The sequence below is a fragment of the Lentzea sp. NPDC004782 genome (genome assembly GCF_040609115.1).
In the GTDB taxonomy this organism is placed as follows: Bacteria; Actinomycetota; Actinomycetes; order Mycobacteriales; family Pseudonocardiaceae; genus Lentzea.
The window spans coordinates 1-57671 of record NZ_JBEXJN010000052.1 but is presented as its reverse complement, the minus strand read 5'-3'; the positions used below and the strand labels follow the sequence as shown (position 1 = coordinate 57671).

Annotated in this window: 38 protein-coding genes (1 of these 38 running past the window's edge); 20 read left to right on the top strand and 18 right to left on the bottom strand. The window is 70.9% G+C overall.

Annotation, left to right across the window (positions count from 1 at the left end; genetic code table 11):
- Both ABZV40_RS35885 and ABZV40_RS35880 read left to right on the top strand, forming a co-directional pair.
- A protein-coding gene (locus tag ABZV40_RS35885; RefSeq protein ID WP_355452101.1) for a glycosyl hydrolase 115 family protein crosses the window boundary here: on the top strand, nucleotides 1–1779 show its 3' portion. 1212 nt of this gene lie to the left of the window's left edge; only the last 1779 of its 2991 coding nucleotides appear in the window; its start codon lies beyond the left edge, outside the window; the stop codon is at nucleotides 1777–1779.
- A gap of 19 nt (nucleotides 1780–1798) precedes the next feature.
- Nucleotides 1799–2806 carry an endo-1,4-beta-xylanase gene (locus tag ABZV40_RS35880; RefSeq protein ID WP_355452098.1) on the top strand — a complete coding sequence of 336 codons (1008 nt, stop codon included), beginning with the start codon at nucleotides 1799–1801 and terminating at the stop codon, nucleotides 2804–2806.
- A gap of 54 nt (nucleotides 2807–2860) precedes the next feature.
- Here ABZV40_RS35880 and ABZV40_RS35875 read toward each other — a convergent pair whose 3' ends face one another.
- From ABZV40_RS35875 to ABZV40_RS35865, 3 genes are all read right to left on the bottom strand, one after another.
- A complete protein-coding gene (locus tag ABZV40_RS35875; protein ID WP_355452095.1) occupies nucleotides 2861–4108 on the bottom strand; it encodes an SGNH/GDSL hydrolase family protein in 1248 nt (415 codons plus the stop codon).
- A 243-nt stretch (nucleotides 4109–4351) separates the two neighbouring features.
- Nucleotides 4352–4621: a GlsB/YeaQ/YmgE family stress response membrane protein gene (locus ABZV40_RS35870; RefSeq protein ID WP_355452093.1), complete on the bottom strand. Its 270-nt coding sequence runs from the start codon at nucleotides 4619–4621 to the stop codon at nucleotides 4352–4354.
- A 30-nt stretch (nucleotides 4622–4651) separates the two neighbouring features.
- Nucleotides 4652–5476 (bottom strand): sporulation protein, encoded by an 825-nt coding sequence (locus tag ABZV40_RS35865; protein WP_355452090.1) that lies wholly within the window; start codon nucleotides 5474–5476, stop codon nucleotides 4652–4654.
- A gap of 205 nt (nucleotides 5477–5681) precedes the next feature.
- Here ABZV40_RS35865 and ABZV40_RS35860 point away from each other — a divergent pair, with 205 nt between their 5' ends.
- Nucleotides 5682–7193 carry a discoidin domain-containing protein gene (locus ABZV40_RS35860; protein ID WP_355452087.1) on the top strand — a complete coding sequence of 504 codons (1512 nt, stop codon included), beginning with the start codon at nucleotides 5682–5684 and terminating at the stop codon, nucleotides 7191–7193.
- On the opposite strand, the gene ABZV40_RS35855 is transcribed toward ABZV40_RS35860, so the two are convergent.
- Nucleotides 7160–7891, bottom strand: coding sequence for a class I SAM-dependent methyltransferase (locus ABZV40_RS35855; protein WP_355452084.1), 732 nt, complete (start codon nucleotides 7889–7891; stop codon nucleotides 7160–7162). The genes ABZV40_RS35860 and ABZV40_RS35855 overlap by 34 nt on opposite strands.
- Nucleotides 7892–7993: 102 nt before the next feature.
- On the opposite strand from ABZV40_RS35855, the gene ABZV40_RS35850 reads away from it, so the two are divergent.
- Genes ABZV40_RS35850 through ABZV40_RS35835 form a run of 4 tightly spaced genes read left to right on the top strand, consistent with a single transcriptional unit; the run spans nucleotide 7994 to nucleotide 20250 of the window.
- Nucleotides 7994–11695, top strand: coding sequence for an amino acid adenylation domain-containing protein (locus ABZV40_RS35850; protein WP_355452081.1), 3702 nt, complete (start codon nucleotides 7994–7996; stop codon nucleotides 11693–11695).
- Nucleotides 11692–17934 carry an SDR family NAD(P)-dependent oxidoreductase gene (locus tag ABZV40_RS35845; protein ID WP_355452078.1) on the top strand — a complete coding sequence of 2081 codons (6243 nt, stop codon included), beginning with the start codon at nucleotides 11692–11694 and terminating at the stop codon, nucleotides 17932–17934. The genes ABZV40_RS35850 and ABZV40_RS35845 overlap by 4 nt, the downstream gene beginning before the upstream one ends.
- Nucleotides 17927–19138 (top strand): class I SAM-dependent methyltransferase, encoded by a 1212-nt coding sequence (locus ABZV40_RS35840; protein WP_355452075.1) that lies wholly within the window; start codon nucleotides 17927–17929, stop codon nucleotides 19136–19138. Before ABZV40_RS35845 ends, ABZV40_RS35840 begins: the two co-directional genes overlap by 8 nt.
- Nucleotides 19135–20250, top strand: coding sequence for a class I SAM-dependent methyltransferase (locus ABZV40_RS35835; RefSeq protein ID WP_355452072.1), 1116 nt, complete (start codon nucleotides 19135–19137; stop codon nucleotides 20248–20250). The genes ABZV40_RS35840 and ABZV40_RS35835 overlap by 4 nt, the downstream gene beginning before the upstream one ends.
- Here the strand turns inward: ABZV40_RS35835 and ABZV40_RS35830 are convergent.
- The 3 genes from ABZV40_RS35830 to ABZV40_RS35820 are packed head-to-tail and all read right to left on the bottom strand — an operon-like array spanning nucleotide 20234 to nucleotide 24041.
- The gene (locus ABZV40_RS35830; protein ID WP_355452069.1) at nucleotides 20234–21187 is read right to left on the bottom strand and encodes a ketoacyl-ACP synthase III family protein; all 954 of its coding nucleotides are present in this window, start codon (nucleotides 21185–21187) and stop codon (nucleotides 20234–20236) included. The two genes, ABZV40_RS35835 and ABZV40_RS35830, sit on opposite strands and share 17 nt — an antisense overlap.
- The gene (locus tag ABZV40_RS35825) at nucleotides 21184–23106 is read right to left on the bottom strand and encodes a phosphopantetheine-binding protein (protein ID WP_355452066.1); all 1923 of its coding nucleotides are present in this window, start codon (nucleotides 23104–23106) and stop codon (nucleotides 21184–21186) included. The genes ABZV40_RS35830 and ABZV40_RS35825 overlap by 4 nt, the downstream gene beginning before the upstream one ends.
- Nucleotides 23103–24041 carry an NAD(P)/FAD-dependent oxidoreductase gene (locus ABZV40_RS35820; protein ID WP_355452063.1) on the bottom strand — a complete coding sequence of 313 codons (939 nt, stop codon included), beginning with the start codon at nucleotides 24039–24041 and terminating at the stop codon, nucleotides 23103–23105. The genes ABZV40_RS35825 and ABZV40_RS35820 overlap by 4 nt, the downstream gene beginning before the upstream one ends.
- 303 nt (nucleotides 24042–24344) lie before the next feature.
- Between ABZV40_RS35820 and ABZV40_RS35815 the strand changes: the two genes are divergently transcribed.
- The 3 genes from ABZV40_RS35815 to ABZV40_RS35805 all read left to right on the top strand — a co-directional run bounded on the left by ABZV40_RS35815 (nucleotide 24345) and on the right by ABZV40_RS35805 (nucleotide 30499).
- Nucleotides 24345–25721 carry a glycoside hydrolase family 43 protein gene (locus ABZV40_RS35815; protein ID WP_355452060.1) on the top strand — a complete coding sequence of 459 codons (1377 nt, stop codon included), beginning with the start codon at nucleotides 24345–24347 and terminating at the stop codon, nucleotides 25719–25721.
- A gap of 304 nt (nucleotides 25722–26025) precedes the next feature.
- Complete coding sequence (locus ABZV40_RS35810; RefSeq protein ID WP_355452057.1) at nucleotides 26026–28737, top strand: cellulose binding domain-containing protein; 2712 nt, start codon at nucleotides 26026–26028, stop codon at nucleotides 28735–28737.
- A 1-nt stretch (nucleotide 28738) separates the two neighbouring features.
- On the top strand, nucleotides 28739–30499 hold the full coding sequence (locus tag ABZV40_RS35805; protein WP_355452054.1) for a rhamnogalacturonan lyase: 1761 nt from the start codon (nucleotides 28739–28741) through the stop codon (nucleotides 30497–30499).
- 15 nt (nucleotides 30500–30514) lie between these two features.
- Here ABZV40_RS35805 and ABZV40_RS35800 read toward each other — a convergent pair whose 3' ends face one another.
- A complete protein-coding gene (locus tag ABZV40_RS35800; protein ID WP_355452051.1) occupies nucleotides 30515–31516 on the bottom strand; it encodes a GDSL-type esterase/lipase family protein in 1002 nt (333 codons plus the stop codon).
- Nucleotides 31517–31724: 208 nt separating this feature from the next.
- Here ABZV40_RS35800 and ABZV40_RS35795 point away from each other — a divergent pair, with 208 nt between their 5' ends.
- The 4 genes from ABZV40_RS35795 (at nucleotide 31725) to ABZV40_RS35780 (ending at nucleotide 39128) form a co-directional block, all read left to right on the top strand.
- Nucleotides 31725–32726, top strand: coding sequence for a LacI family DNA-binding transcriptional regulator (locus tag ABZV40_RS35795; protein WP_355452048.1), 1002 nt, complete (start codon nucleotides 31725–31727; stop codon nucleotides 32724–32726).
- 347 nt (nucleotides 32727–33073) lie between these two features.
- Entirely contained in the window at nucleotides 33074–34360 is a 1287-nt protein-coding gene (locus ABZV40_RS35790) for a sugar ABC transporter substrate-binding protein (RefSeq protein ID WP_355452045.1), read from the top strand.
- Nucleotides 34361–34501: 141 nt separating this feature from the next.
- On the top strand, nucleotides 34502–37303 hold the full coding sequence (locus ABZV40_RS35785) for an immunoglobulin-like domain-containing protein (RefSeq protein WP_355452042.1): 2802 nt from the start codon (nucleotides 34502–34504) through the stop codon (nucleotides 37301–37303).
- Nucleotides 37304–37451: 148 nt separating this feature from the next.
- Entirely contained in the window at nucleotides 37452–39128 is a 1677-nt protein-coding gene (locus ABZV40_RS35780) for a cellulase family glycosylhydrolase (protein WP_355452039.1), read from the top strand.
- Nucleotides 39129–39170: 42 nt separating this feature from the next.
- On the opposite strand, the gene ABZV40_RS35775 is transcribed toward ABZV40_RS35780, so the two are convergent.
- Nucleotides 39171–39905 (bottom strand): zf-HC2 domain-containing protein, encoded by a 735-nt coding sequence (locus ABZV40_RS35775; RefSeq protein ID WP_355452036.1) that lies wholly within the window; start codon nucleotides 39903–39905, stop codon nucleotides 39171–39173.
- A gap of 68 nt (nucleotides 39906–39973) precedes the next feature.
- Between ABZV40_RS35775 and sigC the strand changes: the two genes are divergently transcribed.
- A complete protein-coding gene (sigC, locus tag ABZV40_RS35770; RefSeq protein ID WP_355452033.1) occupies nucleotides 39974–40549 on the top strand; it encodes an RNA polymerase sigma factor SigC in 576 nt (191 codons plus the stop codon).
- A 4-nt stretch (nucleotides 40550–40553) separates the two neighbouring features.
- Here sigC and ABZV40_RS35765 read toward each other — a convergent pair whose 3' ends face one another.
- The 8 genes from ABZV40_RS35765 to ABZV40_RS35730 are packed head-to-tail and all read right to left on the bottom strand — an operon-like array spanning nucleotide 40554 to nucleotide 50575.
- A complete protein-coding gene (locus ABZV40_RS35765) occupies nucleotides 40554–41978 on the bottom strand; it encodes an MFS transporter (RefSeq protein WP_355452030.1) in 1425 nt (474 codons plus the stop codon).
- Nucleotides 41975–46195: an amino acid adenylation domain-containing protein gene (locus ABZV40_RS35760; RefSeq protein WP_355452027.1), complete on the bottom strand. Its 4221-nt coding sequence runs from the start codon at nucleotides 46193–46195 to the stop codon at nucleotides 41975–41977. The genes ABZV40_RS35765 and ABZV40_RS35760 overlap by 4 nt, the downstream gene beginning before the upstream one ends.
- Nucleotides 46188–46424 (bottom strand): phosphopantetheine-binding protein, encoded by a 237-nt coding sequence (locus ABZV40_RS35755; protein WP_355452024.1) that lies wholly within the window; start codon nucleotides 46422–46424, stop codon nucleotides 46188–46190. Before ABZV40_RS35755 ends, ABZV40_RS35760 begins: the two co-directional genes overlap by 8 nt.
- Nucleotides 46425–46443: 19 nt before the next feature.
- Nucleotides 46444–47982: an AMP-binding protein gene (locus tag ABZV40_RS35750; protein WP_355452021.1), complete on the bottom strand. Its 1539-nt coding sequence runs from the start codon at nucleotides 47980–47982 to the stop codon at nucleotides 46444–46446.
- A gap of 3 nt (nucleotides 47983–47985) precedes the next feature.
- Nucleotides 47986–48486, bottom strand: a complete 501-nt coding sequence (locus ABZV40_RS35745; protein ID WP_355452018.1) for an FcoT family thioesterase — start codon at nucleotides 48484–48486, stop codon at nucleotides 47986–47988.
- Nucleotides 48487–49341: a TauD/TfdA family dioxygenase gene (locus tag ABZV40_RS35740; RefSeq protein WP_355452015.1), complete on the bottom strand. Its 855-nt coding sequence runs from the start codon at nucleotides 49339–49341 to the stop codon at nucleotides 48487–48489. It lies immediately after the preceding gene.
- Between the two features lie 12 nt (nucleotides 49342–49353).
- Complete coding sequence (locus ABZV40_RS35735) at nucleotides 49354–49593, bottom strand: acyl carrier protein (RefSeq protein WP_355452012.1); 240 nt, start codon at nucleotides 49591–49593, stop codon at nucleotides 49354–49356.
- Nucleotides 49594–49603: 10 nt separating this feature from the next.
- Entirely contained in the window at nucleotides 49604–50575 is a 972-nt protein-coding gene (locus ABZV40_RS35730; protein ID WP_355452119.1) for a beta-ketoacyl-ACP synthase III, read from the bottom strand.
- 127 nt (nucleotides 50576–50702) lie between these two features.
- Here ABZV40_RS35730 and ABZV40_RS35725 point away from each other — a divergent pair, with 127 nt between their 5' ends.
- The 3 genes from ABZV40_RS35725 to ABZV40_RS35715 are packed head-to-tail and all read left to right on the top strand — an operon-like array spanning nucleotide 50703 to nucleotide 53612.
- Entirely contained in the window at nucleotides 50703–51791 is a 1089-nt protein-coding gene (locus ABZV40_RS35725; protein WP_355452009.1) for an ABC transporter substrate-binding protein, read from the top strand.
- Nucleotides 51769–52824 carry an iron ABC transporter permease gene (locus tag ABZV40_RS35720; protein WP_355452006.1) on the top strand — a complete coding sequence of 352 codons (1056 nt, stop codon included), beginning with the start codon at nucleotides 51769–51771 and terminating at the stop codon, nucleotides 52822–52824. The genes ABZV40_RS35725 and ABZV40_RS35720 overlap by 23 nt, the downstream gene beginning before the upstream one ends.
- The gene (locus ABZV40_RS35715) at nucleotides 52821–53612 is read left to right on the top strand and encodes an ABC transporter ATP-binding protein (RefSeq protein WP_355452003.1); all 792 of its coding nucleotides are present in this window, start codon (nucleotides 52821–52823) and stop codon (nucleotides 53610–53612) included. Before ABZV40_RS35720 ends, ABZV40_RS35715 begins: the two co-directional genes overlap by 4 nt.
- A 175-nt stretch (nucleotides 53613–53787) precedes the next feature.
- Here ABZV40_RS35715 and ABZV40_RS35710 read toward each other — a convergent pair whose 3' ends face one another.
- Complete coding sequence (locus ABZV40_RS35710; RefSeq protein ID WP_355452000.1) at nucleotides 53788–54627, bottom strand: SGNH/GDSL hydrolase family protein; 840 nt, start codon at nucleotides 54625–54627, stop codon at nucleotides 53788–53790.
- Nucleotides 54628–54763: 136 nt separating this feature from the next.
- Between ABZV40_RS35710 and ABZV40_RS35705 the strand changes: the two genes are divergently transcribed.
- A complete protein-coding gene (locus tag ABZV40_RS35705; protein WP_355451997.1) occupies nucleotides 54764–57430 on the top strand; it encodes a Tat pathway signal sequence domain protein in 2667 nt (888 codons plus the stop codon).
- Between the two features lie 15 nt (nucleotides 57431–57445).
- Nucleotides 57446–57671 (top strand): hypothetical protein (locus ABZV40_RS35700; protein ID WP_355451994.1); only part of this gene is annotated, 226 nt, incomplete at its 3' end.

The window sequence follows — 57671 nt, the reverse complement described above, 5'->3', positions numbered from 1 at the left end:
CTGTGCCGGCTGCCGGACCGTTCGCTGCCGCCCCGCGCCGGTGGTTACGGCCTGTACTACCACTTCGACTACGTCGGTGGGGGCCGCTGCTACAAGTGGGTCGACACGTCCGTGCTCGCCAACGTGTGGGAGCAGCTCGACCAGGCCGCGCAGTACGGCGTCTCGCGGTTGTGGGTGGCCAACGTCGGTGACTTCAAGGGCAACGAGCTGCCCGCGCAGTTCTTCCTGGACCAGGCCTGGCGGCCGATGCCGCTGGAGCAGGTGCCGCAGTGGGAACGCGACTTCGCCGCGCGGAACTTCGGCCGGCGCCTGGCCGCGGAGATCGCCGAGGTGCTGCACACCTACGGCACGCTGCAGGCACGGCGCAAACCCGAACTGCTCAACCGCAGGATCACCGGTGAGGGCACCGCGATCGTCTACGACGACAAGATGACGCCGTTCAGCCTGGTCCACTACCGCGAGCTGGACCGCGTGACGGAGGAGTGGCGGCGGCTGGGCGAGCGCGTGTCGCGGCTCGCCGAGCGGGTACCTCAGTCCTGTCAGGACGCTTTCTTCGAACTGGTGCTGTACCCGGTGAAGGCGACCGCGAACCTGTACGAGCTGCGGCACGCGGAGTTCACGAACCTCTTCTACGCGCAGCAGGGCCGTGTGCTGGCCAACGACCTCGCCGCGACGACCGAGGCCCGGTTCGCCGACGACCTGGCGCTGGCCGAGCGGTTCAACACGGGGATCGCGGGCGGCAAGTGGCAGGGTTTCCAGACCCAGCCGCACATCGACTACGGAGACGTGGACCGCTACGGTCCGAACGCGCCGTGGCAGCAGCCCGAAAAGGACAACGTCGCACTGCCGGACGTGATCTTCCCGGCGGTGCGGCGGATCACGCCGGTCTCCGGCGCCGAGATGGGCGTGGCGATCGACGGTTCCGAGCAGTGGTGGCCGTCCTCTTCGGACGCTGCGGTGCTGCCGGAGCTCAGCCCGTTCTCCAGTCAGCCCGCGCCGTTCGTCGACGTCTTCAACCGGGGCACCGAGCCGTTCGGCTGCACGCTGCGCGCCGAGGTGCCCTGGCTGATGGTGCGGCCGTCGTCCGGCCGGGTCGACAAGCAGCTGCGGACGACGGTCTCGGTCGACTGGTCGCGGGCACCGAAGGGCACCACCCGCGTGCCGATCGTGGTGACCGGCGCGGGCCGCACCGTCACCGTCGAGGCGGTGGTCCGCAACCCCGAAGTGCCGCGTGCGTGGCGGCAGGGGTTCATGGAGGCCAACGGTTACGTCTCGATCGAGGCGGAACACCACAGCGCGAACATCGCGGTGGACGGTGTGCGGTGGCGGCGCATTCCCGGCATCGGCCGGACCGGCGCGGGCCTGAAACCGTTCCCCGTCACCGCCGCGCCCCGCGAACCCGGTCGCGGTCCGCGGCTGGAGTACCGGATGACGCTGTTCACCTCCGGCGAGGTGACCGTGTGGGCGTACCTCTCGCCCCGCGCCGGAGTCCTGCCCACACCGGGCTTGCGGTACGCGGTGTCGTTCGACGACGAGACACCTCAGGTCGTCGACGTGATCAAGGCCTCCGGCGCCGACCACTCGCTGATGAACCGGCAGTGGGAGCGGATCACCTCCGACAACGTCAACCGCATCGCCACCAGGCACGTGCTCACCCCCGGACCGCACGTGCTCCGGTTCTGGATGGTCGATCCGACCGTCGTCGTGCAGAAGCTCGTCGTGGACACCGGCGGTCTGCGACCGAGCTACCTCGGACCGCCGGAGAGCACAAGGTTGTAGCCAAAAACAAGGAGCGACAATGAAGTTGCGCTTACCACAGGTTCTCGCGATCACGGCGGCGGCGGCCGTGATGGCGACGAGCCAGGCGGTGCCGGCGTCGGCGGCGGGACCGTTGAAGAGCATCACCAACAGGGTCGTCGGCAGTGCGGTCGCTGCCCAGAACCTCAACGAGGCCGACTTCAAGTCGGTGCTCACGCGCGAGTTCGGCAACATCACGCCCGAGAACGAGATGAAGTGGGCGAGCGTCGAGCCGAACCGCGGCCAGTACAACTGGGGCGGCGCCGACGCGATCGTCAACTTCGCCCAGCAGAACCGCATGACCGTGCGCGGGCACACGCTGGTGTGGCACAGCCAGTACCCGAACTACCTGAACAACCTCAGCGCGGCCGACCTGCGCAGTGCGACCCAGCAGCACATCAACACCGAGATGGGCCGCTACAAGGGCAAGATCCGCGCGTGGGACGTCGTCAACGAGATGTTCAACGAGGACGGTTCGCGCCGGCAGTCGATCTTCCAGCAGAAGCTCGGCGACGGGTACGTGGCGGACGCGTTCCGCTGGGCCCGTGCCGCCGATCCGTCGGCCAAGCTGTACATCAACGACTACAACACCGAAGGCATCAACGCCAAGAGCACCGGCCTGTACAACATGGTGAAGGCGCTCAAGCAGCAGGGCGTGCCGATCGACGGCATCGGCATCCAGACGCACCTGGCGACCAAGTACGCCTTCCCGTCGAGCTTCCGGCAGAACATGGAGCGGTTCGCCGCGCTGGGACTCGACATCGCGATCACCGAGGCCGACGTGCGCGTCCCGCTGCCGGCCGACGCGGCGAAGCTCAACACCCAGGCCAGCTACTACAAGCAGATCTGGGACGCGTGCCACGCCGTCTCGCGGTGCGTTGAGTTCACGACGTGGGGCTACACCGACCGCCACTCGTGGATTCCGGGGACGTTCCCCGGCGAGGGGGCCGCGTGCCTCTTCGACACGAACCTGCGGCCCAAGCCCGCGTACCAGCGCATCAACCCGTGAGATGAGGTCGTGAGGGGTTCCGGCCGACCAGGGATGGCCGGAACCCCTCACGCACTACTGGCGGAAGAGCCGCGTGGGGACCGCCTCCGCCAGGGCCCGGTAACCGGCCGGGTTCAGGTGGAGGTGGTCTCCGACGTCGACCGCGGGCAGCAGCTGCCGCGGTGCGGCCGGATCGCGGACGGCGGCGTCGAAGTCGATGACGGCGTCGAAGCGGCGGCTCGTGCGGATCCACCGGTTCACCGTCTGCCTGGCCGCTTCGCGGAAGCCGCCGGGATCGTCGTAGAAGCTGCCCCCGAACGGCAGCAGCGTCGCGCCGAACACCGGCAGGTCGTGCGCGTGGGCCCGGTCGATGATCTGCTCGTACCCGGCGAGCAGGTCCTCGGCGACCTTCTTCTGGGAGCTCTCGTCGGGAGCCGCCGTGCCGATGTCGTTGATGCCCTCGAACAGCAGCAGCCACGCGACACCGCTCTGCGCCAGCAGATCCCGGTCCAGCCGGGCCAGCACGCTGGGCCCGAGACCGTCGTGCAGCACCCGGTTGCCGCCGGCGGCCTGGTTGAGCACCGCGACCGGGCGGCGTTCGGCCTGCAGCCGGTCGAAGAGCCGGTCGGGCCAGCGGTCGTTGCCGTTGGTCGTGGACCCGCGGCCGTCGGTCAGCGAGTCGCCGATCACCACGACCCCGGACGCCTCGGCGACGACCTCGATGCCGCTGAGGAAGTACCAGTGGTCGGTCGTCGTCGCGCCGGGCAGGTCGTCCGCCTCGACGTGGTTGCCGGCCAGGAGGTGGGACGTGGTGCGGGAACCGGGATGCGCGGTGATCGAGCTGGACGCCTGCCCGTCGGCGAGGTACACGCTCACCGTGACGTTCGTGCCGGGCTTGAGCGCGAAGTCCAGCGGGTCGGACACGGCCAGTGCGCCGACCGGGATGTCCACAGAGGACCTCCGGTTGAACGTGACCCGGCGGGTGGTGCCGGGCTCGACCGCGCCGGAACCGGGCTTCGTCGCGAGGGCGACCGTGACCGCCGTGATCGGGAGGTTCGCGCCACCGAAGGCGTTGGAGAAGCGCAACCGCATCCGCCGGCCGCCGATCGTCACCCGGACGGTCTGGCGCAGCGTCGCGTCGGCCAGCACGAGGTTGTCCTGAGTGAACGGTGGTGGCGGCATGTTGGCCGGCTCGCACAGCTGCGGCATGGACACCCAGGTGTTGACCCGGCGAGACCTCGTCCTGCTGTCCGCGACCGCCGTCCTGGTGCCGGACATCGCGACCGTTGCGACGGCCGCGCCGAGGAGTGAACGTCTGCGCATGATCCCCCGCCTTTCCGGAGAACAATCCCGAAATCGCAACGTAGGGGAGGGCCGTCAGGGCCGTCAATCACCCGTGTGAAAGCGCTTTCCCGTTGCCGGGCATGGGAACGCCCGGCGATTTTGGGCTGCACGGCAGGAGGGGTGTCCGACGTGGATGAAGGGCTCCTTCATCCACGTCAGGTGGATGAAGGAGCCCTTCATCGAGCACCAGGCGCGCCGGGCTCGGGGTGCCTGGTGGGGCGGCTAGACCTTCTCGCGGCGGTACAGGCCGGCCGCCAGGCTCACCCCGCCGGCCGCGAGCGCGATCTGGATGATCAGCTCGATCCAGTCGATGCCGCGGGTGTGCGCGACACCGAGCTTGGTGGCGGCGAACGTGCCGATCAGCGCCGCGCCGATGCCGATCAGGACGGTCAGCCAGAGCGGGATGCGTTGCTTGCCCGGCACGACGAGTCTGCCGAGTGCGCCGATGATCAGACCGATGATCAGCGCGCTGAAGATTCCGGAAATGGCCACTGGGTGCTCCTCGGGGTGACTCGGGTGGGATCAGTCTTCGTCGTCGCCGAAGAACTCGTCGGCCATCTCGCTCAGGACCACGCCGCCGACGACGCCCGCGGCACCGGCCGCGAGCACGCCGCCCATGCCGGGTCCGCTGCGCTGGTCGGGCTGACCGGCGAACTCGGGGTACGCGGTGCCGCGCTCGGCCACCTGGGCGAGCCATCCGCTGATCGCCGAGGCCCAGTCGGTGACCAGCGCCTCCTGGTGCGAGACCCGGAAACGCCCGAACAGGTCACCGCCGTGCTGGTCCGCCTCCAGCACGACCTGCAGCTCCTGCGCGTTCGTGAAGAACGTCAGCTCGACCTGGCGGATCCGCCCGGTGAACTGGGCCGGCGGGAGGAACGAGAGCTTCTGCGGCACCTCGGCGTCGGTGCCGCGGAAGGAGAACCCGAGCCGGCCGACCGCCTCCAGCACCTTGTCCTGCGAGGGCAACGGGCTGATGACCACCGGGTCGAGGTCGCCCTCGTCCGGTGCGCCGGCGATCAGCAGCTCGGTTCGCACGCCGACGTTCACGCCCGCGAGCCGCGTGCCGCCGACCGCGGTGAGCGGGATCTCCCAGGGGATCGGCAGCCCGAACGGGATCGACACCAGCTGACCCGCCGGCACCAGCACCCCCTGCTGCACGACCACCCGGAAGAGCTCGGCCTGCGGGACGAGCGACAGCACGACCTGGCTGATCTCGGTGTCCGCGCTGCCGCCCTGGATGCGCACCTGTCCGGTGACGAGCTGGCCAGGCATGGCGTGGGGCGAGTCCAGCACGGTGTCGACGGACGGGCCGCCGACACCGAAGGCACTCAGCATCCGTTTGAACATCGCGCTGTCTCCTCGGGTGGGGGTGGGTCTGCGCCGAAGTCTTCCGGCGCGCGGCCGCCCCTCCCAGCTGCCGGACGTCCGGAACCCCTCAGCTACCCGGCTGGAGCCGACCCCGCCGGGTGGCGGTCCTGTCCACTGTGGACGGCCGGTCGGCAGACGAACGGCTCTACCGCGTACCGGCACGGGCCCGGCAGCATCGGCACCCATGACGATTCAGCTGAAGACGACCCGAGCTGTCGTGTCGTCTGGCTTGCTCATCACCTCCCTGCTCGTCATCCCACCGCCCGCGACCGCGGCCACCAACCTGGCCCTGAACAGACCGGCGACCGGCTCCGCCGCGTGCGCGAGCACCGAAGGCCCGGAGAAGGCCGTCAACGGCAGCACCACCGGTGGCAACAGCGACAAGTGGTGCTCGGCGGCGTCCACCAGGTACCTGCAGGTCGACCTCGGCACATCGGCGTCGGTCACCGGTTTCGCCATCGCGCACGCCGGTGCCGGCGGTGAGCCGGTCACCTACAACACCAGGGCGTTCAGCATCCAGTTGTCCACCGACGGCACCACCTGGGCCACCGCGGTGACGGTCACGGACAACACCGCGAACACGACGACCCACCCGATCACCGCGACCAGCGCCCGTTACGCCAAGCTCGTCGTCACCACGCCGACCCAGAGCACCGACCAGGCCGCCCGGATCTACGAGTTCGAGGTGCTCGGCACCAGTTCCGGTGACCCCGGCGGCGGCAGCATCGCGGTGTTCGACCACATCCCGCAGTTCGGCATCTACACCAGCGAGGACCCGGCCGGCTACACCCCGCCCGCGGGTGTGCTGATGTGGAACCGCGGCACCGAGTTCGCCAGGAAGCTGACCGACGCGGAGAAGGCGTTGATCGGCGACGACCTGCGGGCGCGGGTCACCTATCACGCGCAGTGCGACAACTACGACCGGATCGGCACGGTCTTCTACGTCGCCGTGCCGAAGGGCACCACGCCGACCGCGGCCACGCCGAGGGTGACCCTGCAGGACTTCATCACCCCGTTCAGCAACTACTGGCGCGGCACCAAGGCGAACTACACCTTCCCGGACACCGATCTCGGACCGTACGCCGGTGCGCTCGCGGACCCGGAGAAGGACGTCTACCTCGGCATCGGCGGCGGTTCGAACCCGTACCGCGGTGACCCGTGCGACTCGCACGGCGAGCTCACCCCCGAGTTCAGGGCGATCGGTTTCAAGTACTCGTTGTCGCTGATCTCCTCCTCGCGGCTGACCGCGCGCGACCACGACGTCACCGGGATGATCTCCGGCGTCCGCGAGACGACGAACTCGATCACCGCGGGCCCGGTGCGGCACACCGCGACCGGCAACCGCGGCGACATCGCGCTGGTGATCGCGGGCTACGGCTCGGCGGCGGGCGGTGAGGAGTACTCCAGCACCACCGTCACCGTGTCGGTGAACGGCACCCGCGCGGGTTCGTTCTCCACCGCGGTGGACTGCGCGAGCCTGGAGCAGTACAGCCCGGACGGCAACCCCGGCATCTTCCGCAACAACACCACGAGCAACCCGCGCAGCTGGTGTCCCGGCGGGGTGATCCCGAGCCGCTACTTCCCGACCGGTGACATCGCCGGGAAGGACGTCTCCGTCACGATCGGCATCGGCCGCCAGGTGCCGTACGTCGGCGACTCCGGCTACCGGACCAGCGTTTCCCTGCTGGAGCGCTGAACCACGACCAGACCGTCGTGGTGGCGTGCTCCGAGGCCTGCTCGGCGGAGCTCCTCGCCGAGCAGGTCCTCCGACACCGTCCACCAGCTGTGTTCCATCGTCTGCTCCGAGATCACGTCCGTGCCGTCGTGCACCCGGTAGGTGACCCGCCAGACGACCTGGTCGGTCCCGGACGGCTCGGCCGACCCGGACGCGGTGTAGCGCAGGCGGCCGACCACGGCTCGTCCGAACGGGCTTTCCGGGATCCGCACGGGACGATCGGGCGGCTGCAGCGTGAAGACCGCGGGTGCGCCGGGGGCCAGCGAGGCCGCGAGGCGCGTCCACAGCGCGGCCCGGTCGGCGGGACTCAGGTGGCCCAGCACGTTGATGCCGAGCACGGCACCGAGGCGGTCGGGCAGCTGCGCCTCCTGCACGGTGCTCGGCAGCACGGTGACCCGCTCGGCGAGCTCCGGGTGGTCCGCGAGCCGGGTGAACAGGCCGATCCGCAGCGACGGTGACGGCTCGATCGCGATGATCTCGTGCTCCGGCAGGGCTTCCGCGATGACCGGCAGGCTCAGCCCGGTGCCCGCGCCGATGTCCGCGACGGGACCGTCGCCCGCGTTCTTCAGCGCCGCCAGCAGTGCCGGGCCGAGCGCGGACCAGTGGGGCTTGGTGATCAGGTCGAAGTGTTCGGCCGCGCCGGCGTACGTGTCAGGCATCTGGGTTCCTCGGTCGAGTGATCGTCATTACCCTAGCGACAATGACATTCATTATCGTATACCTACCGGGTGAGCGTTGAGACGCCTGTCCCGGGAGGTGGCATGTCCTCGTCCGTGCGTTGTGAACCGAGTGAGCCGATGCGGGGTGACGTCGGTTCGTGCGTGGCCGAGGTGCTGGGCATCAGCCGGGACGACGTCGTGCCCGACGTGCCGTTGACGAGTCTGGGGCTGGAGTCGTTCCTGGCCGTCCGGTTGCGCCGGCGGCTGCGCGACCGGCTGGGGGTCGACCTGCCGCTGACCGCGTTCCTGGGACAGGCGTCGCTGCGGTCGGTCGAAGAGCTGGTGGGCGAAGGTCCGCGCGGCGAGGAGTCCTTCCCGCTCACGCCGGTGCAGGCGGCGTACTGGGTGGGGCGCGATCCGGCTTTCCCGCTCGGTGGCGTGGCCACGTTCTACTACTACGAGTACGACCGCAGTTCTGCCGACCAGGAAACGGATCTGAAGCGCCTGGAGGAGGCCTGGAACCTGTTGGTCGACCGGCACCCCATGCTGCGCATGGTCGTCGGGAACGACGGGCGGCAGCGCATCGGACCCGCCGGGCGGCACCACCGGTTCGGCGTCACCGACCTGCGGGCCGCGCCACCGCGGGAGTGCGAGCGGGTCCTCGCCGACCTCAGGCGGCAGAAGTCGCACCAGGTGCTGCCCGCGGACACCGGGCCGTTGTTCGACGTGCACGCGACGTTGCTGCCCGAGGGGCGGACCCGGATCCACCTCGGCGTCGACGTGCTCGCGATGGACATGGCGAGCTGGATGCTGCTGATGCGGCAGTGGCGAGCGCTGACCGCCGACCCGGCGGCGCCCTTGCCCAGTGCTCCCACGAGTTTCGCTGCGCTCGTCCGGCAGCGGGACGGCGACCCGCAGCGCCGGGCGGCGGTCGAGCGGGACGTGCGGTACTGGTGGGACCGGGCCGCCGGACTGCCGGACGGACCTGGCTTGCCGTGGACCAAGTCGGCCCAGGAGATCGGTGTTCCCCGGTTCACGCGGCACGAGGTCCGCCTCGGCCGCGCCGCGTGGGCCCGGTTGCGCGAGCGGTCGGCGCGCGAGGGCATCAGCCCGACGGCGATGCTGCTCGCGGCCTTCGCGCTCGTGCTGAACCGGTGGGGCGCCAAGGACCCGTTCTGTCTCAACGCGACACTGTTCGACCGGCCGGACGAACCCGGTCTCGAACACCTCGTCGGCGACTTCACGACCACCGCCCTTGTCGCGTTACCTGCTGCCGATCCCTTGAACTGGCCGGGGTTCGCCGCATACGCGCGTGACGTCAACCACCAGTTCTGGGCCGATCTCGACCACCGGTCGGTGTCGGGGGTCGAGGTGATCCGCGATCGGAGGTCGGTCGACGGCGCGCCGCCCCACCCGGTGGTGTTCACGAGCGGCATCGGGCTGGGTGACGGCGACGAGCCCGCGGCGGCGTGGCTGGGCGAGGAGGTCTTCGGCGTTTCCCAGACGCCCCAGGTGCTGCTCGACCACATCGTCCGCGAGGAGGCCGGGGTGCTGCGCGTCGCGTGGGACGCCGTCGACGAGGCGTTGCCGCCGGGCTACGTGGACGGCATGGCCGCGGCGTACCTCCGGCTGCTGACCCGCCTCGCCGAGGACGACGGGGCCTGGGAGGAGCGGTGTCTCGGGTGGGATCCCACCTTCGCCGCTGCCGAACCGCTCGACTGCACCCCGTTCGGACCGTCGGGCGACCTGTTGCACGACCCGTGGCGGAAGGCTGCGAAGCGTGCGGGCGAGGCGGTTGCCGTGGTGCAGGACGACGTCGCCCTCACGCACGGTGCGTTGCTCGCGGCGGCCGGCACCGTGGCGAACCACCTGGTGGCACAGGGGATCGGTCCGGGAGACCTCGTCGCGGTGGTGTGCGCGAAGTCCGCCGACCAGATCACCGCCGTGCTGGGCGTCGCGCTGTCCGGCGCGGGTTACGTGCCGGTGGAACCGTCGTGGCCGGCCGCGCGACTGGCGTCGATCTGCGCCCGAGCCGGCGTCCGGCACCTGCTCACCGACGTGGAGGTGCAAGCGCCACAAGGGATCTCGGTACACCGCATCGGCGAGATCGAGCCGTGCGCCGCGACTGCGGCGGAGCCGGGCGCGGGCGAGCTCGCGTACGTGATCTTCACCTCGGGCTCGACCGGGCAGCCGAAGGGCGTCGCCGTCGAGCACCGGATGGCGCGCTGCACGATCGACGACGTCGTCGACAGGTTCGGCATCGGACCGGACGACCGCGTGCTCGCCCTGTCCGCGTTGAGCTTCGACCTGTCCGTGTTCGACGTGTACGGCGTCCTCGGCGTGGGCGGTGCCCTCGTGCTGCCCTCGCCGCAACGGCAGCGCGATCCGCAGCACTGGCTGGAACTCGTTGCCGCACACCGGGTCTCCGTGTGGAACACCGCGCCCGCACTGCTGGAGATGCTGGTGGACTACGCGGAGGCCGATCCTGAGGCGGCAGCACGCGACCTGCGGTCGTTGCGGCTGGTGATGTTGTCCGGTGACTGGATTCCGGTGTCGCTGCCCGACCGGGTGCGTGCCCTGGTGCCCGAGGTCCGGTTCGTCAGCCTGGGTGGTGCCACCGAGGCCTCCATCTGGTCGATCTGCCACCCGGTGACGGCGGTGGACCCGCGGTGGCCGAGCATCCCGTACGGGCGGGCGTTGCGCGGTCAGAGCTTCCAGATCCTCGACGAGGACGACCGGCCGGTTCCGGTGGGCGTCGCGGGCGAGCTGCACATCGGGGGTGCCGGAGTCGCCCGCGGGTACGTCGGTGACCCGGCGCAGACGGCCGATCGTTTCCGCACGCATCCCGTTCTGGGGCAACGGCTCTACCGGACCGGTGACCTCGGGCGCTGGCGGCCCGACGGCACGGTCGAGTTCCTCGGCAGGGTCGACCGCCAGGTCAAGGTGCGCGGTCACCGGATCGAGCTCGGCGAGGTCGAGGCCGTGCTCGCCCGCCAGGACGGGGTGCGCCGGGGCGTGGTCTCGGCCCTGCCCGGTCCGGACCAGCGGCCCCGGCTCGTCGCCCACGTCGTCGCGGGCGACGGGTGGGACGAGCGCCGGGTGGTGGCAGGCCTGGCGGAACGGCTGCCGGACTACATGATCCCCACGCGGTTCGTGCTGCTCGACGCGTTGCCGGTCACCGCGAACGGCAAGGTCGACCATTCGGCGTTGCCCAACCCCTACGGCGGCAAGGTGTCCGCTGTTCGCGCGGAAGAGCCCGTCGACCTGTGGACGACGATCCGGGAGGAGGCGGCGAAGCGCGGTCTTCACGTGTCCATGATCGTGCGTCCCGCAGACCTGCCACCGGCGCAAGCGCTGTCGGCGGCCGGGGAGTGGGCGCGGGCGGTGTCGGCCACCGCCGCACGGGCCGGTGTGGCCCTCACCGAACGCCTGCCCGCCGACGGGCTGATCGAGCTGGTGCCCGGAGCAGCCGAGGCACGCGAAGAACCCGCTCCGGCCGTCGTCGACCAGGACGTGCTGGAAGCGGTGCGCACCGTGTTCACCGAACTGCTCGGGCGAGAGGCCGACGTGGACCGGGCGTTCTTCGACCTGGGCGCGACGTCGCTGAACCTCGTGGTGGCGCACCGCAGGCTGCGCGCGGAGCTGTGCGGGACGCTGGCGGTGGTCGACCTGTTCGCGCACAACACGGTTCGTGCCCTCGCCGGACACATCACCGGCGCGCGAGTCCCGGCGGCTCCCGCTGCCGGTGGACGGGCGGCCGACCGGCGCCAGGCCAGGGCGATGGCGGCGGAGCTCGTCCGATGAACCAGCCTCTGCTCGCGGTCACCGCCGTCAGCTGCCGATTTCCCGGTGCTGCCGGCGTCTCCGAGTTCTGGAGGATGCTGGTCGACGGACGGGAGGGACTCACCAGGCTGGCCGAGACCGACCTGCGGCGCGCGGGCGTTCCCGCGTCGTTGCTCGACCACCCCTCCTACGTTCCGGTTTCCGGGCTCATCGAGGGGCAGGACCTGTTCGACCCGGAGGCCTTCGGGCTCACCGCGCCCGAGGCGGCTCTGCTCGATCCCCAGCAGCGCCTGTTCCTGGAGTGTTGCTGGCACGCGCTGGAGTCCGCGGGCCACGGGCACGGCGCGGGCGCGGGCGCGGTCGGGGTGTTCGCCGGTGCCGCGCACAGCTCGTACCTCATGAGCAACCTCGCTCACCGCTACAGCGCGGTCGGCGGGGGCGCCGATCCGGTCGGCAGCCTGCAGACGGCGATGGGCACGGTCACCGACTACCTCCCGCTGCAGGTGGCGCACCGGCTCGACCTGCGCGGACCCGCGGTGGCGGTGAACTCGACCTGCTCGACCTCGCTGGTGGCGGTGCACCTCGCCGCCCAGTCCCTGCTCGCCGGCGAGTGCGACACGGCGCTCGCGGGCGGCGTGTCGCTGACGGTTCCGCAGGGCCAGGGCTACCTGCACGTGCCGGACGCGATGTTCTCGGCCGACGGCAAGGTCCGCGCGTTCTCCGCCGACGGCACCGGCATCGTGTTCAGCCAGGGCGTGGGCGTGGCCGTGCTGCGCAGGCTCGACGACGCCGTCGCCGACGGCGACCCGGTGCTCGCGGTGCTGCACGGCAGCGCGGTCAACAACGACGGTGCCTCGAAGGTCGGGTTCACCGCGCCTTCGGTGCCCGGCCAGGCGCGGGTGATCGCCGAGGCGCTCGGCGTCGCCGGTGTCAGCCCGCGCGAGGTGAGCTACGTCGAGGCGCACGGCACCGGCACGCGGCTCGGTGACCCGATCGAGGTCGCGGCGCTGAAGAGGGTGTTCGGTGCCGGACCCGCGTGGTGCGGCCTGGGCTCGGTCAAGAGCAACATCGGGCACGCGAACTCGGCGGCCGGCATCGCCGGGTTCATCAAGACCGTGCTCGCGCTCCGGCACGGCGTGATCCCGCCGACCCTGCACGCCACTCCGCTGAACCCCGACCTCGGGCTCGAAGGGTCACCGTTCGACGTCGTCACCGAAGCCCGTTCGTGGTCGGGCGTCCGGCGGGCCGGCGTGAGCTCGTTCGGCATCGGCGGCACGAACGCGCACGTCGTGCTGGGCGAGCCACCTTCCCGTGCCACGACAGCTGTTGCCGTCGAGCCACGGCTGATCGTGTTGTCCGCGCACAGCAAACGCGCGCTGTCCTCCTCCGCCTCCGCGCTCGCCGGTGCGCGGGAGGACCTGGCCGACATCTCGCACACCCTGCGGACCGGCCGCACCGCACACCGGCACCGGCTGGCGGCCGTGGTCAGCGGTCGTTCCGGACTCGGTCGCCTGCCCGCGCTGCCCGGCCGCGTGACGGGCGAGCAGGCGCCTCGGGTGATCTTCGCGTTCCCCGGTGGCGGCAGCCAGCATCCGGGCATGGGAGCGCAGACCTACCGCACCGAACCCGAGTTCGCCGCGGTGGTCGACGAGCAGGCGGAGCTGCTGAAACCGTTGCTGGGAGCCGACATCCGCGACGTCGTGCTCGGCACCGGCGCGGCCCTCGCGCGCGATCCGGCGGTGGGGCTGCCCGCGCTGTTCGCCGTGTGCCTGGCCCAGGCGGCTCTGCTGCGCACGTGGGGCATCGCGCCGGACGTCCTGCTGGGCCACAGCCTCGGCGAGTACGCCGCCGCGACCGTCGCGGGCGTGTTCAGCCCGGCCGAGGCGGCCGAGGTCGTCGCCGCCCGGTCGCTCGGGATGGCCGAGGCCGCGGGCCGGGGTGTGATGCTGGCGGTCGCCGCCGACGCCGAGTACGTGCGCGTGGCTTCGGCGGCCTGGCCGTCGATCGACCTGGCGGTGATCAACACCCCGGACGCCTGCGTCGTCGCCGGGCCGCGTGCCGAGATCGGCGCGTTCGCCTCGGCGCTGACGGCCGACGGCATCAGCACCGAGGAGCTGCCGCTCGACGCCGCCGCTCATTCGCGTCTGGTGGAGCCGGCGGTGCCGCGGTTGCGCGCGGCCCTGGCGGGGGTGCGGCTGAACCCGCCCGCCGTGCCGGTGGTGAGCACGCTCACCGGTCGGCTCGCCACCACCGAGCTGACCGGCGCCGAGCACTGGGTGAACCACCTCCGTTCCACAGTGGACTTCTCCGGCGCGGTGCGGGCGGCGGTGCGGGACGGGCCCGCCGTGCTGGTCCAGATCGGGCCGGGGGCGAGCCTCGCGGCGCTGGCCCGCAGGCACGGGTTGCCCGGCCTCGTCGGCACGGTCGCCGGTTTCCCGCAGGACGACGAGCGGTCGGCGTTGCTGGACGTGGCGGGAACGCTGTGGTCGCACGGCGTCCCGGTGGACCTCGCCGCGGTCGACCGTTCCGCGGGCGTGCGCGTCGCTCTGCCCGAGTACCCGTTCGACCGCCGTCGCTGCTGGGTCGATCCACCGGAGCACCGGCCGGTCGCCGGTGCGTCCGTCGACGAGCCGTTGCAGCTGCCGACCTGGGCCCGCGCCGAGCCGTTGCCCCGTGGGGTGCCGGTGGAAGGACGCTGGCTCGTCGTCGGCGACGGTGCTGACGCGGTGCGGCAGGCGCTGGCCGCGCGCGGTGCCTCGGTTCTGTCCGAAGTGGACGGAGGAACGCTTGACGGTGTCGTGTCGCTGGTGGGTGCGCAACGGCGTGGCGGCCTGGCGGAGCACGTCGAGCGGACCGTCGGCGAGGTCGGGCGGGTCGCGGCCGCCGTGGCCGGTCGGCCACCTCGGCACTGGGTGCAGGTGACCGTGCGTGCGCAGCAGGTGGAGAGCGGGGATCGGCCGGATGCCGCAGTGGCGTCCGTGCTGGCGCTGCCGCGGGTGCTGGCGCAGGAGATGCCCTCGCTGCGGTGGCGGTCGGTCGACCTCGACGCTGAAGAGGGTGCGGACCTGATCGCGGCCGAGGTCGCCGGCCTCGTCCGCGACAGCGGCCGTCCCGCCGAGATCGCCGTGCGCGGAGGACTCCGCTGGCGGCGCGGCATGACGGTGTGGCGCCCCGACGACCACCCGGTACCCGCCATCGGCGTCGTGCTCATCATCGGCGGCGGCGGCGATGTCGGTCTCACCATGGCCGAGCACTTCGCCTCCGTCCACCACGCCACCGTGGTGGTGACTTCCCGCACCGCTGACCGGCCCGGGCGGATCGACGCACTCGCGGCCCGCGGGCTGGCCGTCTCCCCGCGCCAGGTGGACGCGTCCGACCTGGAGGCCACCAAGGCGCTGCTGACCGAGCTGGTGGCGCGGCACGGCCGGATCGACGTCGTCGTCCACGCGGCCGGAGTGGTGGCGTCGACCAGCGTCAGTCCACTGAGGACAGCGAGCCCGGAGGTCGTGCGGGCGCACGTCCGCGCCAAGGTCCGGGGTGCGCTGGTGCTCGAAGAGGCGCTGGCCGGGTTGCCGGACCAGCCGGGGGCGGTGGTGCTGATGTCGTCGGCGACGACGCTGGTCGGCGGCCTCGGGCTCGGGCCGTACGCGGCGGCCAACCGCTTCCTGGACGCGCTGGCCGAGCACCGGCGGGACGGCACGTGGTTCAGCGTCGCCTGGGACGGCTGGCGGGTCGGGCCGGACGGCGGTGAGCGCACGGTGGCGATCTGGCACTCGCTGGGCGCACGGGACGGCGTGCGGTCGCTGGACCGGCTGCTGGCGGCGGCGCTGCACGGGCACCTGCCGCCGGTGATCGGCGTGTCACCGAGCGATCTGAACGAACGGCCGGCTGCCGAGGCGAGCAGCGAGGTGGAGGTGTCCGCGAACGACGGCGAGCAGCTGCTGTGCTCACTGTGGACGGACGTGCTCGGGTTCGAGGTCAGGGACCGCAACGCGGACTTCTTCGCGCTGGGCGGCCATTCGCTGCTCGCCACCGGAATGCTGGCGCGCCTGCGCGACGACCACGGCGTCGACCTGCGGCTCAGCGACCTGCTCGCGCATCCCACGATCGCGGAGCTGGCGCCGCTGGTCTCGCCGCGGGTACCGGAAAAGCCCGTCACCAGGCCCGGACTCCCGCCGCGGCAGGACGGCGACTTCCCGCTCACCCCGGTGCAACGCGCCTACTGGGCGGGCCGCACCAACGCCCGGCTGGGCGGGGTGGCGTGCCACTTCTACCTGGAGTACGACTGCCCGGACCTCGACCTGGACCGGTACCAGGCGGCCTGGCGCGCGGTGATCGACCGGCACCCCATGCTCCGCACCGTCATCACCCAGGAGGGCCGCAACCTCACGTTCGACCGGGTGCCGCCGTACCGCATCCGGCGCCACGACCTGAGCGAAGCCGAAGCGCCGCAACGGGAGCGGAAGCTCGCGGCCCTGCGGGAACGCATCGCGCACCGCGTGCCGCGCCACGACCGCTGGCCGTTGGTGGAGATCCAGGCGGCCGTGCTGCCGGGCGGCCGGACCCGGTTGTTCATCGGGGTCGACGTCCTCGTCTGCGACGTGGCGAGCTACCTGATCGCCGACCGCGAGGTCCGGCTGCTCTACACCGACCCCACGAGCGAACTGCCCGAGCTGGGCCTCACGTTCGCCCAGTACGCGGCCGAGGTGGACCGCCCGGTCTCCGAACGGGACCGCGCCTACTGGCGGGAGCGCGAACTGCCGGAGGCGCCCGTGCTGCCCGCCGGCGCGGGGCCGCGGCGGTTCCACCGGCTGGCCGCACGGCTGGAGCCGGGAACCTGGAAGGCGTTGAAGCGCAAGGCGAGCGATCTGACCGTCACGCCGACCGCCGTGCTGCTGACCGCGTACGCCGAGGCGCTGGGCGAGTGGTCGGGCACCGAGCGGTTCGCGCTGACCCTGACCCGTTACGACCGCCGTCAGGTGCATCCCGACGTCAACCGGCTGGTCGGCGACTTCACGACGTTGCAGATCCACGAGGTCGAGTCCGCCACCGCGGGCGCGTTCGCCGAACGGGCTCAGGCGACGCAACGGCGGCTGTTCTCCGACCTCGACCACGGCGCGTTCTCCGGGCTCGACGTGCTCGCCGGGAAGTCGGCGGCCGACGGCAGGAACCACCTCGTGCCGGTGGTGTTCACCGGAGCCGTCGGCGTCGAGGACGTGCTGGAGGAACCGCACGACCTCGACTGGGTCGGCGAGCAGGTGCACGCGGTCAGCCAAACGCCGCAGGTGGTGCTGGACCACCAGGTCTACGTCCAGCGTGGTGCGCTCCTCGTGCAGTGGGACGTCCTCGAACCCGAAGTCGACCTGGCGCAGGCGGAGGAGGTCTTCGAGCGGTACGTGCGGCGCCTGCGTGAGCTGGCCGGGCCGCCTGATCACGCGATCCTGTTCCGGCAGGGCACTTCCCGGCCGTTGTTCCTGCTGCACCCCTCCGGCGGCGACGTGCTCTGCTACGCGGAGCTCGCCGATCGGCTCGGCGAGGACCAGACCGTGATCGCGCTGACCGATCCCGAACTGGCCGGGCTGTCCGCGCCGCAGGACGTGCGAGCGCTGGTGCGCCAGTACGCCGACGCGATCCGCGCCTGTCAGCCGGAGGGACCGTACCGGCTCGGCGGCTGGTCCATGGGTGGCACGGTGGCGCACGAGGTGGCCGTCGAACTCACCCGGTCCGGCGACGAGGTCGAGCTGGTCATCATGATCGACTCCAACCTGCCGCAGCACATCACCGAAATCGCGTCGGCCGACGTGGACGCGGAGGTGTGCCTGCGCTTCCTGCGGTCGCTGGAGGCCGCGCGCGGCATCGACCTGGGAGCCGGCGCCGAGCTGGCCGCCCTCACCCCGGCGGCCCGGCGAGAAGCCATCGCCGCGCGGATGCGGGAGCACGGCCTGTCCGGCTCCACGACCGACCTGCGGCTCGCGGTGTTCGCCAGGCACCTGCGGATGCTGGCCGACCACGACGCACATCGGCTCGACGCCGCCACGAGGGTGCTGCTCTTCCGCGCCGGCCGCCCGTCACCGCGCAACGCGGGAATCGGGATGGGCGTGGACGACGTGGCCGCGGCCGATCTCGGCTGGACGCCGTTCGTCGGCGGACGTCTCGCCACCGTCGACGTCGACGCTCACCACTACTCCGTTCTGCAGGACCCCGCCGTCGGCGTCATCGCCGCCCGGATGCGCGCCGCGCTCGAGGAGAACGATGTCTGACCCCCGCCCGATCACCGACGTGATCTCGGACCACCCGTGGGTCGGCCGGGCCCGGCACGCCGGGGACGAGGTGGTCGTCGAACCGCACGCCGGCGCGGTCGCCGTGCGGCCGGTGCTCGGCGCGCTGGTGCGCGAGCACCTCGAACACTGGTCCGAGGTCTACGAGTGGATCTACCTGACCTCGCACGGTCAGCCGTCGGACCTCGACCTGTCCGGCTGGCGCGCGTCGGACACCGGCGAACCGTTGCCGCGGGAGCACATGCTCGAGTGGATCGACCGGACCGTGCAGCTGGTGCGTGAAGGCGAACCGCGGTGCGTGCTGGAACTGGGCTGCGGCACCGGTTTGCTGCTGCGCCGCCTGTGCGCCGACGTGGAACGTTATGTGGGCACGGACGTCTCCGAGGCCGCGGTCGAACGGCTGGCAGCCGCCGGCCTGCCCGGTGTCCGGGTGGTGCTCGCGGCCGCGCACGAGAGCGGTTCACCTGAGGTCGCCGCCGCACTGGAGGGCCGCCGCCCGGACTGCGTGCTGATCAACTCGGTGACCCAGTGCTTTCCCGGCAGGGACTACCTCGACGCGGTCGTCACCGACGCGCTGGCACTCGTCGCGGACGGGGGAAGGGTGATCGTCGGCGACTTCCGGCACGCCGGACTCGCCGGCCGGTACCACCGGTGGCTCTCGTCCGACGACGAGGAGGCGGCCCGGCGCGCGGCGGCCGACGAGGAGTTCGTGTTCGACCCGAGGTTGCTCGCCGAGATCGCGGCCCGCTGCGGGCGCCGGGTCACGATGTCGGTGCGCGCCAAGACGATGACCGCCGACACGGAACTGACCCGGTACCGCTGCGACGTCGTGCTGCACGTGACCCCACCGGCATCTGAGACAGGTGGTGAGGACACGGCCGGGATTCCGAACGCGCTGCTGTGCGACGATCCTTCGGCTGTCGCGCCGCACGTGCTGCGTGAGCGCATCGCCGGCACGGGCGCGGTCGTCGGGCTGGACCTCGCCGACCCCACCCGGTTGCGGGTGTGCCCGCCGACCGGCGACCCGGTGGCCCTGATCCCGCCCGCCGGCCCCGCGCCCGCGGATCCGATCGTCCGGTTCGTGGCCGGGCGGCTCGCCGAGGCAGTGCGCGACCACCTCGACCGGATGCGGCCCGGTGCGCCTCAGCCCGCGGTGCGCGTCGAGTGGGACGGCGGCACGCGATGACGTCGTTCGAGATCGCGGCCGCCGCCGGGATGGACGCCGTGCGGGAGCACGACCTGACGAACCTCGCCGTCCACATGCGACGGCTCGACGAGACCGCGCTGCTCGGCATCGCCCGTGCGGTGAGCGCCGACCGGGCGCTGGCCGCGGGTGAGGCCCGATCCGCGGACGAGGTGATGCACGCGCTCGGGGTCGTGCCGCGGCACCGCTGGATCGTGCGCCGGTGGCTGCGTGTTCTGGCGGAGGAGGGGAAGCTCACCGCGGTCGGCGACGGCCGGTACCGGAACCTGGTGACGGGTGGAGACGGCGAGTTCACCGCGTTCGACGGCGCTCGGCGCGCGTTGGGCTATCCGCCGGAGCTGACCGGGTTCTTCCTGGAGTGCATCGCGCGCCTTCCACAGCTGGTGCGCGACGAGGTCTCGGTGCAGAGCATCCTGTTCCCCGACGGGGACTTCGCCACCGCGCTGGGCACCTACTCGCACAACATCATCAGCACCTGCACCAACCGGGTCGCGGCCGTGCTGGTGCGGCAGATCCTGACGGCGAGCCCGTCGAGGCGCGTCCTGGAGGTCGGCGCGGGCATCGGCGGCACGACGGCGGGCGTCGTCGACGAGCTGGACGCCGCCGGACTGTCCGGAGTGGACTACGAGTTCACCGACCTGAGCCGGTTCTTCCTCGTCCCCGCCGCCGAACGGTTCGCCGACCGGCCGTGGATGCGGTTCGGCCTGTTCGACATCAACACCGAACCGGACCGGCGGGAGGGATCCGCTGACCTGATCATCGCGGCGAACGTGCTGCACAACGCCCACGACGTGGACGTCGTGCTGGCCCGGCTGCGCGGGCTGCTGGCTCCCGGCGGACATCTGGTGATCATCGAGTCGTGCCGGGAGCACTACCAGGTGATGACGTCGATGCAGTTCCTGATGTCGGGCAGGGCCGGAGAGCCCAGGCACGAGTTCACCGACTTCCGCGCGGGCACCGACCGGATCTTCCTGACCGAGCACGAGTGGGTGGACAGGTTGACCGCGGCCGGTTTCGGCGTCGGTCCGGTGCTGCCGGGGGCCGGCGGTCCGCTGGCACCCCTGGCACAACACGTGTTCACCGCCCGCGTCTGACCAGCTCCCCGGCCCGGAGGACGGCGCAGGAGAAGGTGAACCCGTTGCCCACGCCCAGCAGCACCACCACGTCGTCCGGCCGCAGCCTGCCGGTGCGCAGCACGTGGTCCAGCCCGAGCAGCTGGTCCACGGCACCGACGTGACCGGTGCGCAGCCCGAACTCCAGCAACGTCCGGCGCGGGTCGAGCCCGAGCGGGTCCAGGTACGACCTGGCGGCCAGGGCACGTCCGAAGAACGGCGCCACCACCCACCGGGCGTCGGCGAGCCCGCACCCGGCTTCGGCCAGCGCCCGGTCGAGCACCCGCCGGGTGCCCTCGACGGTCCGCCGCACCGCCGCACCGCGATCGCCGCCCGCGGCCGCCCGGTCGGTTTCGAGCCGCGGATCGGAGAAGGAGGCGACCGACAGCAGCCTGAGCTTCCCCGGAGTGCGGCCGAGCACCGCGGCGGCGGCGCCGTCACCGACCACGATGCCGGCGTCGACGTTCCAGCGGTCGATGCTGCTCTCCGGGAACTGGTCGGCGACGGTGACCAGCGCGCACTTGAGGTCCGGACGCCCGGACAACACGCTCGCCGCGAGCTCCAGCGCCGCCACCGACCCGTTGGACAGCGCCGACAGCTCCACCGTCAGCCCGTCCAGTTCCGGGCCCACCACCTCACCGGCGATCTTGCAGGCCGCCGACGACAGATCCGGTCCCTGCACGTAGGCGCCGGCGTGCAGGTGCAGGCCGGGCACCGGGTCCCCGGCCTGCTTCAGCGCGGCCCGTGCGGCGTCGACCGCCAGTTCCGGCGCGGTGCGGGAGGACTGCGACACCGACACGATCCCGGTCTTCTCCGCGCGGTGCGCCGGGCACCGGCCGGCCGCCACGGCGTCGCCGACCGGCACCAGCTCGCCCAGCACACCACCGGTGCCCTGGATCCAGAGATCGCCGAACCTCACGACCTGACCCCGTCGAGCAGCGCCGCGAGGTCCGCGAGGACCGGAGAACGGAGGAAGTCGCCGGGTGCCGGCGCCACCGCGCGGTCACGGCCCAGCCGCCGCAGCATCCGGATGGCCATCAACGAGTCGCCGCCCAGTTCGAAGAAGTTCGCCGAGCGGTCCACTTCGGACAGACCGAGCACCTCGGCCCAGACGGCCGCGACCTCCCGTTCGGCCCCGCCTCGCGCGGGGCCGGGCTCCACGGCGGGCTGAGGTTCTCGAACCTCGTGCACCTGCCGGTCATCGCCGTGCAGTTCGACGGCGCGCGACCAGCTCTCTTCCCGCACCAGGCCGCTGACGCCCTCGACCACCTCGGCGAACAGGGCGTCGAGCACGGCGGTGCCGAAGAGCTCGTCGATGCTCGCCAGGGAGAGCACCATGTCACCCGCGGCCTCGTACGCGCGCAGTTCCAGCATGACCTGGGGAGTCCGGATGCGGTTGTGGTGGTCGCGCTCGTCCAGCACGCCCAACGGCCCGTAGTCGTCCTGCAGCCCTTCGTCGAGCATCGTCATCATGCTGCCGACCGCGCTCTGCATGACGACCGGCGCGATCGGCCGCCGGGTGCCCCGCCGCCGGGCCAGCTCGCGCGCCACCTCGACGCCGCTGACCAGGTTGTGCGACAGCGCTTCCGCCAGCTGTGCGGCCACCGACTTCGCGATCTCGCCGAACCCGGCGCGCTCCGGCAGTTCGACCGGCACCAGCGCGGTCGAGGAGAACGCGCCGATCATGCGGTCCACGTCGGGGTGCAGCGGATGGCGGTTGGCCTGCAACGTGTTCAGCAGCATCCGCCTGCCGCCGGTGAGCTTCGCCAGCGCGCAGGCGTAGACGGCGGTGAACGCGGCGGACGGGGTGACGTCGTGCCGCGAGCACGCCTCCTTCACACGGGTCCACTCCGGCAGCTCGAACCTGCGCTCGCGCAACGCCATGCCGCCCGCCCGGACCTGCGCTGGGTCGGCGACGAGCGGCAGTGCCGGGGCGGCGGGCATGGTGTCGAGGCGTGCCCACCACCAGTCGCGGTCCCGCTGCCACTCCGGGGTCGACCGCAGGCGCCGCACGGCGTCCACGTAGTCGCCGTAGTCGATCAGCATCGGCGGCAGCATCGCGTTCGGGTCGGCGGCGAGCGTCAGCAGGTCCCGCATGAAGATCCGCGCGGACCAGCCGTCCGCGAGCGCGAGGTTCAACGCGATGTGCACCCTCGCCCGCGCCTTGGGCAGCAACGACAGCCGTACGGCGAAACCCGGGCCGTGCCGCGGGTCGGGACCGGTGCTGCCCATCTCGTCGCGGATCCGCTCGATCTTGGCGTCGGCGTCGCTCGCCTCGCGCAGGTCGTGCACCCGCAGCGGCGGTTGGTCCACCGACGGGTCGTCGGCCGGGAGGATGTTCTGCCGTCCGTCCGCGGAGATGCGCGCCCTGAGCACCGGCTGGTGGATCATGAGCTGGCGCAGGCCGTCCTCCAGGGCCTCCGCCGCGAGCTCGTCGTCCACATCGGACAGCGCGAAGTCGAGGTAGAAGTGCGCGGAGTCGTGCGAGAGCTCCCACGCGCCCTGCTGCCCGACGAAGTACGCCTGCGGCAACGGAAGCAGCTCGAACGGCGCCTCGGTGTCCTGCCGCCGGCTCACCCGGATCTGCGGCGACGCGACCACGGCCCCGCCGGCCCCGTGGTGGCGGACCAGCTCCGCGAGCTCGGTGAGCGTGTGCGCCGGCTGGATCTGCGTGATCGCGAGCCGGATGCCCAGCCGCTGCCTGACCAGCGCGGCGACCCGCACGACGAGCAGCGAGTCCCCGCCCAGGCTCAGGAACGTGACGTCGTCGCGGATCTCGGCGACGTCACGCCCGAGCACCTCGGCCCAGATCTCCGCCAGCTGTGCGCGCTCGCTCACCGCCGGACCGCCGGAGGCGTGATGCCCGCGTCCGCGCGGAACAGCTCGTTGTCGATCTTGATCGCGGCCCGCGCGCCGTCCGCCGCGCCGAGGACCACGAACGTCAGCGCCTCGGGGAACGCGGCCTGCCGCGCGAGGTCACCAGCCGCGAACACCCCGGGCACCGAGGTCTGCCCGAACTCGTCGACGCGCACGCAGCCGTCCTCGAACCGTTCGCAACCGAGGTCGGCGGCGAGCAGGGAGTGCTGGGTCGTGGCGGTCTTGTGGAACAGCGCGCCGCGGTGCAGCCGCGTGCCGTCGCCGAAGACCACGGTGAGGTCGTCGAGCTCGCCCTCGACCGCGGTGACCGGCTCTTCCCGCAGCGCCACACCGTTGTCGCGCAGCTTCCGCACGAGCTCCTCCGGCAACGCGGCCGGGCCGTTGGTGCACAGCACGACGTCGGTGCTGAACCGGTCGGCGAGGTAGAGCGAGAGGACCGCGCTCACGAAGTCGCCGCCCAGCACGGCGAGCGGCTTGTTCCTGGCCTCGAAGCCGTGGCAGAACGGGCAGTGGAACACGCACTTGCCGAACCGCTCCACCAGCCCGTCGACCGCGGGGAAGTGGTCGACCTGACCGGTCGCGAGCAGGATCTTCCGCGCCTGCTCGCTCGTGCCGTCCGCCAGCCCGACCTCGAACCCGCCCTCGACGGCCTTGGCCGCGGTCACCCCGGCCTGCCGCAGCCGCACCGTCCCGTACGCGTCGAGCTCGGTGCGGCCGATCGCGCGGAACTCCCCGGGGGAGAAGCCGTCCCTGCTGAGGTACATGTGCATCTCGGCCGCGGGGCTGTTGCGGGGACGGCCGCTGTCGAGCACGAGTGTCCGGCGCTGCTGGCGTCCCAGCACCAGCGCCGCGTTCAGCCCGGCCGGTCCGGCCCCGATGACGATGACGTCCTGCATCCGCGTGCTCTCCCTGTCGTTCGTGATCGACCGGGACGAACTTATCGGCAATGAAAATCGATATCAACAAGAGTGTGGTGCCGGGCACTCGCGTTCGAGCGTGTCGAGTGAGCGTTAACAGCGTTTGCCGGACGTCAAGACCTTGACACGGCGTGGCTCTTTCACCTCATACTGCGACCCGGCACGCAGAAGTGACCACTCACCCCGAACGACCGGAACTCCGCACCGCCGGTGGACAAGATGTGAGCGCTAACATCAATCGGCGGGCAGCTCCGGCTGCTCGGCTGACGGGACGGGTTGGCGATGATCGGTCGACGAGGACTGCTCGCAGGTGCGGCGGGAGCCGCGGTCGCCGGTGCCCTCGGCGCCAGGTTCGCCCAGGCCCAGGCCACCTACTCGGGCTACGTCATGGCGTACTTCACCGAGTCGCCGTCGATGGCCGCCGCCGACTACGGGCTGCACCTGGCCGTCAGCTCCGACGGCCTCGACTGGATGCCGCTGAACCAGAACAACGCGGTGGTGACACCGACCGCGGGCACCGGCGGCCTGCGCGACCCGTTCGTCCTGCGCCTGCGCAACGGCGCGTTCGTGGTGATCGCGACCGATCTCAAGGGCACGGACTGGTCGCAGCAGAACCAGTACGTGCACGTCTGGGACTCGGCGGACCTGCGCACGTTCACCGGCTACCGCAGGGTCAAGCTGCACTCGATGCCCACGCACAGCTGGGCGCCGGAAGCCTTCTGGGACCCGTCGCGCAACCAGTACGCGATCATCTACTCGGCGGTCTACGGCGGCCACGACGTCATCATGGTCAACTACACCACCGACTTCGTGAACGTCGGCGAGGCCCAGGTCTTCTACGACCCCGGCCACGCCACCATCGACGGCAACGTCGTGACCGTCAACGGCGTGAACTACCTCTACGTCAAGAACAACACGAACAGCACCCTCGTCGGCGCGCGCTCGTCCTCGCTCAACCCCGGCAGCTTCACCACCTACCAGACCGGCATCTCACCGGGACGCGGCGTCGAGGCACCGCAGATCGTCAAGTCGCTGACCCAGAACCGCTGGTACATGTGGGGCGACACGTGGAGCCCCAACGGCAGGTTCTTCTGCTGGCAGACCACCGATCTCGCGAGCGGCGGCTGGGCGCTGCTCAGCGACCGCGACTACACGCAACCCCTGAACTCCAAGCACCTCGGCATCACCCCGATCACGGCGACCGAACTGTCGGGCCTCACCTCCCGGTGGGGGACACCCGTGTGGCGGCGCATCAAGTCCTACAACTACCCCGACCGCTACGTGCGGCACGCGAACAACGTCGGCCGGATCGACTCCTACCCGTTCGACCCGTACTCCGACCAGCTGTGGAAACTGGTGCCGGGACTCGCGGACTCCTCCGGCGTCTCGTTCGAGTCGGTCAACTTCCCCGGTTCCTACCTGCGGCACTTCGACTACGCGCTCCGGCTCGAGGCCAACGACGGCTCCTCGGCGTTCCGCGCGGACGCGACCTTCCGCCAGATGCCGGGACTCGCTGATGCGAGCTGGTCGTCGTTCCGCTCGTTCAACTACCCGGACCGCTACCTCCGCCACTACAACTCGTTGCTGCGCATCGACCCCATCAGCAGCTCCTCCTCCACTGTGGACAAGTACGACGCCACCTTCCGCATCACCTGCTGACGCACCGCCGAGCCCCCCGGCCACCGGCCCCGTTCAACGTCGATGAAGGGCTCCTTCCTCCACCTCAGGCCGATGAAGGAGCCCTTCATCGACCACCGGGGGCCGTCGGGGCGAGTGACGAGGTGACGAGGCGCGCACCTCACCCTCGGTGAGATCGAGGCCCTCGCGAAGGCTCCGATTCCGTGAATCAACCGCGTTTCGACTGCCGGTGTGGTCGAATCGATGCGGAAAGAGGAACTGCTGTTTGAACTGAAGAGCGTCCGGCAGGGACACTCCGCTGAAATTGCCGAGAAGGGAATTCTCGATGCGGAGAGCTCTCGCAGGCGTGCTGGCGGCGGTGACGACGGCCGCACTGGTCGTGGTGGCCCACCTGGCGAACGCGGACCGTCCCGCCGCCGCGGCCGAGTCGTACTCGTGGGGCAACGTCGAAATAGCGGGTGGCGGGTTCGTGCCCGGCATCGTCTTCAACCAGAGCGAGCGGAACCTGATCTACGCGCGCACCGACATCGGTGGCGCGTACCGGTGGAACCCCGGCACGAGCAGGTGGATTCCCCTGCTCGACCACGTCGGCGTCGACAACTGGGGCCTCAACGGCGTGGCGAGCCTCGCCACCGACGCCGTCGACCCGAACCGGGTGTACGTCGCCGCGGGCATGTACACCAACAGCTGGGACCCGAACAACGGCGCGATCCTGCGTTCGTCCGACCGCGGCGCCACCTGGCAGGCGACCCAGCTGCCGTTCAAGGTCGGCGGCAACATGCCCGGCCGCGGAGCGGGGGAGCGGCTCGCGATCGACCCGAACCGCAACAGCGTGCTGTACTTCGGCGCGCCCAGCGGCAACGGTCTGTGGCGCAGCACGGACTTCGGTGCCACGTGGGGCAAGGTCACGTCGTTCCCGAACCCCGGCAACTACGCGCAGGACCCCAGTGACTCCAGCGGCTATCTCAGCGACAACCAGGGCGTGCTCTGGGTGACGTTCGACCCGCGCACCGGATCGGCCGGCTCGGCGACGCAGACCATCTACGTGGGCGTCGCGGACAAGCAGAACAACGTCTACCGCAGCACCGACGGCGGCACGACGTGGGAACGGGTGGCCGGGCAGCCGACGGGTTTCCTGCCGCACAAGGGAGTGCTCCAGGGTGACACCCTCTACCTCGCCACGAGCGACACCGGCGGTCCCTACGACGGCGCCAAGGGCGACGTCTGGAAGCTCAACACCGGCACCGGCGCGTGGACGCGGATCAGCCCGGTTCCGTCCACCAGCGCGGACAACACGTTCGGCTACAGCGGCCTGACCGTCGACCGCAAGAAGCCCGGCACGCTCATGGTCGCCACGCAGATCTCGTGGTGGCCGGACGTGGTCTTCTTCCGCAGCACCGACTACGGCGCCACCTGGACGCGCGTCTGGGACTGGACGAGCTACCCGGACCGCAGCTTCCGCTACAAGATGGACATCAGCGCCGTGCCGTGGCTCGACCTCGGCGCGAACCCAGCACCGCCGGAGACGGCGCCGAAGCTCGGCTGGATGACCGAGTCGCTGGAGATCGACCCGTTCGACTCCGACCGGATGATGTACGGCACGGGCGCGACGCTCTACGGCACCACGGACCTCACGGCGTGGGACCGCGGCACCCAGTTCACGATCAGGCCGATGGTGGCGGGCCTCGAGGAGACGGCGGTGAACGACCTGATCAGCCCGCCGTCGGGGCCGCCGTTGATCAGCGCGCTCGGCGACATCGGCGGGTTCCGGCACGACCGGCTCGACGCGGTGCCGCGCAGGATGTTCACGCAGCCCTACTTCACCACCACGACGAGCCTCGACTTCGCCGAGCTCACCCCGGCGACGGTCGTGCGCGTCGGTGACTTCGACAAGTCCGGCCGGCCCAACGACAACCGGGTCGCGTTCTCCACCGACGGCGGCGCGAACTGGTTCCAGGGCCAGGAACCCGGCGGTGTCACCGGTGGTGGCACGGTGGCGGCGGCCGCCGACGGCAGCAGGTTCGTCTGGTCTCCCGCGGGAGCGGGCGTGTACTACGCGACCGGTTTCGGCAACTCCTGGACGGCGTCCACCGGCATCCCGGCGGGCGCGGTGGTGAGGTCGGACCGGGTCAACCCGCTGAAGTTCTACGGGTTCTCCGCCGGGAAGTTCTACGTGAGCACCAACGGCGGCGCCACGTTCACGGCGACGGCGGCCACCGGTCTGCCTGCGTCCGCGCGGTTCAAGGCCGTGGCGGGCCGGGAAGGCGACGTCTGGCTCGCCGGCACCGGCGGGCTGTGGCACTCGACGGACTCCGGCGCGAGCTTCGCGAAGGTCTCCGGGGTGGCGGGCTCGCTCAACATCGGCTTCGGCAAGGCGGCTCCGGGACGTGCCTACCCCGCGCTGTACCTGATCGGTGAAACCGGTGGTGTCAAAGGCGTCTTCCGGTCCGACGACACGGGTGCGAGCTGGGTGCGGATCAACGACGACCGCCACCAGTACGGCAACATCGAGGCCGCGATCACCGGTGACCCGCGGGTGTACGGCCGCGTCTACCTCGGCACCAACGGGCGCGGCATCGTGCTCGGCGAGATGACCGGAACCCCGCCCACCACAACGACTACTTCTACAACGACCACCACGACTACGACCACCACGACGACCACCACGACGACCACCACGACGACCACCACGACGACCACGGGGCCGCCACCGGCCACCGGCTGCTCGGTGAAGTACGCGGTGCAGACCCAGTGGCAGGGCGGCTTCCAGGGCACCGTCGACATCACCAACACCGGCTCGGCGACCGTCAGCGGGTGGACGCTGAAGTGGTCGTTCGCCAACGGTCAGGTGATCAACCAGCTGTGGAACGGCAAGCTCACCCAGACCGGTGCCGCGGTGTCCGTGACGGACCAGGACTACAACAAGGAGATCAAACCGACCGGGTCCGTCGGGTTCGGGTTCACCGCGAGCTGGGCGGGCACGAACGCGAAACCGGTGTCGTTCACGCTCAACGACCGGCCGTGCGCGGTGGTGTGAGATGAAGCGGTCCACGATCTCGGTGCTGCTCGCGGTGGTCCTCACCGCGAGCGGTGCCCCCGCACTCGCCGGCGAGACGCAGGTCCGCGCGGACCGAGGGCTCGTCAGCATCAGGTCGGTCCACGGCAACGGCAACTTCGTGTCGTGGCGGCTGCTCGGTTCCGACGCCGCCGATGTGGCGTTCAACGTCTACCGCGACGGTGTGAAGGTCAACCGTGCGCCGGTGACGACGGCGACGAGCTATCTCGACGCGGGTGCGCCCGCGGACGCGTCCTACGAGGTGCGCCCGGTGCGCGGCGGCGTGGAGGCGGCGGCCACGCGTTCCGTCGGCACCCTGGCCACGAGCGTGGACGTGCCCATCCAGAGCCCCGGTTCCGGCTACGTGGCGAACGACGCGTCGGTCGGCGACCTGGACGGCGACGGCCAGTACGAGATCGTCCTCAAGTGGGATCCCGCCGACGCCAAGGACAACTCGCAGAGCGGCCGCACGGGCAACGTGTACCTGGACGCGTACAAGCTGAACGGCACCCGGTTGTGGCGCATCGACCTCGGCCGCAACATCCGCGCGGGCGCGCACTACACGCAGTTCCAGGTCTTCGACTACGACGGCGACGGCAAGGCCGAGATCGCCGTGAAGACCGCGGACGGCACGCGGTCGGGCACCGGGCAGGTGATCGGCGACGCGAACGCCGACCACCGCAACGCCGACGGCTACGTCCTCACCGGGCCGGAGTTCCTGTCGGTGTTCCGCGGCACGGACGGCGCGGTGCTCGACACCGAGAATTTCGTGCCACCACGAGGAAACGTGTCGTCGTGGGGTGACAGCTACGGCAACCGGGTCGACCGGTTCCTCGCCGGAACGGCCTATTTGGACGGTTCACGGCCGAGCATCGTCATGGCGCGCGGCTACTACACGCGTTCGGTCGTCTCGGCGTGGGACTTCCGCGGCGGTCAGCTGACCCGGCGCTGGACGTTCGACTCGGCGTCGCAGCCGAACCGCTCGGACTGGGAGGGCAGGGGAAACCACCAGTTGTCGATCGCCGACGTGGACGGCGACGGCCGCGACGAGATCATCTACGGGTCGATGGCGATCGACGACAACGGTCGCGGCCTGTGGCAGAACGGCACCCACCACGGCGACGCCCTGCACGTCGGCGACTTCATCCCGTCCCGGCCGGGCCTGGAGGTGTTCAAGCCGTCGGAGCACACGAACGAGGTCGCGGACTGGATGGGCGACGCGCGCACCGGTCAGATCCTCTGGAGCGCGCCGTCGTGCGGCTGCGACAACGGCCGTGCCGTCGCCGCCGACATCTGGGCGGGCAACCCCGGTGCGGAGGCGTGGTCGGCCGCGGTGGGCGGGCTGCGGTCCGCCACCACCGGCGCCCAGGTCGCGGCGCGCAAACCCGGTTCGACCAACTTCGTGATCTGGTGGGACGGCGACGCGCAACGCGAGCTGCTCAACGGCACCACGATCGACAAGTACGCCCCCAACGGTGACACGCGGCTGCTCACCGGCTCGGGCGTGGCCTCCAACAACGGCACCAAGTCCACGCCGGTGCTGCAGGCGGACATCCTCGGCGACTGGCGCGAGGAGGTCGTCTGGCGCACCACGGACAACCGGGCGCTGCGGATCTACTCCACGACCGAGCCGACCTCGATCCGGCGGCCCTCGCTGATGGAGGACCGCCAGTACCGGGAGGCGGTGGCCTGGCAGAACACCGGCTACAACCAGCCACCGCACCCGAGCTTCGCCTCCCCGTAACCCCCCGCCCCGAGTTCAGATCCTCGCGGCGATGATCGGGGCGAGGTGGTCGGCGATCTTGCGGTGGCCCTGGTCGTTGGGGTGCACGTTGTCCACGGTGTCGGTGGCCTCGTCGATCCAGCCGGCGGTGTCGACGAAGAAGACGTTGCGGTCGCCGCCGTCGGCGAGCGTCTTCACCGCCGCCTGGGTCTCCGGCACGTACCGCTTGCGGAACGTGCCCAGCGCGAAGATCGCCGCGGTCGGGTACTTCTCCCGCGCCCGCTGCAGCAGCGTGACGTAGGAGGCGCGGAACTGGTCCTTGGTGACGCTGTGCCCGACGTCGTTGGTGCCGAGGTTGATCACGACGGCGTCCGCCCGGTAACGGCCGAAGTCCCAGGCCGGGGCGGTCAGCGCGAGGCCGGTGCGGAGGAAGCCCTCGCGCATGCTCAGGCAGCCGTCCGCCGCCGGGTGCAGGCACGCGCCGCCGACCGCGATCTGGGTGTGCCCGGCCTTGAGCTTCTCACCGGTGATCCAGCCGTAGGCGGTGAGCGCCTGCTTCGACGACAGCTGGCCGACGGTGATGGAGTCGCCGACGAACTCGATGATCTTCGACGGCACCGGCGGCGCGAAGGTGCGCGCGCCGGTGTCGAGCTCGATGCCCTGGTACACCGCGTCGCCCTTGTACGAGCCGGCGATCGGCCGGTAGGACACGCGGAGGGTGTGGTTGCCCGCGGCCAGCGGGGCCGGGGTGAGGTCGACCGTGCCGGACCGGTTCACGTAGGACACGTCCGGCCCGCCGTCGATGCTGACGAAGAAGTCGATCGCGCGGCGCTGCTTGAGCTTCACCGTCCGCCCGGTGAAACCGACGACGAGGTAGGCGCCCGCCCACTCGGAGACGTAGGCGCTCGACGAGCTCGTGTTCCACCGGCCGAAGTACTTCACGTTCGGGTCGGTGGGGGAACTGGTGGTGGCGGCCGAGGCGGCCGGAGTGACGGTGCACGCCAGAACCGTTGCCGCGGCGAGAAGCCCCTTGATCATGATTCAGCCTTTCTGCGCTCCACGACGGCAACGATGAACCGGTCCCGATGAACCGCGCAAGAGCGAGATGCGCTGTGGTGCACGGTGGAAAGCGATTTCCGTCCCGACCGTCAACCGTCAATGTGCACGTTCCCACCGATCGGTGGTGAGCGGAGCTGCAGGTCGCTCGTAGGGTTTCCCGAACCGCTTCACACACGGAGGTGCCGGCGTGGTCACCATCGCGGATGTGGCGAGGCATGCCGGCGTCGCGCCGAGCACCGTCTCGTACGTGCTGACCGGAAAGCGGTCCATCTCGCCGGAGACCCGCTCGAAGGTGAAGGAGAGCGTCCGGCTGCTGGGCTACCACCCCAACGCCGGGGCACTCGCGGCCAGCCGGGCGAACGTGGTGGCGCTGGTGCTGCCGCTGCGTCCCGGTGTGCACCTGCCGGTGCTGATGCGGTACGTGACGGCGGCGATCACCAGCGCCCGCGAGCACGACCTGGACGTGCTGCTGCTGACGGCGGACCAGGGGCCGCAGGGACTGCGCAGGGTGGCGGCCGGCGCCCAGGTCGACGGCTTCCTGGTGATGGACGTGGGGCTGGACGACGACCGCGTGCCGGTGCTGCGGCAGATCTCGCGGCCGTCCGTCCTCATCGGACGGCCGACGGTCCTCGACGGACTGATCTGCGTGGACCTCGACTTCGAGGCGGCCGGTGCGCGGTGCGTCGAGCACCTCGCCGACCTGGGCCACCGCTACGTCGGGTTCCTCGGTGCCCCGAGTGTGGTGTACCAGCGCAACACCGGCCACGCGCAGCGCACGATGGCGGGGTTCGGCGCGGCCGCCATGCGCCGGGGCATCGCGTCGACCGCGCTGCCGGTCGAGAACGACTGCGAGTCGGTGCTGGCCGCGGTGCGGTCGTTGCTGCGCACGCAGCCCGCGATGACCGCGCTCGTGGTGCACAACGAGGCGGCGCTCGGCTGGGTCGCGGGGAGCCTGCGGTCGCTGGGGCGCAGGGTTCCCGAGGACGTGGCGGTCGTGGCGATCTGCCCGGACGAGCTCGCGGAGCAGCTGCAGCTGACGTCGGTGCGGCTGCCGGCGGAGGAGCTGGGGTGGCGGGCGATGGAGCTGCTCGTGACCCGGCTGAAAGGCGGTCCGGCCGCACCGCTGACCCTGCTGCCGCCGAAGCTGTCCTGCCGCTCCAGCACCGCTCCGCGACTGCGCCGGGCCTGAGGTCCCGCGCAACTCGTTCGACGGCGTTTCGACTGCGGATTCGACGACGCCCCGGCGTTGACACCAGGCGTTGTCACGCACCGTGGCCGCCAGATCGCCGCAGGCGGTCCAGGTTGTTTGCGCAAACAGGCTGGTGGGCGACGGATAACACTTCGGCCGACGCGGGAAGAACCACTTCAAAATTGAATGAAGATCACGTACTGTGCCCGGTCAGGGCGTGGCACGGGAACAGGTCGTGCGGCTGAGGCCAGGAGTGGATCGCGGCACGGCTTGCGGAAGCCGTGCGCGACGGGGGAGTGCTCGCTCGAAACCCAGCTGCTCGACTGAACTTCCGAGGGGAAATCACCATGGGCCGACGTCGCCCGCACAGAGCCGTGTCCGCGGCCACCGCAGCGGTGGCCTGCCTAGCCGCATCCGCCTGCACCTCCGCCGCGCCACCCGCGGCGGAACCCGTGGTGACCGTGGCGGTGTGGGGCAGCGACCAGGACGCCAAGACCTATCGGCAACGGATCGACCTCGCCGGCGCGCGCGTTCCCGGTGTCGACGTCAAGTTGTTGCACATCTCCAAGAACGGCGACTACGGCAGCACGATCCAGAAGATGATCAGCGACGGCAACCCGCCGGACATCATCGAGGTCGCCGAGTCGGTGCACAGCTACAGCAGCAAGAACCAGCTGCTGCCGTTGAACACCTTCATCGACGGGGAGAAGCTCGACCTCGTCGGGAGGTTCGGCGAGCGGGCCGCGCACTCCTACGACCGCGACGGCAAGACGTGGGCACTGCCGGACCGCACCGGCCCGATGGTGCTGTACTACAACAAAGATCTCTTCGACAAGGACGGCGTGTCCTATCCGACCGCGGACTGGAAGTGGCCGGACTTCCTGGCCGCGGCGCAGAAGCTGACGGTCAGGGACGGTGACCGGACCATGCGCTACGGCTTCGCGGCCGGCGACTGGTGGCCGTGGTGGATGGCGTTCATGCTGCAGAACGGCGGCAGAGTCCTCGACGACGCCGGTAAACCGGTGATCAACTCGCCGGAGAACGTGAAGGCCATGCAGTTCTACGCCGACCTGGTGCACAAGCACCACGTGGCACCGTCCAAGAAGGACTACGAGGCGCTCAAGATCTCCAGCCCCGACCAGCTCTTCGCCCAGGGCAACGCGGCGATGATCATGACCGGCTTCTGGAACATCGCCTCGCTCAAGGAGTCGCCGCGGGTGCGGTGGGGCATCGCGCCGCTGTTCAAGAACACCAAGCAGGCGACGATCTCGTTCCAGAGCGGTCTGGCCATCACGAAGTCCAGCGCCCGTCCCGAACTGGCGTTCAAGGTGCTCGACTTCCTGACCAGCGCCGAGGGGCAGAAGCCGATCGCCATCAGCGGTCAGGACGCCCCCGCCAACCGGGAGGTGCAGGACAGCGACGACTTCCTGCACCCGGTGTGGGCCATCACCGACGTCAACATGGGCGCCTTCAAGGAGTCCTCCCAGTTCGCCTACACGCCACCGATGACACCGGACTGGGGCAGCATGCAGCAGGTCTTCGGGACGATCATCGGCGAGATCTGCGACGGTGTCGTGACGCCGAAGGACGGTCTGGCGGCCGCCCAGCGCTCACTGGAGAACCTCGGCAAGTGATCGCCGGGGGTTCGCGGCGCAAGGTTCATTGACGATCTGTCGAGCGGCTCGCTATGTTGGCGCTCACTCACGGGACTGGCCGCGTTTCCCCCGTTCACCCCTGTTCCAGGTGTCGCTGTGCGCCTGTCGGGAAAGGCCGGCATGTCCTTTCGTCATCTCACTTCCACGTCGGCGTTCGTCGCCGTCGCGCTCGCCGCGGCGGGCCTGGCGTCCACCGTCACCACCAGCTCGGCCGCGACCCTCGACGAGGGCCTCGTGGTGCACTACGACCTCACCCAGAACTCCGGCACCGCGGTGACCGACACCTCGGGGCTCGGCCACGACGGCACGCTGAGCGGCGACACCGCGTGGCTGGGCGCCGAAGGTCTCCGGCTCGGCGGTGTGAACGGCCACGTTCGCCTGCCCGACAACGTGATCCGCGGTCTCACCGACGTCACCGTCTCGGTCCAGGTGAAGCCGGCACCGGACCAGTCCGTGCCGTACTTCTTCTGGGGCCTCGGCAACACCCGCGACGGCAGTGGCAACGGCTATCTCTTCGCGACGGGCGACGGGTTCCGGGCGTCGATCGCGAGCGGGAACTGGTCCACCGAGCAGACCGTCGACAGTGGACGGAACCTCACCCGCGGCAGCTGGCGCACGGTCACGTACACGCTGGGCGGCGGCACCGCGGTGCTCTACGAGAACGGCGTCGAAGTCGCCAGGAAGACCGGTGTCACCACGACTCCCGGCTCGCTGGGCGACGGCACCACCACCGCCAACTACCTGGGCCGCTCGGTCTACTCGTCCGACCGGTACCTCAAGGGCGAGGTCCGCGACTTCCGGCTCTACCGCCGGGCGCTGAGCGCGGGGGAGGCGCGCGAGCTCGGCAAGGCCACGGCGTCGGCCAGGCCGGCCGCCGACGTCGCGGCGCTCAGTCTCGGGGACACCTCGGCCGTGACCGGTGACCTCACGCTGCCGCTGACCACTCCCGGCGGCTCGGTCATCTCCTGGGCGTCCGGCAACCCGCCGGTGGTGTCGGCGACCGGCGCGGTCACCCGGCCCGCGCCACGGGCGGGCAACGCGACGGTGACGCTGACCGCGACCGCCTCCTACGCCGGGTACACCGCCACCCGCGACTTCACCGTGACCGTGCCGGAGGACGACACCGACCGGGAGAAGGTCGACAACGCGTTGCAGGGCATCGTGATCCACGACCAGGACGCGATCCGAGGAAACATCACGCTGCCGGTCAAGGGGGCTCGCGACGTCACCTTCACCTGGCGCAGCGGCGATCCCGGCGTCGTCTCCGCCACCGGTGAGGTGACCAGGCCGCCGGACGGATCACGGCCGCGTCGCGTGCAGCTCTCGGTGACGGCGGCGAAGGGCTTCACCAGCGGCACCCGCCACTTCACCCTCACCGTCCTCCCGTTGCCGCGGAAGCAGGCGCTGGAGGGCTACTTCTTCGCCTACTTCACCGGTGAGGCGGACCAGGACGGCGAACAGGTGCACTTCGCCGTCAGCCGGGGCGACGACCCGCTGCACTGGGACGAGCTCAACGGCGGACGTCCCGTGCTGAGGTCGAAGTACGGCGAGACCGGCGTGCGCGACCCGTTCGTCGTCCGCAGCCCGGAGGGCGACAGGTTCTTCCTGGTGGCCACCGACCTGCAGATCAACGACGGAGGTGGCTGGGAGCGGGCCATGCGGCACGGCAGCAGGTACCTGGAGGTCTGGGAGTCGACCGACCTCGTCACGTGGTCGGAGCAGCGGCACGTGCTGGTCTCGGCGGAGACCGCGGGCATGACGTGGGCGCCGGAAGCCACGTACGACCCGACGATCGGCGCGTACGTCGTCCACTGGGCGTCGAACGTGTACTCGGCGAGCGACCCGAACCACACCGGTGCGACCTACCCGCGGATGATGTACTCGACCACCCGCGACTTCCGCACGTTCACGACTCCGCAGGTGTGGAACGACCCCGGCCGGGGCGTGATCGACTCCACGGTGCTCAAGGACGGCGAGTACCACTACCGCCTCACCACCGACGACAAGGTGATCGGGACCTGCGCGCGTGACATCGTCCTGGAGCGTTCGAAGGACCTGCGCGCGGTGGACCTGCCGGGCACCGGGCCGCGCAACTGGGAGCTCGTCGACGACTGCATCCGCACCGGGCTCGGCACCGACTGGGTCGAGGGCCCGACCGCGTTCAGGTCCAACGACGGCAGCAAGTTCTACGTCTTCATGGACGAGACACCGCACCGCGGCTACCTCCCGTTCGAGACCGACTCGCTGGCGAACCCGAACTGGCGCATCCCGGCGGACTACCGGCTGCCCGCGAAACCGCGGCACGGCACGGTGCTGCCCGTGACGAAGGCGGAGCTGGAACGACTGCGCAAGGGCCCGCCTCCGGTGCGTGCCAACACGAAGGGCGTGGTGGCCGACTACGAGCTGTCCGGCGGTTCGGGACCGGTCGTCGCGGACGTGTCCGGGAACGGCCGCAGTGCGACGATCCACGGCGACGTCACCCGCTCCGCCGACGGGATGGACTTCGGCGGCACGGGCGGTTACGTCCACCTGCCCGACAACCTGACGACCGGGCTCGGCGAGTTCACCGTCTCCGCGCGGGTGCGGGTCGATCTCGCGCAGCAGACGCCGTACGTCGTGTGGAGCCTCGGCAACGGCGCGAAGAACACCGGAGACGGTGAACGTCCTTTGTCGCGCGGTGTTTGGCACACGCTGACGTACACGTCGTCGAACGGCAGAGCCTGTTCGTTCGACGACGGTGTCGAATTGTCGTGCGAGAACGGGCCGCGTGATCTCGGCGGCGGCCCCACGACGTCGAACTTCATCGGCAGATCCGCGGACTCGGCGGACAACTGCTTCAAGGGCAGGATGCGCAGGTTGACGGTCTGGAACAGGGCGTTGACCGCGCAGGAAATCCTGGCCGTGCACCGCGGTCAGCGCTGAGAGGACGCGCGGCCGCACCGCTTTGTCCGCATCGGACAGGATGCCCCGGTGCGCCACTCGGCGGTGTGGCCGCGAAGGCCGACGTGGTTACAGTCCGATTTCTGGGAACGCTCCCATAATTCCTGTCGGACATCCTCAGGAGGTCGTTGTGACCTGGAGACTTCTCCGGGCGGTGGTGGCCGGTCTGCTCCTCACGGCCTTCGCCGTCATCGCTCCGGTTCCGGCCGGCGCCGCCGCGCCGGCGGTCGTGGCGGCACTGGGCGCCCAACCCCCGGCGGCGGTGGGTCTCCACGTCGAGGGCACGCGGGTCGTCGAACGCACCGGCACGCCGTTCGTGATGCGCGGCGTGAACCACGCGCACGTCTGGTACCCGACGCAGACCAGGGCGTTCGCGGACATCAAGTCCTTCGGCACCAACACCGTCCGCGTCGTGCTGGGCAGCGGCCAGCGCTGGGGACCGACCCCGGCCGCGGAGGTGTCGAACGTCATCTCGCTGTGCAAGCAGAACAGGATGATCTGCGTGCTGGAGGTCCACGACACCACCGGGTACGGCGAGCAGAGCGGTGCCGCGACCCTGGACCAGGCCGCGACCTACTGGATCGGCGTGGCCAGTGCGCTCAAGGGCCAGGAGGACTACGTCGTCATCAACCTCGGCAACGAACCGTTCGGCAACAACGCGCAGGTCAGCGCGACGTGGGCGACCGCGACGAGCGGCGCGATCAGCCGGTTGCGCGGTGCCGGGCTGCAACACCTGATCATGGCCGACGCGCCGATGTGGGGCCAGGACTGGGGCAACGTCATGCGGGACGGCGCCGCGTCGGTGCTCGACGCCGATCCGTTGCACAACACCGTGTTCTCCATCCACATGTACGGCGTCTACAACACCGCGGCCAAGATCAACGCGTACTTCGACGCGTTCCGGACCGCCGGCCTGCCGCTCGTGGTGGGCGAGTTCGGCAACATGCACAGCGACGGCGACCCGGACGAGGACACGATCATGGCGCAGTCCCAGGCCCGAGGCATCGGCTACCTCGGCTGGTCGTGGAGCGGCAACAGCGGTGACGTCGCCTACCTCGACATGACGAACTCCTTCAACCCGGCGAGCCTCACCCCGTGGGGCGAGCGTTTCCTCAACGGTGCCAACGGAGTCCGGCAGACGTCGAAGGAAGCCACGATCTTCGGCGGTGGCGCTCCCGACGACACCCGGCCACCGTCCACACCGGGCACTCCGGCCGCCTCCGCTGTGACGTCCACCGGCCTCACCCTGACCTGGGCGGCGTCGACGGACAACGTCGGCGTCACCGGGTACGACGTCCACCGCGCTCTCGGCAGCGGCTCGTTCGCCCTCGCCGGCTCGACGGCGAGCACCAGCTACACCGACACCGGCCTGACCCCGTCGACCACCTACCGGTACCAGGTGCGGGCCAGGGACGCGGCCGGCAACGTCTCGGCGAGCTCCGCGATCGTGTCCGTGACGACCGGAGCCGGTGGCGGCACCGGGACCTGCAAGATCGGCTACTCGGCCCCGAACTGGGGCGGCGGCAACGGTTTCACGGCGAGCATCACCATCACCAACACCGGTGCCGGCACGATCAACGGCTGGACGCTCGCTTTCGGCTACGCCAACGGCCAGCAGGTCACGCCACCCGGCTGGGGTGCCACGATCACCCAGTCCGGCGCCAACGTCACCGCGACCAACCTGGCCTGGAACGGCGCGCTGGCACCGAACGCGTCGACGAGCATCGGGTTCAACGGCACCTACACCGGAGCGAACCCGGCGCCGGTTTCCTTCACCCTCAACGGAAACGCTTGCGCCGTCAGCTGAGAGCCCGGCCCCGGCGCCGCCACGCCGGGGCCGATCGTCGTCTCAGGCCGCGTGCCGCCTGCTCACCGGGCGCAGGCGAACTCGGCGTCGCGTCCGAACCTGCTGAGCCTCGCTGGGCGAGCCCGAGGTGGTGATGGACTCGGTGTCGCCGTGCGCGAGTGGCGTGCGGCCGCCGGGACGTGGCTGGGTGAAGTGCACGAAGACGAGCAGTACCAGTCCGATGAGCAGCAACGAGTGGGACAGGACGCGGCTCGCGGTCGCCGTGCCGCTGAGCAGGTCGCCGGCCGAGTAGGGGATGAGCACGGCGACGAACGCGGCGGTGACGGGCAGCGTGCCGGAGGTGGCGGCCGGGCGCAGCGCGGTCCAGAGCAGGCCGAGGCCGAGGGCGAGGTTCCACGCCGTGCTCTCGTTGAACAGGTGGCTGCTGTCGACGCCGGCGGTGTGGCCGGCGTGCGCGGACGTGCCGACGCCGAGCACCTGGGCCACGCCGAGGGTGAGCTGGGCGACCGCGACGCCGACCAGCAGGCCGCGGGGCAGCCGGCCGCGTGGCGCGGGCGGGGTGATCGCGGGAGCCGAGCCGAGGATCGACGCGGCCAGGTCGGGGACCGGTGTGGCCGGCCTCACGCGGAGGGTGCGGGTGAGCGCGGCGGCGTTGTCGTGCCACTTCCGGCAGGACGCGCAGCTTTCGAGGTGCCCGTCGACCTGGTCGGCGGGCACGCCTTCCGCTTCCCCGTCGAGCCTCGCGGACAGGGCTTCGCGACAGATGTAGCACTCCACGCCGATATTGTCGGATAGTCGTCCCTCCTGGTTCCCAGCAATCTCGCGGCTGGGTACGCTCCCCGATCGTGTCGACTTCGAGGGGTGACGACGAGGCGGTCACAGCGCTCGCGCTGGCCGCCGGCGCGGGTGATCGTGATGCGCTGGAGCGGTTCATCCGCTCCACGCAGCGCGACGTCTGGCGGCTGGTCGCCCACCTCGCCGGGATCGGTGTCGCGGACGACCTCACCCAGGAGGTCTACCTGCGCGCGCTGCGCAGCCTGCCCGGCTTCGAGGGCCGCTCGTCGGCGCGCACCTGGTTGCTCTCGATCGCCCGCCGCACGGTCGTCGACCACATCCGGGCCGCCGTCGCCCGGCCGTCGATCGCCTGGTCCGCGGACTACCTGCTGGCCTCGGACGCCGACCGGTACGCCGAGCACACCCGGTCGGCCGGGTTCGAGGACGTCGTCGAGCTCAACGTCATGCTCGCCGGCCTCGCGCCGGAACGCCGCGAGGCCCTGCTGCTCACCCAGGTGCTCGGCCTGTCCTACGCCGAGGCCGCCGAGGTCGCGGGCTGTCCGATCGGGACGGTCCGGTCGCGCGTCGCCAGGGCGCGGGAGGACCTGATCGGCGGCCAGGGGCGAGAAGGCCTCGAAGTCGTCTGACAGTTCACAACGGACTGCTGCGGGCGCACAGCGCACCGGTCACCAGCGCCAGCGCCGCCAGCACGACGATGCTCACCGAATACGCGTGCACGTGGTCGTTCAACGGCACGGCCGGCGCGCCGGGTGCGGCGCCCAGCAGCATCCGGTAGCCGACGCCGATGACGGAGTAGCCGGTCGCCAAGGCCAGCTGGGTGACGGTCGACGCGACCCCGGAGGTCGCCCCGGCGTCGTCCGTGCCGACCCGCGCGAAGATCCCGGTGACGACGGGTGCCACGACGATACCCTGGGCCAGCCCGACGGCACCGATCGCGACGGCGAGCAGGAAGTCCTGGGCGTCGACCGGTGCGCGCACGGCCGCCAGATGACCGAGCAACGCCAGTGCGAGCAGGCAGCAGCCGAGCACGGGCAGCCGGTCCCCGAAGCGCGCGGACAGGCGGGCGCTCCAGGCGGATCCGAGCGCGAACGCGGCACCCAGCGGCACGAACATCAGACTGGCCGTCAACGGGTCTCGGCCCAGGCCGGTCTGCACGTAGTAGGTGAACACCAGGAACAGCCCCGAGTTGCCCGCGAAGAACGTCGTGATGGCGGCGAGGCGCGTCCGCAGGCCGGGCGTGGCGAGCACCCGCGGCGGGAACAGCGGCGCACCGCCGGACGCGGCGAGCTTTCGCTGCTGCCGCACCAGAAGGACGCCCGCGGCCAGCGCGACGAACGGCAGTGTCCACAACAGACCGGAGGCGCCCGGCTCGGTGCCGAGCACGAGTGGCACCAGCAGCGAGGGCAACGCGATCGCGGTCAGCGCCGCACCGGCGAGGTCGGCGCCCGGCCGTTCGCTCGACCTGCTCTCATCGACGGCAGCCCGGCCGACGAGGAGGATGAGCAGGCCGATCGGCACGTTGACCAGGAACACCGCGCGCCAGCCGAGGTCCGCCGGGTTCCAGTGCACGAGCAGGCCTCCACCGCCGAGCCCGGCGATGACCCCGAGCCCCAGGACGACGCCGTACCAGCCGATCGCGCGGGCGCGCTGGGTCCGTCCCGGGAACATGGCGTGGATCAGGGCCAGTTCCTGCGGCACGAGCACCGCCGCGGCCAGGCCCTGCACGCACCGCAGGACGATGAGCACCCCGGGGCTCGGCGCCAGGCCGCACAGCAGCGAGGCGACGGTGAACACCGCGATGCCCGCCAGGAACGTCCTGCGGCGGCCCCAGTGGTCGCCGAGCCTGCCGCCGGTGACCAGCCCCGCGGCGCACGCGAGCACGTAGGCCGCGCCGACGAGCTGGATCTGGCCGAACGACGCGGGGAGGTCGCGCTGGACCGACGGTGCGGCGACGGTGACGATGAAGCCGTCGACCTGGCCCATGAAGGTGGCGGCCAGGATCGCCGCCAGGCCGAGCCAGGTCCTCGCGCTGACGTGTCCGGTGGTCGTGGTCATGGCTGCCCTCGTTGCGGTGCGGGGAAGAAACCGGTGGCGATGAAGTGGTCGAGGTGGCGGTCGAGCATCGGGCCGTCCACGGCGGGGACGTCGAGGCCCGCGCCCGTCAGGGCGTCTCGTCCGAAGACGACCGGTTCGGCACCGCCCAACGCGGGTGCGTGCGCGACGGCGACGGCGAGGCGGTGGTCACCCGCGTCGGCGGCGTCGGTCAGCAGATCGCGCCATTCGGCCGCGGGCAGCCCGGTGAGGCGGTAGCCGCGGTCGCGGAGTCTGTCGACCACGTCGTCGACGGCGAGCGGCCGCGGGCTGGTCAGGTGGTAGGTCGCGCCGGTCCCGTCGTGGACGAGCAGGTGCACCACGGCAGCGGCGACCCGGTCCGCCGGGACCACGTCGGCGTGACCGGGATGGTCCGGTGCCGCGCCGACGACGAGCATGCCGCGCACGAGGTTCCACAGCGCGTCATCTGTGCTCGCGGCGCCTGTCCCGCTGTGGCCGCCGATGCGGCTCGGCCGGTGCACGGCGACCGGCACTCCGCGTTCGGCGGCCAGCAGCACCAGGCCTTCCGCGACCCATTTGCTCGCGACGTAACCGTTGGGCAGCAACGACTCGGGCCTGACCCGTCGCGTCTCCCGCACGATCGGCGGGTTGCCGTCGGTCGCGACCGCGGTGTCGCAGGTGGACACGAAGTGCACGGCCTTGAGCCGGTGGGTGGTCGCGAGCCGCAACACCTCCGCCGTGCCCGTCACGTTCGCCGCCCGCAGCCGCCGGTACGGGTCGAGGTGGTTCACCCTGGCGCCGTTGTGCAGCACCACGTCGACCTCGCTCGCGAGCCGCCGGAAGTCGTCCTCGGCCAGCCCGAACGACAGCAGCTCCAGATCTCCCGGCACCGCGACGACGCGATGCAGGCCGTCCTCCGGCAACCCGAAGCGCCGCAACGACGTCCGCAGCCGGGCCAGTGCGTCCTGCCCGCGCACCAGGCAGTGCACTCGCGCGGACGTGCGGTCGAGCAGTTCCCGCAGCAGGAACGCGCCGAGGAAGCCGGTCGCGCCGGTGAGCAGCACGTCGTCGACCCGGCCGGTGGGCGGTGGCAGCCCGGCCGCGGTGATCGCGTCGTCGAGCACGACCTCGGCCCGAAGGTCCACATCGGACAGAGGAGCTGCGGCGAGGGGCGCGACGGCGTTCAGCCTGAGGGCGAGCGCCGCGACGGTCGAGGCCTCGAACACGTCCCGGAGGCCGAGCCGGACGCCGAACTCCGCCCGCACCCGGCTCAGCAGCTTCGCGACGAGCAGCGAATGCCCGCCCAGTGCGAAGAAGTCGTCGTCGGCCCCGATCTCGGGCACGCCCAGGGTTTCGGCGAACAACGCGCACAGCGCCCGTTCCCGGTCGCCGGACGGCTGCCGCCTGCTGGTCGTGACGGCCGGTTCCGGCAGCGCCGCCCGGTCCAGCTTGCCGTTGACCGTGCGGGGAAACCGGTCGAGCACGACGTAGACGGGCGGCACCAGGTGATCCGGCAGCAGGCTCGCCGCGTGCGCACGCAGGGCAGACGGTTCAGGAGCGCGTGAGTTCGGGACGACGTAGGCCACCAGCCGGTCATCGCGCGGAACCACGGCGACCTGCGCGACGTCCGGATGGGTGGTGAGCGCGGCCTCGACCTCGCCCGGCTCGATCCGGAAGCCGCGGATCTTGACCTGGTCGTCGTTGCGCCCCAGGTACTCCAGCAGTCCGTCCGGCCGCCACCGGGCGAGGTCACCGGTGCGGTACAGCCGCTCGCCGGACGGCCCGCGGGCGAACTTCCGCGCGGTCAGCTCGGGCCGCCGGTGATAGCCGAGCGCGAGCGGCGTGCCGCCCAGACACAGCTCTCCCACGACTCCGGGCGGGACCGGCCGGAGCTCGCGGTCCAGGACGTGGCAACGGGTGTTGGCCACCGGGCGGCCGATGACCGGAGTCGGGCTGTCGGCCAGCCGCGCCCACACCGTGTCGACGGTGCATTCCGTCGGGCCGTAGAGGTTGTAGGCGGTGATGCCCTCGGCCTCGCGCAACGCCGACCACAACGCCTGGCCGGTGGCCTCACCGCCCAGCGCGATGACGGCGGGACGGTGCTGTCCCGGCGCGAGCAGGCCCGCGGTCAGCAGCTCCTCGGCATAGGTCGGCGTGATGTCGAGGAACCCCACGCGTTCCGCGTCGATGTAGCGCAACAGCTCGGCGGGGTCACGGCGCACGTCGTCGGGCACGAAGTGCAGCTCGTGGCCGCCCAGCAGCCACAGCAGGCCTTCCCAGGACGTGTCGAACGACAGCGACGCCGTGAGCGCGGCCCGGATCACGCCGTGCTCGCGTTCGGCGGGCTCGATCATCTCGGTGCGGTGGTGGTGATAGAGGTTCACCATGGCGCGGTGGGTGATCACGGCGGCCTTGGGCTCACCGGTGGACCCGGAGGTGTAGATGAGGCACAGCGGTTCGTCCGGCGTGACCGCGACCGCCGCACCAGCAGTCGCTCCCGGCACGTCGACCGCGATCGCGGGCGTGCCGGTCGGTAACCGCGACGCCAGGTCACGGGTGGTGACGACGAGCTGCGGACGGGTGTCGTCGAGGAGGAACGCCAGCCTGCGCGGCGGGTGGTCGGGATCGGCGGGCACGTACGCCGCTCCGGTCCGCAGCACCGCGAACAGGGCGATGATCGCGTCGGCGGTGCGGGGCAGCAGGTGCAGCACCGTCGTGCCCGGCCGCGCTCCCGCCTCGTGCAGGCGGTGTGCCAGTCGCCCCACCCGCTCGTCCACCTCGGCGAACGTCAGCCGCACGTGCTCGCCGTCCTCGTCGGCCGCGACGAGCGCCGTGCGTTCCGGGGTGGCGGCCACCCGGTCCGCGAGGAGGTCGGTGATGGTGCCGTCGGGCCACTCGCGGCTCACCTCGCACCCGAGAACCCGTTCGCGGTCGAGGAGCAGGTCCGCCTCGGCCACCGGGGTGGTCGGCTCGGCCAGCAGCCGGCGCAGGAACACGGGCAGCCGTTCGGCGTGGGTGGCGAGCTCTTCGGTGGTGTAGAGGTTCGGGTTGCCGTCCAGCGCGATGGCGAGACCGGTGCCGTCGGCGCGGTGGTAGACGTTGAACGCGAGATCTTCGACGAGACCCGCGGACACGTTGCGCATCACCGCGGACGTTCCGCCGAACTTCAGGCCGTAGTCGAACGGCATGATGTTCGCGGACGGCCCGAACAGCTTCCGTTCGCTGTTGAGCAGGCCGAGATCGCGGCGCAGCTGTTCGTAGCGGTAGCGGTGGTGCCGCCTGCTGCGGCGCAGGTGCCGGGCCACCTGCCCGGTCAGGCCGACGAGCGAGGGCCGGTCGCTGAAGTCCGTGTAGAGCTGGACGACGTTGAGCACCATGCACGGCACGCGCAACGCCACCGAACCGGTGCGCAGCATGACCGGGACCGCGAGCGAGACCTGCTCGGCGCCCGTCATCCGGTGCACGTACGCGGAGATTCCGGCGATCAGCACGTCGGTCCACGTCCCGCCCGCCTCGTGGGCTGCGGCGCGCAGTTCGTCCACTGTGGAGCATTCGGCCCAGGCGCGGACGACGTGGCGGGGCAGCGTCGCCGAACGTCCGGCCAGGGTGGCGGGCGCGGGACGGTCTTCGTGGTAGGCCGTCCAGAACTCGGCGTCGCGCGCGTGCTCCGGCGAGGCGAGGTAGGCGGCCTCGGCTTCCAGCACCGACCTCAGCGTGCCGAACCCGTGCGCGCCGACTTCGCTGCCGCGCACCAATGCCGTGCAGACCTCGGCGACCCGGCGTGCCACGAGGGACAACCCGTAGCCGTCGAGCAGGATGTGGTGCACCCGGTGGTACCACAGGTGGTGGTCGGCGGAGAGCCGGAAGATCACGTGCGCGAACAGCACGTCGCACGCGAGGTCGACCGGAGTGGCGACGTCGTGTGCCATCCACGACTCCGCAGCGGCCAGGGGATCCGGTTCACCGCTGACGTCCACGATCCGCACGTCCCACACCGGCGGATCGACGACCTGTCTCGGTCCGTCCTCGTGCTCGACGAACCGCATCGACAACGCTTCTGTCTCCGCCACCACGTGCCGGATCGCCTGCACCAGCGCGCCGACGTCCAGCGGGCCGTCGATGTCGGCGTACTCGGCCGTGTTGTAGGCGGGCGAGGCGGGATCGAGCTGCTGGCCGGCCCAGATGCCGTACTGCGCAGTGGTGAGCGTTGTGTCAGGCATCGCCGGTGGCCGTCCTGGCGAGCAGGTCCCACCACGCGCGCAGCGTCGGCCGTTCGGCGAGATCCGCGAAGCTGACCTCGGCGCCGCTGCCACGCCAGTCCTCCAGCAGGTCGACGATGGTGACGGAGTCGAGGCCCTCCGCGAACAGGTCGGTGTCGTCGGTGAGCTCGGCGGGTTCGAGGTGGAGGCGTTCGGCGAGCTGGGTCCGCACGCCGTCGAGCGTGAGCATCGGGTTCCTCCGGATGAAGTCAGTTGACCTGGCGGTCGCGGCCGGACCAGAACTTCTCGCGCAGCTCGCGGCGCAGGATCTTGCCGCTCGGGTTGCGGGGCACGCGATCGACGAACTCGAACCTCGACGGGATCTTGAAGCTCGCCAGCCGTTCCCGGCTGAACACGAACAGCTCGCGCGGGCGGACCTCATCGTCCGGCCGCACGGCCACGAACGCGTGCACCGCCTCACCGAACTTGTCGTCCGGGACACCGATCACCGCGACGTCGGCCACGGCGGGGTGCTTCGCCAGCACGTTCTCGATCTCGGCCGGGTAGATGTTCTCCCCGCCGACGATGATCATGTCCTTGAGCCGGTCGCTGATGAAGACGTACCCGTCCTCGTCGAGGCGGCCCGCGTCACCGGTGTGGATCCACCCGTCGACGAGCGTGGCCGCGGTCGCCTCCGGCAGGCCCCAGTACTCGATCATGCGGGCGGGCGTGCGCAGACACACCTCACCGACCTCGCCGACCGGCAACGGCCTGCCGTCGTCCCCGATGATCTCGACCTCGACCGCGGGGTAGGGCTTTCCCGCGGCGCGCAACCGCGGGCCGCCGACGACGTGATCGGCGGGCGGCAGGCAGACGGCGGTGTTGCCGGTCTCGGTCAGGCCGTAGATCTGCGCGAAGTCGCAGTCGAACACCGGAAGTGCCTCCTGCAGCAGTGCTTCCGCGATCGGGGAACCGCCGTAGACGATCTTGCGCAGGGACGCGAACGCCTCCTTGTCCGCTCCCGGCTCGGCGAGCAGCAGCCGCAGCATCGACGGCACCACGCACGCGGTCGTGACGCCCTCGCTGATCAGCCGCAGCGCGCCCGCGCTGTCGAACCGGGGCATCGCCACGTTCGTGACACCGGCCGAAAAGCCCTGGGTGGCCCACCAGATGCCGCCGACGTGGAAGCCCGGAATGCCGATCAGGCTGCGATCGCCTTCCCGCCAGTCGATCCAGTCCAGGTCCGCCTCGGCGAGCGAGTCCCGGATCGCGAAGAAGCTGCGCTGAGCCAGCACGACTCCCTTGGGCAACCCGGTGGTGCCGCTGGTGTACAGCTGCACCAAGGCGTCCTCCGGTCCCGTCACCTCCGGCAGCTCGGTGGCGGGATGCGGCCGCGTCCACTCCGCGAACTCGCCGGTTCCGCGCATCCGCGGCCCGTCGGCCACCGGCCGCAGGTCGTCGTCCACGACGAGCAGCGCGCTGCCGGAGTCGCGCAGGACGTGGGCGACCTCCGGCCCGGTGAGCCGGAAGTTGATCGGCACCAGCACCGCGCCGATCTTCGCGCAGGCGAAGTACGTCGCGTAGTAGTCCACCGACTCCAGGCCCAGGTAGGCGACCCGGTCACCCCGGCCGACGCCGTCCGCGAGCAGGGCGTGCCCGATGCGGTTGCTCAAGGCGTGCAGTTCGGCGTAGGTCAACGTGCGGCCGGCACACGTGATGGCGGGAACGCCGGGCGTGCGTTCGGCGTGGTAGCCCGGAATGCGCGCGACGGTGCGCAATTCGGCGTGGTGAAGGCGTTCGGCGGACATGGCTCAGCTCCCCACGATCGCGACCCGCACGGCACCCTCGCAGGCACCGCCGTCGTCGTCCCAGCAGCGGAAGGTCGTCTCCAGCGACACCAGCGGATCGGCGCCGGGACGCAGCGTGCGTCGCGTCGCACGGTCGACCACGAGCTCGAAGCAGAACGAGCGCGGGTCGATCGGCCGCCGGAAGTCGCAGGAGAAGCGGGCGATCAGGACGTCCGGCAGCTGCCGGCGCCAGAAGTCGTCCAGCGTCCAGTCGGCGAGCTCCGGCAGCAGCCCGTCACGCACCGAGGCCGCGATCACGTGGTACAGCAGCTGGTTGTAGCAGATGCCGACCTCGACGGAGTTCAGATGACCGGTGTCGTCGATGTAGCACGACTCCGGGATGCGCATGACTCCCTCGCCGCGCACCACTTCGCCGTCCCGCGCGACCTCGGCCGAGGTCAGGTAGCGGCAGTGCGGCTGGTAGCAGCGCAGGACGGCGGTGAGCAGATCGGTCGCGGCGGTCATTCAGGCCTCCGCGCCGTCGTAGACCGTGACGCGGTACGACACCGCGGGCTCGTCGGTGGCGGTGTGCAGCGCGCGGTGCACGAGGCTGCGGTTGTCCCACACCAGCAGGTCGCCCTTGTCGTAGGTCTGCAGGTGGACGGCGGGATGCTCGAACTCCCGGTCCAGCTGGCCGGTCGAGGCCAGCAGCTCGCGCAGCAGCTCGGGCTGTTCACGGCCGTCGGAGTCCGTGATGGACAGTGTGAAACCCTCGCTGATGTAGAGGATCGTCTCGTCGGTGTGCCGGTGCGGGTGGGCGGTCGGCAGCGCCACCGGGGGTGTCCTGGCGTCGACCTCCTCGATGATCTCCGACAGCGGCCGGTAGACGTCGCTGGGCCGGATCTTGAAGTAGCGGCGGACGCTGTGCCACGCGGTGGTGTCCTTCACCGCCAGCTTGAGCTCCTCGCTGAGGTTCTCGTAGGCCTTGGTGAGGTCGATGAAGAACGTGCCGCGGTGGCGTGACGGCACGACCTGCGGGTAGATCAGGGTGATGTCGAACGGTCTGGGCATGAACTGGTAGTCCGAGTGCCAGAACTTGCCGGTCTTCGGCACGCCGACGCGCTTCTCACCGTCATCGACGTTCGACGAGACGAAGACCTCCTTCACCTCGGGGTGGTGGTAGATCGGCTCGTAGTAGGTCTGCGGTGTGCCGAGTCTTGTGCCCAGAGCCAGGAACTGTTTCGGGTCCAGATCCTGGTCCTTCAGCACGACGATCTTGTCGCGGTACACGGCTTCCTTGAGCGCGCGCACGTCCTCGTCGCGGGAGGAGTCGAAGTTCTCGGCGATGACGCCGATGCCGTCCTGCTCGGTGATCCGCATCAACGTTCTCCTTCAGCGCGAGGTGGTGACCACGTAGCCGGTGAGGTCGGCGACGGTCGAGATGCCGGGCAGGGCTTCGTCCGGAATGGACACCTCGAACGTGCGTTCCAGGGTGAAGAGCAGGTCGACGAGACTGAGCGAGTCGATGCCGAGTTCGGTGAGCTGTGCGGTGGGTGGCACCTCGGTGTCCGAGGTGTCGTTCAGCCGGCGGACGAAGTCCTCGACGAGCTCGTGCACCTGTTGCTGTTCCACGGTTCTCCCTTCAGCTGAGTTCCGGCCAGACGAGGGTGGCGGCGCCCCAGGTCGTGCCGCCGCCGAACGCCGAGAGCAGCACGCGGTCACCCGCGCGGAGGCGGCCCGCCGCGTGGGCGTGGGCCAGCGCCAGCGGGATCGACGCCGCGACCGTGTTGCCGACGTCGGTGACGTTGGCGTGCACCCGCTCGGCGTCGATGCCGAGGTCCGCGCCGACCGCCCGCAGGATGCGCAGGTTCGCCTGGTGGCTGACGAAGGCGTCGACGTCCTCCGGCTGCCACCCGGTCCGCGCCAGCACGTCGCGGGCCGCGCCCGCCATGCGTGTGACGGCCTGCCGGTACACGGCTTGCCCCTGCATGGCGAACCAGCCGTCCCGCACGGTGATCAGGTCGGCGAGCGCGCCGTCGCTGCCGAGCTCGACGGCGAGCAGCGCACCCGGTTCGCCCGCTTCGCCCGCGCGCAGCACGACCGCGCCGGCGCCGTCACCGAACAGCGGCGCGGTGGTGCGGTCGGCGGGATCGACGATGGCGGAGAAGGTGTCCGCGCCGATCAGGAGCACCTGGCGCGCGGTTCCGGCCGCGATCAGCCCGTTCGCCACGGCGAGCCCGTAGACGAAACCGGAGCACACCGCGTCGACGTCGAAGGCGGCCACACCGGCCAGCCCCAGGCCCGCGGCGACCGCCGGTGCGGTGGCCGGAACGAGCCGGTCCGGCGTCGAGGTCGCGAGCACCACCGTGTCGATCGACGCGTCCGGACCGGCGGCGCGCAGGGCCGCGGTGCCCGCCGCGATCGCGAGGTCCGACGTCGACCTCCCCGGCTCGGCCACGTGCCGCGTCCTGATCCCGGTCCGGCTGGTGATCCACTCGTCGGACGTGTCGAGCCGCGCGGCGAGATCGTCGTTGGTGACCACAATGGACGGAACGTGCGCACCGACGGCCGCGAGCACCGCGGTGCGTCCCGGTCGCGGCGAGCGCGCTTCCATCGTCAGGGCGGCGGCGGATTTCTCCCACATGGCAAGGAAGTCGAGCGCGCACCGCCGGTGGTTCCCGCGAGGTGTCTGTGACGAGGGTCACCGGGAACTTCTCGGCGCGCACCTCGACTAGTGAGGCGTGAACACCTACCTGCCCTCCCGGGGCGTGCCGGCACTCGCCGTGGTCCTGGTGGCGGCGACCGCTTGTGGCACAGCGGGTTCCGTCGCGAACACGCCGACATCCACCGGACCTTCGGTGATCGCGACGGCCGCACCGACGACGTACCCGCTCACGATCGAGAACTGCGGTCGCAAGCTCACGTTCGACAAGGCGCCGAGCCGGGTGGTGTTGCTCAACGGCACGTCCGTGGCCGAGGTGGAGAGCTTCCTGACGCTGGGCCTGGAGGACCGGATCCTGGCCAACAGCCAGTCCTACGGCGTGTCCGACGACCCGTCGATGGTCGCGAAGGTCAAGAACGTGCCCACCGCGGGCCTGAAGCTCAACGACAACTTCGAGGTGCCCAGGGAGCAGGTGCTCGCGCTCAAGCCCGACCTCGTGATCTCCACGTGGGCGGGCGGTTTCGACGAGAAGATCGGTTCCATCACCAGGGACCAGCTCGCGCAGGCCGGTGCGCAGAGCTACGTCACCCCCGTCAACTGCGCCTACGGCGACCCCGCCGCGAGCCCGGCGGACCGGGAACGCCTGAAGGGCCAGTCGATCGAGTCGTCGTTCGAGCTGCTGCTGCAGCTGGGCCAGATCTTCGACGTGCAGCAGCGCGCGGCCGACCACGTGAACCAGGCGCGCGCGAAGATCGAGCAGATCAGGCAACGGGTGGCGGGCAAGCAGCCGAAGAGCGTGCTCGTCGCGTATCCCGGCATGGCCATGATGAACAGCAACGGCCTTCCAGCGGTGTTCGGCGGCGGAATCTACGACGACATCGTGTCGCGCGCGGGCGGCGTGAACGCGTTCGCGGGCAGGACGACCGCCGAGCTGTCGGAGATCAACGCGGAGGCCCTCGCCGCCGCGAAGGTGGACGTGCTCGTGATCGGGCTGTACCAGGAGAACGAGAACGCGGAGAAGCTCGCCGCGGATCTCTTCGCGAAGTTCCCGCAGTGGGAGGCCTCGAAGACCAGGACGTACACGTCGGTGTCCGACAGCTTCTACCTCGGGCCGCTCAACGCCGTCGCCGTCGGGAAGATCGCCGATGCCGCGCACGGCCGGCAGTAGCCCGCACCTCGTCGCCGGGCCTCGCTACGCGCTCCTGCTGGCGGGCCTCGCGGCGGCGTTGGTGTTCTCGGTGGCGTTCGCGATCGGCGTCGGCACCGTCGACGTGCCGGTGGGGCGGGTGCTGGAGATCGTGCTGGCGCACCTGACCTCCGGTGCCGCGGGCCCGGATCCGCTGACGGACCAGATCGTCTGGGACTTCCGCACACCGCGCGTGCTGCTCGCCGCCGTGGCGGGCGCGGGCCTCAGCCTCGCGGGGGTGTGTCTGCAGACGCTGGTGCGCAACCCCTTGGCCGATCCGTACCTCTTCGGCGTCTCCGCCGGCGCGTCACTGGGTGCGGTCGTCGCGCTCACCACCGGCGGTGTCGTCCTGGCGGGCCTCGGGGTCGCCGGAGCGGCGTTCGCGGGGTCGCTGATCAGCCTGGCGGTCGTGTTCGTCATGGCCCAGCGCGGCGGGCGCCTGCTCGGCAGCAGCCTCGTGCTGGCCGGTGTCGCGGTCGCCGCGCTGGGCAACGCCGCCACCAGCTACGTCCAGCTCCAGGCCGGGCCGACGGAGCTGCGGCGGGTCATGTTCTGGCTGCTGGGTTCGGTGTCCGGCGCGAAGTGGGCCGACCTCGGCGTGCCCGCGGCGGCGGTCGCGCTGACCGCCGCGTGGCTGCTCACCCAGGGTCGTTCGATGAACGCGCTGTCCGTCGGTGACGACACCGCCGCGGGGCTCGGTGTGAACGTCCACGCGCTGCGCGTCCATCTGCTCATCGCGTCGTCGCTGCTGACCGCCACCGTGGTCAGCGTCGCGGGCGGGATCGGCTTCGTCGGCCTGATCGTGCCGCACGCCGTGCGCCTGGTCGTGGGGCCGGACCACCGCAAGCTCCTCCCGGTGTCACTGCTCGCGGGGGCGGTGTTCCTCGTGCTCGTGGACCTCGTGACCCGCACGGTCGACCGTCCGAACGAGATGCCCATCGGCATCTTCACCGCCGCGCTGGGCGCCCCGTTCTTCCTGGTGCTGCTGCGCAACAGGAAGAAGGTGTGGCGATGAAGGTCGTGGTCGAGGGCGTCCAGGTCCGCATCGACGACACCGTCATCATCGACCGAGCCGACCTGGTCGCGGAACCCGGTTGCGTCACGGGTGTCATCGGCCCCAACGGTTCCGGCAAGAGCACCCTGTTGCGCTGCCTCTACCGCGCGCTCAAACCCAGCGCCGGGACGGTCTACATCGGACAGAAGGACGTGTGGCGCGCCGGTGCCCGCCAAGCCGGTCTGCGCACCGCCGTCGTCGCCCAGGACCACGACCTCGACAACGACTACTCCGTGCGCGAAGTCGTCGCGATGGGCCGCCTACCGCACAAACGCCTGCTGGACCGGGAAACGCGCGCCGACCGCGTGATCGCCGACGAGGCACTGGCCCGCGTGCGCATGAGCTGGGCGGCCGACCGGGTGTTCGCGACGCTGTCCGGAGGCGAGCGCCAACGCGTGCTCGTCGCGAGAGCCCTGACCCAGCAGGCACCCGTCCTGCTGCTGGACGAGCCCACCAACCACCTCGACATCGGCGCCCAGCTCGAACTCCTGGACCTGGTCCGCGACCTCGGGCTCACCACCGTCGCCGCACTGCACGACCTCGACCACGCCACGACGTACTGCGACCGCCTGGTTCTGGTGCACGGCGGCCGCGTGGTCGTCTCCGGCCCGCCCGCCGACGTGCTCGTGCCGGAACGGGTGGCCGAGGTGTTCGGGGTGGAGAGCGCGGTGGTGCCGCATCCGCTGACGGGACGCCCGCACTTCGTGACGGCGTCCCGCACCCGAGTGCCGCGTCCCTCGACCGGGTGAGATCGGGGAACTTCCTCGCACCGGCGTCCGACCAGTGGACGGGTCACGCCGGACCGGTCGCCTCCCACTGGTCCGGCGTCACCGACTCCCTTTCCCGGAACGCGCGTTGTCGCTAATGTTCCTGACGGGTGAAAGAAAATCGAGGAAAATTCGATTCGAATTCGAACGGCGGTTCTCACTTGAGGTAGCTCGAAAGGGGAATCCGTTGGTCGCGCAGGGCCTTGGCCACCACACCGGCGATCTGCCTGGCTCCGGCCGCCTCGAAGTGCGTGTGGTCGTTGCAGAAGAACGCGCCGACCGGGCCCTTGGTGAAGTCGCCGTCGTTGGGGCAGAACTTGAGCGTGTTGTAGAGCGTGTAGCTCAGCTTGTGCAGGTCGATGACGGGCACCCCGGCGTCCCTGGCCGCGTCGAACGTCTCGGTGAGGAATCCGCGCGTGCCCACCGCGGTGTTGCCGCTGCACTTGATGGCGGAAACGGGCGTCAGGAGGATCGGCGTGACGCCGCGGTCTTCGGCCGCCTTGGTCATCAGTGCGAGCAGTTCCTTGTAGCGGGCGCCGCCGACGTGCCGGGGGCAGTCGGGGCTGCCGTCGTTGATGCCGAACTGGATCACCAGGTAGTCCCCGGCCTTCATGCCGGTGGTGGGATTCAACATGTTCTGCCAGCGCTGGTGGAAGGTCTTCGGGCTCACCACGCACTCGCCGGCCGAGTCCTTGGTGTTCTGCACGTTCGACTCGTACAGCCAGGTCTGGATGCTCCGGCCGGCCACCGCGCTGTTCACCACGGTGACGTCGTCGTTGAACAGCGCGTCGAACTGGTTGCCCCAGCCGACCGGGCAGCTCGACTTCGGGTCGGCCATCGTCGAGTCTCCGGCGAGCCACACTTTCACGGGTGCGGCGGCGCTCGCCGGCACACCGGTGGCCGGGGCGCACTCGCGTGTGCCGGCCGAGGCGGGCCCGGCCACCGGCAGCAGTGGCAGGACGGTCAGCGCGGCCACGGCCAGAAAACGTTTCCTCACAGCTGTCTCCAGACGGGCGAGGTTTGTCTGATGTAGACGAACGGAAAACGGTCCTCGATTCGAGAGTAACCCTTGCGTGCCGTTCCGGAAAGCGCTTTCCCGAGCGTGATCCCGTACTCCGAAAGGGCGTTGAAGCATGTCTCCACTCACTCGCCGGACCCTGCTGGCCGGCGGTGCGGCGCTGCCGATCGCGATGTCCGCACCCTTGGGCGGCGTCGCGGCGGCCGCGGAGCCGGGCGAACCGACCGAGCTGCACTGGCTCGAAGGCGGTGTCCCCGCCGCGATGACCGGAGTCACGTGGGGCGTGCCGTGGCCGAAGGGACAGTTGCGGGCGGACCAGTCGTTCGGCCTGCGCACCGCCGACGGCGTGGCGGTGCCGGTGCAGACCTGGCCGACCGGCTGCTGGCCGGACGGTTCGCTGAAGTGGACCGCCCACGCGATGCCCGCGGACGCGCCGGCCGCCGCGAAGTACCTCCTCGCGCCCGGTCCGGCGGCAGCGGGGGACAAGCGGGTCGCGGTGTCCCGGCAGGCCGGCCGGATCGTGGTGGACACCGGCGTGCTGCGGTGCGTGCTCAACCGGAGCGGCCGGGTGCTGGTCGACGAGGTCTCCCGTGGTGGCAAGGCCGTCGCGCGCAGGGGGGAGCTGGTGTGCCTGCGGCACGAGGAGCGCTACACCGGCGAGGTGCACCGGGTGACGGTCGAGCAGGACGGGCCGGTGCGCGCGGTGGTGCGGATCGAGGGCAAGCACCGCGCCGATCGCCGTGCGCGGGCGTGGCTGCCGTTCACGGTCCGGCTGTACTTCCACGCGGGTGCGGAGAACTTCCGGATGGTGCACAGCTTCGTCTTCGACGGCAAGGCGTCGGAGGACTTCGTCAGCGGGCTCGGCGTGCGGTTCCAGGTGCCGTTGTCCGACCAGCCGCACAACCGCCACGTGCGGTTCGCGAGCGCGGACGGCGGCCTGTTCAGCGAGGCCGTGCGCGGCGTCACCGGGCTGCGCCGCGATCCGGGTGCGGCGGTCCGGGCGGCCCAGATCGCCGGACGCGCCACCCCGGACGTGTCCACCTGGGACACCAGGGTGAGCTCGCGGCTGAACCTGATCCCGGCCTGGGGCGACTACACGCTGAGCCAGCTGACCGCCGACGGGTTCGAGATCCGCAAGCGCACCAAGGCCGGGCACGGGTGGGTGCGCGCGGCGGCGGGCACGAGAGCGGGCGGCTTCGGTTACGTCGGCGGCGCGAGTGGCGGATTCGCGTTCGGCCAGCGCTACTTCTGGCAGACGCACCCGACGCAGCTCGACGTCCGCGGCGCGGCCGGCGACTCGGCCGAGGTCACGCTGTGGCTGTGGTCGCCCGATGCCAGGCCGATGGACCTGCGGTTCTACCACGACGGCATGGGCATGGACACCTACCCGGAACAGCTGGAGGGGCTGGAGATCACCTACGAGGACTACGAGCCCGGCTTCGGTGACCCGTACGGCGTCGCGCGGACCAGCGAGCTGGTGTTCTGGGCGCTGGACGCCACGCCCTCGGCCGAACGGCTCGCCGCGCAGGCGGCCGTGGTGAGCACGCCGCCGTTGCTCGTCACCACGCCGCAACGGATGCGCGCCGCGGGCGTGTTCGGCGACTGGTCTCCCGTCGACAGGTCGACCCCGGCCAGGGCGGTGATCGAGGACCGCCTCGACTTCCTCTTCACCTTCTACCGCGACCAGGTGGAACAGCGCCGGTGGTACGGGTTCTGGGACTACGGCGACGTCATGCACACCTACGACAACGACCGGCACGTGTGGCGCTACGACGTCGGCGGCTACGCGTGGGACAACTCGGAGCTCAGCACCGACCTGTGGCTGTGGTACAGCTACCTGCGCAGCGGCCGCGCCGACGTCTTCCGCCTGGCGGAGGCGATGACGCGGCACACCGGCGAGGTCGACGTCTACCACCTCGGCCGCTACGCCGGCCTCGGCACCCGGCACGGCGTGCAGCACTGGGCCGACAGCGCCAAGCAGCTGCGCATCAGCACCGCCGCCAACCGCAGGTTCCTGTACTTCCTCACCGCCGACGAACGCGTCGGCGACCTCCTGCGCGACCTGGTCGACGCGGACCGGACGTTCCTCGTCCTCGACCCGCTGCGCAAGATCCGCACCGAGCCCTACGAGCCCGACCCGAAGGCGCTGTCGATCAGCCTCGGCACCGACTGGGGCGCGCTGGCCGCCGCGTGGTTCACCGAGTGGGAACGCGGCGGCGACCCGATCGCGAAGACCAAGCTGCTCAACACCTGCGAGGCGATCGGCGAGCTGAAGAACGGGTTCATCACCGGGCAGGGCAACTACGACCTCACCACCGGCAAGTTCGCCACCGGCACCGTCGCCGTGTCCGTGTCGCACCTCAGTGCCGTGTTCGGCCTGGCGGAGATGTGCAGCGAGATCATCGCCGCGGCGGACCTGCCGGGGTTCGAACGCGCCTGGGTGCAGTACTGCACCCTGTACAACGGCACGGCGCAGGAGCAGATCGCCGCGGTCGGGCAGTCCTTCGGCAGCCTGAACCTCAGGCAGGCGCACGCCAGGCTCACCGCCTACGCCGCGGCGAAGACGGGCAACCCGGCCCTCGCGGCACGCGCGTGGGCGGAACTGGAACGCGGTGAGGCGGGCTACCCGGCGAGCAGCCCGTGGCGCAGCACCAGGGTCAGCGGTCCCGCCGTGCTGAACCCGGTCGACGAGGCGACGTGGGTGTCGACGAACGCGACCGCCCAATACGGACTCGCGGCGATCCAGTGCCTCGCCCTGGTGGGGGACAGGATGCCCGGCTGACGCGGTGCACGGTCAGTGCCCGGCAAAGTCGGCCGCTACCCACCGGTCCTGGCTGCCGCGCCGGCCACCAAGCCGATTCGCGGCACATCGAACCGCATGGGCGCGGTTAGCGGCGACGAACAGCACGCGGATTCCCGATTCTGCGGCCCGTCACGTGGGAGCGATGCCATCGGGCATTTCGGACATGCCCGTGTGTTGATCTTTATGAAGGGCGCCTTCATCCACCTGAGGTGGATGAAGG

What these genes read in the sequence shown, in the direction of transcription:
- ABZV40_RS35880 (WP_355452098.1), top strand. Translation starts at nt 1,799, where the DNA reads ATGAAGTTGCGCTTACCACAGGTTCTCGCGATCACGGCGGCGGCGGCC.
- ABZV40_RS35875 (WP_355452095.1), bottom strand. Translation starts at nt 4,108, where the DNA reads ATGCGCAGACGTTCACTCCTCGGCGCGGCCGTCGCAACGGTCGCGATG.
- ABZV40_RS35865 (WP_355452090.1), bottom strand. Translation starts at nt 5,476, where the DNA reads ATGTTCAAACGGATGCTGAGTGCCTTCGGTGTCGGCGGCCCGTCCGTC.
- ABZV40_RS35860 (WP_355452087.1), top strand. Translation starts at nt 5,682, where the DNA reads ATGACGATTCAGCTGAAGACGACCCGAGCTGTCGTGTCGTCTGGCTTG.
- ABZV40_RS35855 (WP_355452084.1), bottom strand. Translation starts at nt 7,891, where the DNA reads ATGCCTGACACGTACGCCGGCGCGGCCGAACACTTCGACCTGATCACC.
- ABZV40_RS35850 (WP_355452081.1), top strand. Translation starts at nt 7,994, where the DNA reads ATGTCCTCGTCCGTGCGTTGTGAACCGAGTGAGCCGATGCGGGGTGAC.
- ABZV40_RS35845 (WP_355452078.1), top strand. Translation starts at nt 11,692, where the DNA reads ATGAACCAGCCTCTGCTCGCGGTCACCGCCGTCAGCTGCCGATTTCCC.
- ABZV40_RS35840 (WP_355452075.1), top strand. Translation starts at nt 17,927, where the DNA reads ATGTCTGACCCCCGCCCGATCACCGACGTGATCTCGGACCACCCGTGG.
- ABZV40_RS35835 (WP_355452072.1), top strand. Translation starts at nt 19,135, where the DNA reads ATGACGTCGTTCGAGATCGCGGCCGCCGCCGGGATGGACGCCGTGCGG.
- ABZV40_RS35820 (WP_355452063.1), bottom strand. Translation starts at nt 24,041, where the DNA reads ATGCAGGACGTCATCGTCATCGGGGCCGGACCGGCCGGGCTGAACGCG.
- ABZV40_RS35815 (WP_355452060.1), top strand. Translation starts at nt 24,345, where the DNA reads ATGATCGGTCGACGAGGACTGCTCGCAGGTGCGGCGGGAGCCGCGGTC.
- ABZV40_RS35810 (WP_355452057.1), top strand. Translation starts at nt 26,026, where the DNA reads ATGCGGAGAGCTCTCGCAGGCGTGCTGGCGGCGGTGACGACGGCCGCA.
- ABZV40_RS35805 (WP_355452054.1), top strand. Translation starts at nt 28,739, where the DNA reads ATGAAGCGGTCCACGATCTCGGTGCTGCTCGCGGTGGTCCTCACCGCG.
- ABZV40_RS35800 (WP_355452051.1), bottom strand. Translation starts at nt 31,516, where the DNA reads ATGATCAAGGGGCTTCTCGCCGCGGCAACGGTTCTGGCGTGCACCGTC.
- ABZV40_RS35790 (WP_355452045.1), top strand. Translation starts at nt 33,074, where the DNA reads ATGGGCCGACGTCGCCCGCACAGAGCCGTGTCCGCGGCCACCGCAGCG.
- ABZV40_RS35785 (WP_355452042.1), top strand. Translation starts at nt 34,502, where the DNA reads ATGTCCTTTCGTCATCTCACTTCCACGTCGGCGTTCGTCGCCGTCGCG.
- ABZV40_RS35765 (WP_355452030.1), bottom strand. Translation starts at nt 41,978, where the DNA reads ATGACCACGACCACCGGACACGTCAGCGCGAGGACCTGGCTCGGCCTG.
- ABZV40_RS35760 (WP_355452027.1), bottom strand. Translation starts at nt 46,195, where the DNA reads ATGCCTGACACAACGCTCACCACTGCGCAGTACGGCATCTGGGCCGGC.
- ABZV40_RS35755 (WP_355452024.1), bottom strand. Translation starts at nt 46,424, where the DNA reads ATGCTCACGCTCGACGGCGTGCGGACCCAGCTCGCCGAACGCCTCCAC.
- ABZV40_RS35750 (WP_355452021.1), bottom strand. Translation starts at nt 47,982, where the DNA reads ATGTCCGCCGAACGCCTTCACCACGCCGAATTGCGCACCGTCGCGCGC.
- ABZV40_RS35745 (WP_355452018.1), bottom strand. Translation starts at nt 48,486, where the DNA reads ATGACCGCCGCGACCGATCTGCTCACCGCCGTCCTGCGCTGCTACCAG.
- ABZV40_RS35740 (WP_355452015.1), bottom strand. Translation starts at nt 49,341, where the DNA reads ATGCGGATCACCGAGCAGGACGGCATCGGCGTCATCGCCGAGAACTTC.
- ABZV40_RS35730 (WP_355452119.1), bottom strand. Translation starts at nt 50,575, where the DNA reads ATGGAAGCGCGCTCGCCGCGACCGGGACGCACCGCGGTGCTCGCGGCC.
- ABZV40_RS35720 (WP_355452006.1), top strand. Translation starts at nt 51,769, where the DNA reads ATGCCGCGCACGGCCGGCAGTAGCCCGCACCTCGTCGCCGGGCCTCGC.
- ABZV40_RS35715 (WP_355452003.1), top strand. Translation starts at nt 52,821, where the DNA reads ATGAAGGTCGTGGTCGAGGGCGTCCAGGTCCGCATCGACGACACCGTC.
- ABZV40_RS35705 (WP_355451997.1), top strand. Translation starts at nt 54,764, where the DNA reads ATGTCTCCACTCACTCGCCGGACCCTGCTGGCCGGCGGTGCGGCGCTG.